Annotated in this window: 48 protein-coding genes; 18 read left to right on the plus strand and 30 right to left on the minus strand. The window is 52.5% G+C overall.

Translation table 11 applies throughout. The annotated features are described in order from the left end of the window. Window positions 1-181 precede the first annotated feature (181 nt). From BLP78_RS11475 to BLP78_RS11490, 4 genes are all read right to left on the minus strand, one after another. Entirely contained in the window at window positions 182-1,936 is a 1,755-nt protein-coding gene (locus BLP78_RS11475) for an ABC transporter ATP-binding protein (protein WP_090459359.1), read from the minus strand. 132 nt (window positions 1,937-2,068) lie between these two features. After that, the gene (locus BLP78_RS11480; protein WP_090459361.1) at window positions 2,069-2,572 is read right to left on the minus strand and encodes a DUF2165 family protein; all 504 of its coding nucleotides are present in this window, start codon (window positions 2,570-2,572) and stop codon (window positions 2,069-2,071) included. A gap of 78 nt (window positions 2,573-2,650) precedes the next feature. After that, window positions 2,651-2,893, minus strand: coding sequence for a hypothetical protein (locus BLP78_RS11485; RefSeq protein WP_231623553.1), 243 nt, complete (start codon window positions 2,891-2,893; stop codon window positions 2,651-2,653). A gap of 198 nt (window positions 2,894-3,091) precedes the next feature. Then, entirely contained in the window at window positions 3,092-3,418 is a 327-nt protein-coding gene (locus BLP78_RS11490; RefSeq protein ID WP_090459363.1) for a hypothetical protein, read from the minus strand. A gap of 27 nt (window positions 3,419-3,445) precedes the next feature. On the opposite strand from BLP78_RS11490, the gene BLP78_RS11495 reads away from it, so the two are divergent. Together BLP78_RS11495 and ligD are read left to right on the plus strand one after the other, a co-directional pair. Further along, window positions 3,446-4,357 (plus strand): non-homologous end joining protein Ku, encoded by a 912-nt coding sequence (locus BLP78_RS11495; RefSeq protein ID WP_090459364.1) that lies wholly within the window; start codon window positions 3,446-3,448, stop codon window positions 4,355-4,357. A gap of 204 nt (window positions 4,358-4,561) precedes the next feature. Continuing rightward, entirely contained in the window at window positions 4,562-7,102 is a 2,541-nt protein-coding gene (ligD, locus tag BLP78_RS11500) for a DNA ligase D (RefSeq protein WP_090459366.1), read from the plus strand. Between the two features lie 166 nt (window positions 7,103-7,268). On the opposite strand, the gene BLP78_RS11505 is transcribed toward ligD, so the two are convergent. From BLP78_RS11505 to BLP78_RS11530, 6 genes are all read right to left on the minus strand, one after another. Then, window positions 7,269-8,303, minus strand: a complete 1,035-nt coding sequence (locus BLP78_RS11505) for a methyltransferase (protein WP_090459423.1) — start codon at window positions 8,301-8,303, stop codon at window positions 7,269-7,271. A 76-nt stretch (window positions 8,304-8,379) separates the two neighbouring features. Next, on the minus strand, window positions 8,380-8,853 hold the full coding sequence (locus BLP78_RS11510; RefSeq protein WP_025039480.1) for a PAS domain-containing protein: 474 nt from the start codon (window positions 8,851-8,853) through the stop codon (window positions 8,380-8,382). Window positions 8,854-8,889: 36 nt separating this feature from the next. Next, window positions 8,890-9,372: an SRPBCC family protein gene (locus BLP78_RS11515; protein WP_025039481.1), complete on the minus strand. Its 483-nt coding sequence runs from the start codon at window positions 9,370-9,372 to the stop codon at window positions 8,890-8,892. 446 nt (window positions 9,373-9,818) lie between these two features. Next, a complete protein-coding gene (locus BLP78_RS11520) occupies window positions 9,819-10,664 on the minus strand; it encodes an SDR family oxidoreductase (RefSeq protein ID WP_090459368.1) in 846 nt (281 codons plus the stop codon). Window positions 10,665-10,770: 106 nt separating this feature from the next. Further along, the gene (locus BLP78_RS11525) at window positions 10,771-12,789 is read right to left on the minus strand and encodes an AsmA family protein (RefSeq protein ID WP_090459370.1); all 2,019 of its coding nucleotides are present in this window, start codon (window positions 12,787-12,789) and stop codon (window positions 10,771-10,773) included. A 526-nt stretch (window positions 12,790-13,315) separates the two neighbouring features. Continuing rightward, window positions 13,316-14,041: a Crp/Fnr family transcriptional regulator gene (locus BLP78_RS11530; protein ID WP_090459372.1), complete on the minus strand. Its 726-nt coding sequence runs from the start codon at window positions 14,039-14,041 to the stop codon at window positions 13,316-13,318. Between the two features lie 52 nt (window positions 14,042-14,093). Here BLP78_RS11530 and BLP78_RS11535 point away from each other — a divergent pair, with 52 nt between their 5' ends. Together BLP78_RS11535 and BLP78_RS11540 are read left to right on the plus strand one after the other, a co-directional pair. After that, window positions 14,094-14,444, plus strand: coding sequence for a hypothetical protein (locus BLP78_RS11535; RefSeq protein ID WP_090459373.1), 351 nt, complete (start codon window positions 14,094-14,096; stop codon window positions 14,442-14,444). Window positions 14,445-14,823: 379 nt separating this feature from the next. Then, on the plus strand, window positions 14,824-23,418 hold the full coding sequence (locus BLP78_RS11540; RefSeq protein ID WP_176752855.1) for a glycoside hydrolase family 94 protein: 8,595 nt from the start codon (window positions 14,824-14,826) through the stop codon (window positions 23,416-23,418). 236 nt (window positions 23,419-23,654) lie between these two features. Here the strand turns inward: BLP78_RS11540 and BLP78_RS11545 are convergent, their stop codons facing one another. Next, a complete protein-coding gene (locus tag BLP78_RS11545) occupies window positions 23,655-24,143 on the minus strand; it encodes a Crp/Fnr family transcriptional regulator (RefSeq protein WP_256330247.1) in 489 nt (162 codons plus the stop codon). Between the two features lie 322 nt (window positions 24,144-24,465). Between BLP78_RS11545 and BLP78_RS11550 the strand changes: the two genes are divergently transcribed. From BLP78_RS11550 to BLP78_RS11560, 3 genes are all read left to right on the plus strand, one after another. Further along, window positions 24,466-24,780, plus strand: a complete 315-nt coding sequence (locus tag BLP78_RS11550) for an ElaB/YgaM/YqjD family protein (protein WP_090459424.1) — start codon at window positions 24,466-24,468, stop codon at window positions 24,778-24,780. A gap of 161 nt (window positions 24,781-24,941) precedes the next feature. After that, on the plus strand, window positions 24,942-26,000 hold the full coding sequence (locus BLP78_RS11555; RefSeq protein ID WP_090459377.1) for an SGNH/GDSL hydrolase family protein: 1,059 nt from the start codon (window positions 24,942-24,944) through the stop codon (window positions 25,998-26,000). A 58-nt stretch (window positions 26,001-26,058) separates the two neighbouring features. Continuing rightward, a complete protein-coding gene (locus tag BLP78_RS11560) occupies window positions 26,059-26,376 on the plus strand; it encodes a DUF1840 domain-containing protein (protein ID WP_090459379.1) in 318 nt (105 codons plus the stop codon). A 187-nt stretch (window positions 26,377-26,563) separates the two neighbouring features. On the opposite strand, the gene BLP78_RS11565 is transcribed toward BLP78_RS11560, so the two are convergent. Next, entirely contained in the window at window positions 26,564-28,642 is a 2,079-nt protein-coding gene (locus tag BLP78_RS11565; RefSeq protein WP_090459381.1) for a hybrid sensor histidine kinase/response regulator, read from the minus strand. 246 nt (window positions 28,643-28,888) lie between these two features. Between BLP78_RS11565 and BLP78_RS11570 the strand changes: the two genes are divergently transcribed. The 4 genes from BLP78_RS11570 (at window position 28,889) to BLP78_RS11585 (ending at window position 31,619) form a co-directional block, all read left to right on the plus strand. After that, window positions 28,889-29,920 carry a sulfate ABC transporter substrate-binding protein gene (locus tag BLP78_RS11570; protein WP_090459383.1) on the plus strand — a complete coding sequence of 344 codons (1,032 nt, stop codon included), beginning with the start codon at window positions 28,889-28,891 and terminating at the stop codon, window positions 29,918-29,920. Window positions 29,921-30,387: 467 nt separating this feature from the next. Further along, the gene (locus tag BLP78_RS11575) at window positions 30,388-30,990 is read left to right on the plus strand and encodes a BON domain-containing protein (protein ID WP_090459385.1); all 603 of its coding nucleotides are present in this window, start codon (window positions 30,388-30,390) and stop codon (window positions 30,988-30,990) included. 52 nt (window positions 30,991-31,042) lie between these two features. Then, on the plus strand, window positions 31,043-31,255 hold the full coding sequence (locus BLP78_RS11580; protein WP_090459386.1) for a CsbD family protein: 213 nt from the start codon (window positions 31,043-31,045) through the stop codon (window positions 31,253-31,255). Between the two features lie 214 nt (window positions 31,256-31,469). Next, the gene (locus tag BLP78_RS11585) at window positions 31,470-31,619 is read left to right on the plus strand and encodes a lmo0937 family membrane protein (RefSeq protein ID WP_113071548.1); all 150 of its coding nucleotides are present in this window, start codon (window positions 31,470-31,472) and stop codon (window positions 31,617-31,619) included. Window positions 31,620-31,679: 60 nt separating this feature from the next. Here the strand turns inward: BLP78_RS11585 and BLP78_RS11590 are convergent, their stop codons facing one another. The 3 genes from BLP78_RS11590 to guaB all read right to left on the minus strand — a co-directional run bounded on the left by BLP78_RS11590 (window position 31,680) and on the right by guaB (window position 37,535). Then, window positions 31,680-33,680 (minus strand): hypothetical protein, encoded by a 2,001-nt coding sequence (locus BLP78_RS11590; RefSeq protein WP_090459391.1) that lies wholly within the window; start codon window positions 33,678-33,680, stop codon window positions 31,680-31,682. 628 nt (window positions 33,681-34,308) lie between these two features. Beyond that, window positions 34,309-35,871, minus strand: coding sequence for a glutamine-hydrolyzing GMP synthase (gene guaA / locus BLP78_RS11595; protein ID WP_090459393.1), 1,563 nt, complete (start codon window positions 35,869-35,871; stop codon window positions 34,309-34,311). 203 nt (window positions 35,872-36,074) lie between these two features. Beyond that, a complete protein-coding gene (gene guaB, locus BLP78_RS11600) occupies window positions 36,075-37,535 on the minus strand; it encodes an IMP dehydrogenase (RefSeq protein WP_090459394.1) in 1,461 nt (486 codons plus the stop codon). Window positions 37,536-38,013: 478 nt separating this feature from the next. Between guaB and BLP78_RS11610 the strand changes: the two genes are divergently transcribed. Further along, on the plus strand, window positions 38,014-38,220 hold the full coding sequence (locus tag BLP78_RS11610) for a hypervirulence associated TUDOR domain-containing protein (RefSeq protein ID WP_090459398.1): 207 nt from the start codon (window positions 38,014-38,016) through the stop codon (window positions 38,218-38,220). Between the two features lie 50 nt (window positions 38,221-38,270). Here the strand turns inward: BLP78_RS11610 and BLP78_RS11615 are convergent, their stop codons facing one another. The 4 genes from BLP78_RS11615 to BLP78_RS11630 all read right to left on the minus strand — a co-directional run bounded on the left by BLP78_RS11615 (window position 38,271) and on the right by BLP78_RS11630 (window position 41,475). Continuing rightward, window positions 38,271-39,188: a DNA-3-methyladenine glycosylase family protein gene (locus BLP78_RS11615; protein WP_176752856.1), complete on the minus strand. Its 918-nt coding sequence runs from the start codon at window positions 39,186-39,188 to the stop codon at window positions 38,271-38,273. A 207-nt stretch (window positions 39,189-39,395) separates the two neighbouring features. Further along, window positions 39,396-40,349 (minus strand): DUF6607 family protein, encoded by a 954-nt coding sequence (locus BLP78_RS11620; RefSeq protein WP_143002949.1) that lies wholly within the window; start codon window positions 40,347-40,349, stop codon window positions 39,396-39,398. A 387-nt stretch (window positions 40,350-40,736) separates the two neighbouring features. Continuing rightward, window positions 40,737-41,051, minus strand: a complete 315-nt coding sequence (locus BLP78_RS11625; protein WP_090459404.1) for an RnfH family protein — start codon at window positions 41,049-41,051, stop codon at window positions 40,737-40,739. Continuing rightward, window positions 41,038-41,475, minus strand: a complete 438-nt coding sequence (locus tag BLP78_RS11630) for a type II toxin-antitoxin system RatA family toxin (RefSeq protein WP_090459406.1) — start codon at window positions 41,473-41,475, stop codon at window positions 41,038-41,040. The genes BLP78_RS11625 and BLP78_RS11630 overlap by 14 nt, the downstream gene beginning before the upstream one ends. Window positions 41,476-41,565: 90 nt before the next feature. Between BLP78_RS11630 and smpB the strand changes: the two genes are divergently transcribed. From smpB to BLP78_RS11645, 3 genes are all read left to right on the plus strand, one after another. Beyond that, on the plus strand, window positions 41,566-42,009 hold the full coding sequence (gene smpB, locus BLP78_RS11635) for an SsrA-binding protein SmpB (protein ID WP_025039515.1): 444 nt from the start codon (window positions 41,566-41,568) through the stop codon (window positions 42,007-42,009). A gap of 89 nt (window positions 42,010-42,098) precedes the next feature. Beyond that, a complete protein-coding gene (locus BLP78_RS11640; RefSeq protein WP_090459407.1) occupies window positions 42,099-43,112 on the plus strand; it encodes a COX15/CtaA family protein in 1,014 nt (337 codons plus the stop codon). Between the two features lie 249 nt (window positions 43,113-43,361). Beyond that, entirely contained in the window at window positions 43,362-43,463 is a 102-nt protein-coding gene (locus tag BLP78_RS11645) for a flagellar basal body rod C-terminal domain-containing protein (RefSeq protein WP_256330250.1), read from the plus strand. Between the two features lie 188 nt (window positions 43,464-43,651). Here BLP78_RS11645 and ccmI read toward each other — a convergent pair whose 3' ends face one another. The 10 genes from ccmI to BLP78_RS16140 form a co-directional block, all read right to left on the minus strand. Next, the gene (ccmI, locus tag BLP78_RS11650) at window positions 43,652-44,962 is read right to left on the minus strand and encodes a c-type cytochrome biogenesis protein CcmI (RefSeq protein ID WP_090459409.1); all 1,311 of its coding nucleotides are present in this window, start codon (window positions 44,960-44,962) and stop codon (window positions 43,652-43,654) included. Next, window positions 44,959-45,444, minus strand: a complete 486-nt coding sequence (locus tag BLP78_RS11655; RefSeq protein ID WP_256330249.1) for a cytochrome c-type biogenesis protein — start codon at window positions 45,442-45,444, stop codon at window positions 44,959-44,961. The genes ccmI and BLP78_RS11655 overlap by 4 nt, the downstream gene beginning before the upstream one ends. Further along, window positions 45,441-45,965, minus strand: coding sequence for a DsbE family thiol:disulfide interchange protein (locus tag BLP78_RS11660; RefSeq protein WP_025039519.1), 525 nt, complete (start codon window positions 45,963-45,965; stop codon window positions 45,441-45,443). The genes BLP78_RS11655 and BLP78_RS11660 overlap by 4 nt, the downstream gene beginning before the upstream one ends. Next, window positions 45,962-48,007: a heme lyase CcmF/NrfE family subunit gene (locus BLP78_RS11665; RefSeq protein WP_090459410.1), complete on the minus strand. Its 2,046-nt coding sequence runs from the start codon at window positions 48,005-48,007 to the stop codon at window positions 45,962-45,964. Before BLP78_RS11665 ends, BLP78_RS11660 begins: the two co-directional genes overlap by 4 nt. Window positions 48,008-48,111: 104 nt before the next feature. After that, window positions 48,112-48,561: a cytochrome c maturation protein CcmE gene (gene ccmE / locus BLP78_RS11670; RefSeq protein ID WP_025039521.1), complete on the minus strand. Its 450-nt coding sequence runs from the start codon at window positions 48,559-48,561 to the stop codon at window positions 48,112-48,114. Continuing rightward, window positions 48,545-48,709: a heme exporter protein CcmD gene (gene ccmD, locus BLP78_RS11675; protein ID WP_256330251.1), complete on the minus strand. Its 165-nt coding sequence runs from the start codon at window positions 48,707-48,709 to the stop codon at window positions 48,545-48,547. The genes ccmE and ccmD overlap by 17 nt, the downstream gene beginning before the upstream one ends. Window positions 48,710-48,738: 29 nt before the next feature. Beyond that, complete coding sequence (gene ccmC, locus BLP78_RS11680) at window positions 48,739-49,485, minus strand: heme ABC transporter permease CcmC (RefSeq protein WP_090459414.1); 747 nt, start codon at window positions 49,483-49,485, stop codon at window positions 48,739-48,741. 94 nt (window positions 49,486-49,579) lie between these two features. Continuing rightward, window positions 49,580-50,239 carry a heme exporter protein CcmB gene (gene ccmB, locus BLP78_RS11685; protein ID WP_025039523.1) on the minus strand — a complete coding sequence of 220 codons (660 nt, stop codon included), beginning with the start codon at window positions 50,237-50,239 and terminating at the stop codon, window positions 49,580-49,582. A 1-nt stretch (window position 50,240) separates the two neighbouring features. Then, the gene (gene ccmA, locus BLP78_RS11690) at window positions 50,241-50,861 is read right to left on the minus strand and encodes a cytochrome c biogenesis heme-transporting ATPase CcmA (RefSeq protein WP_090459416.1); all 621 of its coding nucleotides are present in this window, start codon (window positions 50,859-50,861) and stop codon (window positions 50,241-50,243) included. A gap of 594 nt (window positions 50,862-51,455) precedes the next feature. After that, window positions 51,456-51,578 carry a recombinase family protein gene (locus tag BLP78_RS16140; RefSeq protein ID WP_305367058.1) on the minus strand — a complete coding sequence of 41 codons (123 nt, stop codon included), beginning with the start codon at window positions 51,576-51,578 and terminating at the stop codon, window positions 51,456-51,458. On the opposite strand from BLP78_RS16140, the gene BLP78_RS16145 reads away from it, so the two are divergent. The 3 genes from BLP78_RS16145 (at window position 51,520) to BLP78_RS11710 (ending at window position 53,957) form a co-directional block, all read left to right on the plus strand. Beyond that, a complete protein-coding gene (locus BLP78_RS16145) occupies window positions 51,520-51,747 on the plus strand; it encodes a hypothetical protein (protein ID WP_305367059.1) in 228 nt (75 codons plus the stop codon). The two genes, BLP78_RS16140 and BLP78_RS16145, sit on opposite strands and share 59 nt — an antisense overlap. Before the next feature lie 188 nt (window positions 51,748-51,935). Next, a complete protein-coding gene (locus BLP78_RS11705; RefSeq protein WP_090459419.1) occupies window positions 51,936-52,415 on the plus strand; it encodes a tautomerase family protein in 480 nt (159 codons plus the stop codon). 141 nt (window positions 52,416-52,556) lie between these two features. Continuing rightward, window positions 52,557-53,957: an NAD-dependent succinate-semialdehyde dehydrogenase gene (locus BLP78_RS11710; protein ID WP_090459421.1), complete on the plus strand. Its 1,401-nt coding sequence runs from the start codon at window positions 52,557-52,559 to the stop codon at window positions 53,955-53,957. 98 nt (window positions 53,958-54,055) lie between these two features. Here the strand turns inward: BLP78_RS11710 and BLP78_RS11715 are convergent. Beyond that, a partial coding sequence (locus tag BLP78_RS11715) for a LysR substrate-binding domain-containing protein (RefSeq protein ID WP_090459427.1) occupies window positions 54,056-54,757 on the minus strand: 702 nt, incomplete at its 5' end.

Consider the following 54,757-nt stretch of genomic DNA (forward strand, 5'->3'; position numbering starts at 1 on the left):
AGGCCACAACCTGCGCAAGATCCTGCGCCGTTTGGCGCTTTTATGCGCCCGTTTTCGGATCAGCCTCAATCAATTGCTGGCAAGCAAAATACCAAGCTTACAATTGACTGGCTGAAAAACAAGTTTTTCAGGGACGACTAGGTAGCAAACTTTTTTTGGTTTGCCGTCATAATTTTTCAAATCAACGAAAAACCGAGGTTGCTCCCCTGCGCGATACGGATATGGCATCTGATTCATTCTCAACCTCGGATGGATGTTGCAGTCGCTCGGCTTTACCCTTTGAAAGGGTGAATATGTAATCCGCTGCATTTATCAGCGCAGGCTGATGAGAAACGGCAACTACGGTAAGATCCTTTGCCAGCTTTTTGAGCGTGTCGCAAACCAACCGCTCGCTTTCAGGATCGAGCGCGCTGGTCGGTTCGTCAAGCAACAGAAAAAGCGGCTGGTGAGCCAGCGCTCTGGCTATTGCGATCCGCTGACGCTGACCGCCCGACAGCAGCCCCCCGCGTTCGCCGACAATCGTCTGCAACCCTTCCGGAAGGGCGCTTACGAAATCCCAAGCTCCCGCTTGGTGCAACGCTCTTTCCGCATCGGCTTCAACCAGGTCAGGCGCGCCGACGAGTATGTTGCTGAGAATGGTATCGTGAAGCAGAACATTTTCCTGCGCGACATAGCCGATCATGCGTCGCCAGTCGCGCGGATTGATTTCACGCAGCGGCACGCCATCTATGAGCATATCCCCTGACTTTGGTTCAGCCAGTCCACACAGCAGGTCCAGCATGGTACTTTTGCCAACGCCCGATGGTCCTGCAATGGTGGTGAATGAATTGACTGGAATCTCAAGGTTGAGATCCTGGAATATCGGTTTCGTGCCGTAATCAAAATCGATGTGACGCAAGCTGATCCCCTTTTGAAGGGTAGGCTGACGCGTACCCGTCGTTCTCTCCGCTGCGGCACGCGCCTCTTCAATCGCTGTGCGCAAAGCCCAGTAAGCACTCTCCTGTGCCGCCAGATTCTGGTATTTGCGCTGCGTTTTATTGAGCAGGCTCAGAAGGCGGGTGAGCAGAAAGACCATCACCATCACAGCCGGCAACGAAAGCTCCCATATCGACAAGGCCAGATATAAGCCTGACGCTATCAGGGTGGCCAGTATGGGTTCCTGCAAGGCCATCAAAGCTTCCCGCGCCATGATTTCGCGCCGGGTGGCTTTTTCCAGTTGCTTGGTCTGGTCGCGCAGGATGGCCTCCGCCACGTTATCCCGCGCCATGGCTTTCAGTGATTTTACTGATCCGAGCACGTCGGAAAGATAAGTCAGTAAGTGACGCATCAGTTGAGTCTGCTTGCCCCCGGCCCGGCGGGTAGCCCGGATCAGTTGATTCAGCAGCCGCAGCATTACCACGCCGACAAGTAACGAAGTAAGCGTTGCCTGCCATGAAACGAACATCGCCACGGTTCCATAGACGATGACTTGTATCACCAGCGCCAGCACGGTGACGCTGTGCTCAAAACCGTTGGCCGCACGGTATGCTTCGGTGGCGACCGAATTCGCCAGGGAACCCATGGGTTGACGCAGATAATATTGCCAGCGGCTCGCGAGCAGCGCGTCGATCAATTCAAGGCGAAGCGCGGTGGCGACATGTGCGACGGTATAGCCGACTTGCCTGTTGGCCATCAGCAATATCACGCTCTTGATGATCATGCCTCCGACAATGATCAGCAGCATGACGCCAATAGTCGGTACGATGCCGATCCCTTGCAGTACGTCGACGATTCGCTTGCCGATGTCGGAATTCGCGTTATCGCCCACCGCAATCGAAAGTAACGGGAGAAGTGCGGTTAGACTAAGCCCTTCGGCGATACCTGCCGCCAACAGCGCGACCAGGACGTACGCGGTGCGCCGCGGGAAAAGCATGCAATAGGTGTATAGAGTTCGCATCGCTGGGTTTGCAGACTACCGACGGGCGGTATTCGGCCCGATCAGGAAGACAAGAAGTGAAGATAACAAAATAGGGGCTGACAATTATACGCTAGTGGTAATTGATGGCCCGATTTCGGCGAGTTAGCCGGTTCAGCCGATTTTATCACTTTGTACGGTGTAAATTAGCACCAGGACGATGCAAACCACAAATCGGAATGCAGATTCCTGGCCATTCCAGTCCGGTGATTGCCACATGCAGAACCATTCCGCACCAACGACAACAAAGCCAAAAAACCATAAGGCAAAACCGCAGGATAACCCCAGGATGGATAGAAATTTGGCATTGTCAAATGTCAGCGCATCATCACGGATATGGCGAAACAATTGCAATGCCCCCAGAAGACACAGTATGGCAATTATGAATTCAGAGAATATGATAAGTATATAGATGGCGGAATGCAGCAGCGGTTCAGTGATGGCGCGATACTTCAGAACGTTTCCCGGATATACCGTATCCATCGACATCACGTGCTGAACGAACCGGAAATTCGATTGGTAATCGAGAATATTATTAGAAGCAACCACGAGCGCCAGGCAACCAATACCGGAAATTAAAAATATTTTGCTCGCTCGTATTGCAAAAGATCTTTCCATGTTTCGAACTTCATTTTGCACAAACCATGACGAGATAGACCAAAAAAGAGAAAACAGCGATGTTATCGACTGTCGCACCTAAGTTTTTTCATCCGTTTTTTTGACGCCACGGATATTCAGCGCAGCCAAGGCTATCTGGAGGCCAATAACTGCTAAAGCCTGAGCATACCATCCCCAGGCGATCCACAAGACGTTGCTGATGAGAGAACACCAGAAGCCGGCATTGCGCCTGCGCTTGGACTGGTAAGTCAGCAACCAGACCGCGAGTATGTTGATCACCATCGCGGGCCATTGTAGCAGGGAAAAATAATCCATATTCATTTAATCCTCAGGAAGCTTCGTGGTGGCGCAGAGTTATATCGCTAATATTTTGGCTTTTACTTTTATGAGTCTTCGCTTATTAGCCTTCACGAGGCGACCTTATGGAAGTCTTTCCACTCGACCGTACCTGGGGCTGTGGTCAGCGCAATCAGGGCGGTGCGGCGGATTCACAAATAGACTTGAGTATCCTCTCATCAGTTAGCTGATCATTCCGTACGAAAGAACACACAGCGCTGTAATAAGTCGACTCTGAATAGCATCACCACCGGCATTGTCGGGCCGATAGCTCACCGCGCATTCCGCGACAACGTAAACCGATTCCCTGCGGCCCTTCACTTCGTGCGCAATCGCACATACGACAAAACGAGTGTAGAGGATGATAATTTGGGTGAGTTGGAGCATCGCCGGGGTTGGCCGTCTCTTGCGTCTCTGCTCCGGCGAAGAGATGTGCAGTCCATCCGAATAATTATGAATACAGCCTGACTTCTCTGATATCGGCTGATCTTCCAGATTGGAGAGTGTCATTTTTTGTGGATGTATAGGAAGTGAACCATGGATATTCCTAAGTCAAGCGGCCGCGCGTTATGGAAGGGCGCCATAAGCTTCGGCCTGGTGCATATACCCGTAGCCCTCCATTCCGCAACGGCGGAACAGGGACTGGATTTCGACTGGCTGGACAAGCGCAGCATGGATCCGGTTGGCTACAAGCGTATAAACAAGAAGACCGGCAAGGAGGTCGACAAGGAAAATATCGTCAAGGGCATTGAATATGAAGAGGGGCAGTATGTCGTGCTGAGTCAGGACGAAATCTCTGCTGCTTATCCGAAGGCCACTCAAACGATCGAGATTGAAATGTTTGTACCGGTCACCGATATTCCATTTGTTTATCTTGAGCGTCCTTACTATATCGTTCCGATCAATAAGGGAGCCAAGGTCTATGCGCTCTTGCGCGAAACCCTTCTCAAGACCCGGCGCATCGGTATTGCGCGGGTGGTTATTCAAACAAAGCAGCACCTGGCTGCTCTCATGCCATCAGGTCCCGCACTCGTGCTGAATCTGTTGCGATGGGGCGACGAGATACGCAGTTGGGAGAAATTGAGCTTTCCTCCCGAGGGAAAGGAGGAGGCGGGCATTACCGATAAGGAATTGAAAATGGCCGAGCAATTGGTGATGGACATGAGCGGAAAATGGCATCCTGAAGAGTTCCGTGATTCTTTCAAGGAGGAAATCATGAAACTCGTCCATGAAAAGGTCGAAACGGGCGACATACAGACCGTGGCTCAACCGGAGGAATCCGAAACGGCACCTGGTAGTGCACAGATACTTGATCTTACCGAATTGCTGCAGCGCAGCCTGAAGAAAAGTGGGGACAAGGAGAGCAGTGGCAAGGCGCGAGGCAAAAGACCGGCGGACGCAGACAATGTACCCACTTCTAGCAAAGGTACGCATAAGCGCCGCGCATAGAAAACCGCCGAATAAGTCTTTAACCCAGATAATTCATTAGGCGGCTCTGCGAGCCTACGCGAGTGCTGGCGGTCAGTTTGCGGCCATTTTTGCCGCTTGCTCGGCGTCCATAGACTAAGCTATGGACTTCTCTCAACCAGCAAAACTGTCTCGCAACCTGCCTCGCCATCATCTCGCGTCCTAATGGATCATCTGGATTGAAAAATGTCAAACTCGGATTCGCTCAAGGTCTATCGGGAAAAACGTGATTTTTCCATAACGTCCGAACCTTCCGGCATCGGTACCCGCAGTAAGGCAAGAAAGACAGCCTTATCATTTGTCGTTCAGAAGCACTGGGCAACGCGGCTCCATTACGACTTCAGGCTTGAACTTGATGGGGCGATGAAAAGTTGGGCCGTTCCCAAAGGGCCCAGCTTCGACCCGGATGACAAACGCATGGCGGTTCATGTCGAGGACCATCCCATCTCATACAACAGTTTTGAAGGCGAGATTCCGCGCGGGCAGTATGGTGCGGGTAAAGTCATCATCTGGGACAGGGGAACGTGGATTCCTCTTGAGGACCCCCACAAGGGTTATCGTGACGGCAAGCTGAAGTTTGAGCTGCGCGGGCACAAATTGAAGGGTCACTGGGCGCTGGTACGCATGAGAAGGAAGGAGGAAGAAAAACGGGAGGCATGGCTGCTCATCAAGGAAAAGGATGATTATGTTCGCTCATCCAACGAATATAGCGTGGTGGATGAAATGCCCGAGAGTGTTGCCGGGCTTGAACCGCTGGAGGTTCAAAAAGCTGCTGCACCGGTTAGCACAACGTCAACCAGGACTGGATCGAAGTCCGGAAAAAACGAACCTGCCTTGCCGGAAAACGCAGTTAAAGCGGCCCTTCCCCGCATCCTGCGCCCGCAACTCGCCACGCTGGTGGATGGGCCGCCCAACGATCCGGCTGAGTGGATTTACGAAATCAAGTTCGACGGCTATCGGATGTTGACCAGAATAGATGGCAGCGACATTAAACTCTTTACTCGAAATGGAAATGACTGGTCAGAGAGATTGCCTCATCTTATAAAAGCAATAGCGAGGATGAGGCTGAAGTCCGGATGGCTCGACGGCGAAATTGTGGTACTGAATGACAAAAACATACCTGATTTTCAGGCGTTGCAAAATGCATTTGATAGCGCCCGGACTCAAGGCATTATTTATTACCTGGTCGATATACCGTTCTACAATGGATATGATTTGAGAGAGGCTTCACTGATTGAACGAAGGGCATTACTCCGAACCCTTTTTGAGCCACCTCCGCCGGAACCGATACGCTTCAGCGATATTTTCGATGCGCCGCCGAAAGATATAATCGCCTCGGCCTGCCGCCTGGGGCTGGAAGGCTTGATCGGTAAGCGCAAAACTTCGCGTTATGCCTCGCGCCGCTCTCCCGACTGGATAAAGCTGAAGTGTACGCAACGACAGGAATTTGTAATTGGCGGTTTTACCGACCCCAAGGGTTCCCGGGCCGGTATAGGTTCGCTTCTGCTCGGCTACCATGATGAAGACAAGAAGCTTCGTTATGCCGGGAACGTAGGCACGGGATTTAGCGATAATACGCTTCATGATCTTAAAGTGAAATTGGACAAAATTGCCACTGAGCGTCCACCATTTGTCGGAGCGAGCGACATTGAAAAAAATGCGCACTGGGTTAAGCCCACGCTGGTGGCTGAAGTGTCCTTTGGAGAATGGACACGAGATGGACATATTCGCCACTCGGTTTTTCAAGGCTTGAGATCGGATAAAAAAGCAGAAGTCATTATTCGGGAGAAGCCGGTGCATACCGCCGATGCAAAACCTGCGGGCACGGTGCCAACACCATCGTTGAAGGTTTCACACCCCGAGCGTGTAATTGATCCATCCACTGGATTTACGAAAATTGAGCTCGTTCGCTACTATTTGCTGGTCGCACCTTTAATGCTGGAGCATCTCAAAGGCAGGCCGGTATCGCTCGTCCGCGCACCGGAAGGAATTGCCGGTCAGCTGTTTTTTCAGAAGCATTGGGAAAAAGAGAATATGGCGGGAGTCAATCAGCTTGACCCGTCTCTGGATCCCGGGCATGAGTCATTGATTGAAGTTGCCAGCGCCGAAGGTCTATTAGCGTCCGCTCAAATGAATGTAATCGAGTTTCATACATGGAACGCCACAAAAAATGCTATCGGCAAACCTGACAGGATGACATTCGATCTGGATCCCGGCGAAGGGGTGAAGTGGTCGTTCATCCAGGAAGCGGCACAGCTTGTTCATGTATTTCTCAGGGAACTGGGGTTGGAATCTTTCCTGAAAACGAGTGGAGGCAAGGGCTTGCACGTCATTGTGCCAATAAAGAGGCTGCATGACTGGGACACCGTAAAAAATTTCTCTCAAGCCATTGTCCAACACCTCGCCGAAACCATACCGCAGCGTTTCGTTGCCAAAAGCGGGCCGCGAAACCGCGTTGGAAAGATTTTCATAGACTATCTTCGCAACGGTTTCGGGGCAACGACCGTGTCGGCCTGGTCAGTACGCGCACGTCCGGGCCTGGGCGTGTCAGTGCCTTTGGCATGGGAAGAACTGGAGTCGCTTACGAGCGCCAGCCGCTGGTCGGCCTTGAATATCCACGAACGGTTGGATAAGGGCAACGCCCCATGGGCAGACTACGGCGCTACGAAGCAATCAGTAGTACCGGCCATGAAAACGCTGGGATTCAAGCCGACCAGCAGACGGTGACGTGAAGCCACACCTTGATTCGGTCATTATGCGGCGAGGGACGCGACTTCACGTGGGACTGGTGTGCATTATTCAGAAGATTGAAGGTAAGGGCGACCGACCGATGATCATGTTTAGATTTCCGATTTCCAGGTGAACCAGGAGCAATAGTTGCAAAAAATTATCACTATGGCTTCACGCCGGTAACCACATTGAAATAACCAAAAGCCGGATACACCTGAATATCGTGAAAACCAGCGTCCTTCAGCATCGCGGCCAATTCAGCGCCTGAATAGCATTCACCTTCCGTCCATCCCAGCATTAGCATGCTATATGCTGCAGCAGCCAGAGGTCCCGTCTTTTCGTCGTTGTAGAGGATATCGTGAATGATGAGGCGTCCGCCGCGCTCGAGGCTCCGGAAACTTTTCTCCGTAAGGAATCTGCACCTCTCCGGAGGCCAGTCGTGATAGATGTTGGAATAAAAATGTAGATCGGCTGCCGGGAATGGGTCGTTCCACATATCGGCAACATGGGTCGTTACACGATTCTGCACGCCGTACTGATTAATGAACTCTTGAGCGACCTCGCATATAGGCTCCAGATCCAGGACCAGCGCATCCAGGTTTGGCGATTTCAACGCAGCCACGATCGAATGCGCTCCCGAACCGCCGCCTATGTCGAGCATCAGTTGATGGCTGGTGAGATCCAGGACACTTGGCCAGGCGGAGGCCAACGTCATACTCATGCTGTGCATGCCACGCGTAAATCTCCGCGCCAGTTCCGCCTGCTCTTCATGGGATTTATAAATATCGCCCCCTCCATAGGCCTGGGGCGAATCGGTGAGCACTGCCCTCTCCAGGCTTGCGTAGGAAAACACTTCTGAATTGTCAATCATCATATCCCAGAAAAATCCGAAGTAGCTCGGACTCTTTTCGAGGAGATAGTCTTCCGCAAGCGGGGTAAGCGAATAACGCGTGTCCTTGAGAGAGAGAAAGCCCAACGCTGTCGCAGCCGTCAGGATAGCCTCGGCCGGCCGTGGGTTGAAGTTCAGCGCCTTGCAGATTTCAGGCAATGTACGCGCTCCTTCCCCAAGCAAGGCAAAAACCTTCAACCTATGGGCTATCAGCAACGCCGGGTATCCATAAACCGCAAAAGGTACATCCCATACGCGCCGGTCATCCGATCGAGGCTGTGGAATGTTTTCATACATTATCTGGGCCATAAAATCCTCTTCCATTATGATTGATTAGCTCGCTTCCTATATCGCAGGCACCAGGGTGCGCACCCAATTTTCAATATCAGGGTCTTGGCAATAAAGAAGCAAGTAAACGTCTGGTATCGGCTTCCTGCTGCATGCTGAACTTCGAAATCAAGTCTCGGTTGCGGTTCACATCGTACTGGATACCAAGATAATAGATGAGTTTTCCCTGCCCATCCAGAAGTGGAGTGAGCGTCAGATGGTTAAAGAAGAGCTCGCCATCCTTTCGATAATTGCGTATGGTCACTTCGATGGGCAGGTGCTTGCTGATGGCCCGGCTCATCGCAAAACGCGCTTCCTGTTCACGATCGCCCTTCTGGAGAAAACGACAGTTGCGTCCGAGGATCTCCTCCTGCGGATATCCAGTCATGACCTGGAATTGCTTATTGGCATAAACAATGGGCATGTCATCCTGATCGGGATCCACCAGTGTGATTCCGTTTATCGAGCTGTCCAGTATTTCAGACAAGATCTGCGGGATTAATCCGGGATCCTTTTCCACTACGAAAGTCATTTGTTTCTCCTGGATATTTTGCGGAATGGCAGGCCGCTAGCTGGCCGCGTATTTTTTTGCTTCAGTTAAACGCTTCAAATTTCTTACCGTTCGTTGCGCGCCTTCCTGAACTACTACCCGAATCAATTTCTCGAACGGACGCATGAACATTTGAATCTCGAGCAATTCAAAAGTAAAGATCAACTCGGACGATTTGCCACTATCGATGCATCGTATCTCATAGCTGCAGCGGAAAGGATCGGCAACTCCGGCAAAGCCCAGGCGCTTGTTTGGCTCATACACATTTATTTTGAATTGGGTTTCCGTCCTGCGGCCCTGGTCAATACGCACCTGCCTTGCGATAGTTCCTAGCCTTGGGGGGCCGCTAGTCACCGACTCAAGCTCAACGACCTCAGGAGACCATTTGGGATAATTTTCAAAGAATCCTTCTCCCAAATAGCTGAAGACGTGTTCGGGCGAACAATCGATCACAATGTTCGCTGTCGCTACAACAGGTTCTTTGGAACCTAAACTGAACATACTTCGTGCCCCTGTTTTGCAGCCTACAGGCTTGAGTTGTACTTCGACGAATAATAATAGCTGTTATCGGCTTGGGTTGGGTACGCTTTAGGCAGGAACAAAAAATCCGGGCAAGCCAAATTATTCCGTTGGAGTTATGCACACCATAGCCCGGCGCAAATTTTTTTCACCACTATAGTCGAATTTCGAACAATTTCCAGACCTTTCGTCACGCCGGCTGAGGGAACTGCCACGTACTTGATCGCGCATATGCGATGCGAGAGTGGAATTCTCCGAAGCGGCCTCGCCTCCTGCTGACGATACAAATTTGTCCAAGAGGCTGGGAAGGGATTTGTATTTTATGCTTTGCTGAAGCTCGATTCTTTGCGAGTAAATAAACCGTTATTCGAACGTCATCTGATGAACCGCTGCAAAGAGGACTTTTCGCAAAACCAAAATTGCTTCTTTTAGCCGTTTACGACAGTGCCTCCATTCGGATGCAGCACTTGCCCCGACATATATGAGCATTCCCCCGAAGCCAGAAAGACATAACAGGTTGCTACCTCATCAGGCTGTCCAGGGCGTTTCATGGGCACGTCTTTTCCAAAACTACCGACCTTTTCGGGCGGAAAAGTCGAGGGTATCAGTGGCGTCCATATAGGTCCGGGAGCGACACCGTTTACAAGAATTCCCTGTTCGATCAATTGTAGTGACAATGATCGCGTAAAAGCAACGATTGCGCCCTTCGTTGCCGAGTAGTCGAGTAAATGCGGGCTTCCTTTATAGGCTGTCACCGATGTAGTATTAATTATTCGTGCACCTTTTTTCAGATGAGGGAGCGCAGCTTTTACCATATGAAACATTGAAAAAATATTTGTGCGGAAAGTTTTTTCGAGCTGCGCATTGCCAATATCCATAATGCTATTCCGAACATGTTGCTCCGCGGCATTATTTACCAAGATGTCAATGTGTCCAAAAGCCGAGATCGCCTTTGCGACGACTTCGGCACAGAATTGTTCTTTACCCACGTCACCTGCAATTAAAAGACATTTTCTTCCACATTGCTCTATTTCTTTTTTCGTGTCGTTTGCGTCTCCATGTTCATTTAGATAGGCAATGGCGATATCGGCACCTTCCTTGGCAAAGGCAACGGCCACGGCACGCCCGATACCACTATCCCCGCCGGTAATAATCGCAACCCGGGCTTGCAGCTTGCCGCTTCCCCGGTATCCCTCAAGGGTCGAGTCGGGCTGAGGCTCCATCTCTGCTTGCAAACCGGGTTGCTTTCTTTGATGCTGCCTGGGAATTTCCATCGTGAACGCCTCCTGGAAAAGTTAGTACTATAGGGATTGCCGCGCATTGATCCGTGCGCTTACACACATATGAGCGGATCGGCCGAATAATCTATTTTCGGTGCCTTTACCGATTCTCGGCGTTTTTCTCGCGCTTCTTCGGTGGGACTTCTTTCTTTTGTGGCGAGGCCTCTTTGGCGGGATGTGACGTGGTGTCTTTGACTGAGGCAATCAGCGCCCTGCAATTGGTATCCTCGCCGGGACCCGTCTCTATCAGCGGAATCAGTGCAGCGGCCGGTGTCGCGAAAATGCCCAGCAGAACTGCCGAGCCGATGCGTATGGCCAGAATTTTGTCCGGATACACGGTCGGGTCCTTGAAAGTGCCACCGATATGCACGGGCGTACGCAAGCTCAAAACACTGATGTGCTTGGGTTGCGGGGAAATCTTCAGATCGATGGCTTCATCGACGAGGCTTATCCACCCTTCGCCGATAATGTTTGTTTCTGTTGTGTCAATGACAAAAGCCTCGCTGGTCATGATTCCTTTCCTGATATCGAAATCGCTGACAGCGCAGCGGATATTGGCATTTTTATCCCCCGCGATCAGAAGTTTGAGAATCCGCGCTCCATCGAGCCCTATAATATCCAGCATCAGTTTGCTGATCTGGCCGCCAGACATGATCAACCCGAAGTTGCCATCGGCAGATGCGAGAAGCGCGCCCACCGACTTGCCGTGCCCCGTTACCGTTGTTGTGCCGCCTATCACGCCCATGCTGTCCTTGGTTAGCTCGATCTTGGGAAAGAGCTTCGGTAACTGCAGCCTTTTAAAGTCAATCCTGGCCTCTGCGGCGGGTATGTCCTTCCGTGCATTTATCGCGACCCTGGAAATAATACTCCCGCCTGCGACCGAGAAATTGGCGGGGTCCATGGTCAGCAGCCCATCATCGACCTTGAGATGCGTTACCAGATGCTCGACCGGCAATTCCTTGTTGCGAATCGATTCTCCGGTGAACTTGACGTCCGCGTCCATTGCCCGCAATCGGTCCACCTTGAATTCCTGGTCCGGCAGCACGCGGTCCCGCTGGGCCTCTATCGATGCTTTTTTCTCCTGTTTTTCGGCAGGACTATCTTGTGGTTGCGGTGCGCGCCGGGCGCCGACAAAACCTTTCAAATCGTTCAGGTCGAGGACTTTTGATACAACATCCGCGCGCAGCATGGGGCGCTTGCCGCCGGTATCAAAAAATATATCGCCGCCGAGATCGCTTTTGCCTACCTCTCCTGAAAATTGCTTCATCGACCACTCGGTTTTCTGGTGCGTAAGCCTTCCTGATATCCGGTATGGTGGTGAGGGAAAAAATACGATTCCCACCATCGGATAAAGTGCGGATAGATCCTCCCCACGTATTTCCAGCTTCAGATCCATTGCAGACAGCTCGGCAAGCCCGGTAATGATGCCGTCAACCGCGGCGTGAGTCGTTCCGATTTGAGCGCTCGCTTTGATGGGATAGGGGAGCGTTTTATCCGCAAGTGACATCACCTTGCCACCCTTGGCTTGCGCCGTGAATTTCAGGCCGATGAATGTCCCTTCAGCCGCCACGTCGAGCGGCATTTCCCGCGCGTCCGCTGCCGGATCGGTGTGTATGCTTATCGTTACGTCGGTTTTTGTCTTGGGATCGCGGAAAATGACCTTGCCCTGGTCCAGGACGAGCCTACCAATTTCCGGCAATTCCACTTTCTCTTTTTCGTCCTTTTTAAGATCCCAATTGCGCTTTCCATCCTCACTCTTTTCAAGGATGATTTTCGGCCTGGATATGGATACTTCGGGCAGTACGACATGGCCGAGGAACAGATTCCATAGACTGACGCGGAAAACGGCCTTATCGACATCGAGCATCGGCTGCTGCGTGCCCCAATCGGCATTGGCAAGTGAAAGTCCTCCCATACTGATCAGCGGGTTGAGCGATAGCCTGACATCGAGATCGCCCTGGATCGTGAAATCGCGACCGGTCTTTTCGGTTACCTGGTGCTCGACATATGGCTTCAACATGTTCCAGTCAAACCAGATGGCAAATAGTGTGACAAGCACAAGTAATGTGCCGAAGATCAAAAATATAGTCTTTTTTACGGTCCTGGGACGGATCGACATGGACGGGCTTGCAACCGAGGGCAGAACAAAGAACAGGAGCAGTTCCTATAGTTTGGAATGATACTTCTGTTGGTAGCACCGTTCAGTACGTCACCGCACATTCAAGCTTTGGTAGAAGCCCGGCATGGGTCGGCTTGTGGCTGGTAAAGTGAGGGCAATCTTGATCTTGACCGCAAAGCCTGCGGCATGGCTTTGCGGTCAAGATCAAGATTGCGGAGGGGTTGCGAAGTCGTCGGTTGGTTTTTCCGAATACCAGTTATCTCATGATTCTTTTGCTGGTTATGCTGATCCGATCTATTTTATTCCAGCTGAGATCCGGAATCGGTAGGGTTGCGCATCGTCTCGCCCGCGTGCGCTTGTTCTGGCAGCCTGTCGGACTTAAAGGCAATCGGCTGTAAGCGCGTCTGGTCGGTTCATATTTCGCCGCTTTTTCGGCCAATAGAACAACTATTGGCCTTCAAAATCCGCAAAATCTGCGCTCTCACTTGATCACTTTTCGCTGCAATTCTTCAAGCCCGACAGGCTGCTAGTACTTTCGCACATCACGAAACAGACGATCGAATTCTTTCTTGACCACATCGTAGCACTCGCAAACGTGTGTTTCGAGTCCGGCTCTGTCAAGCACGGTAATGTGGCCGCGCCGATAGCGGATAATCTCGGCCTGTTGCAGTTTTCCAGCAGCCTCCGTAATGCCTTCGCGGCGCACGCCAAGCATGCTGGCGATCAATTCCTGAGTCATGACCAATTCCTGGGAATTCAATCGGTCCAGCGTCAACAATAACCACCTGCACAACTGTTGTTCGATGGTATGGTGCCGATTGCATACGGCGGTCTGTGAGATCTGCGTAATAAGCGCCTGAGTGTAGCGCAACAACAATCGTTGTATCGGGCCTCCTCGATTAAACTCTTGCAACAGAAGCGAGGCTTTCAGCCGGTAGCCATAGCCGGCAGTTTGCACAGTGGCCCAGCTCGGCGTACTTTCACCGCCCATGATCAGCGAAATACCGAGCAAGCCCTCATTACCCACGCCTGCAATCTCCGATGACGCGCCATTTTCCAGGATATAGTGCAGGGAAATGATGGTGGAAGTTGGAAAGTAGACGTATGGAAGGCGCCCTCCGGATTCGCAAAGAACGTCCCCAAGCGGCATATGAACCAATTCCAGGTGCGATTTTATGCGTTCAAGTTCAATCGCCGGCAAAGCGGCAAGGAGACGATTCTGGTCGGGCTGATGTGGAGGAGAGCTTGGCATCCGCTACAGAAATTTTTTATAAAAAAAGTAAGCGCAGCGTGGGCATGGTGGAATGAAATCAAAAAAATCAAAAGATGGCAAATGCTCGAAGGCCCTTCTCCTTCCACCAGCCGGTTTCCATCCAACTTATGATAGCATTTATCTTAGAACGCAAATTCTGTCAAGCACGGCCTTTTTACGGAGTATTCCATTTTATCGGGTGGTATTTTGTGCGCTAGCGTACATACTATGGATGAGCCAAATTTTTATCATTGCTCTTTACCTGAATAACAGCAGCATTGGGGTATTTACGCAATCGGAGGCTTCACATCGAGAGTTGCAGCGATTCCACGGCATAGGCTGGAACGACAAAGGTTGGCGCGAAGCCAGCAGGAAAGATTCTGCGCTCATCGGTGGGATGTAAGGGAGATTACTACACGATAAGGCTTATTTCCCCAAACTGCTGCCTGCAAGCAGGAGTTGACGAATATCGTAGTGTTACTCTTCCTGCTTATACTATTCGCTCTACCGCTACGGAGCTACGCAATCGGAGAGGTTTACATCGTGAGTATGTTGGCTCAAGATGAGACCACGACTCAAAGAAGCCCAAACCCGTCAAGCCACGTATTTTTGATCGCGTTTAAGCGATCTCAGCCCGGAGAATAATCAAATTGAAAGCTAGAGACCTCACTGTTTCTGAGCTTTTACTTCCTATTACAGATCGGCTTAGGAAAATCGGAAGACCACGCGTCCCTATTAGCGAAGAACTGCCGTTGCGATCTGAACTGTTCAGTGCAGATCAAATGGAGTTGTATGGCGGCATCCTTGCAGCATCTCACGAGCTATCAACGAGTGGGGGCACGGATCAGCTCCTGGCGCGGCTGGATGAGAACGAAAATACGCTCTTCAACATCTGCACCGTACTGACGGAAGCGGTAACAGCGGATCAGCTGCTTACGCCGGCGGGCGAGTGGATATACGACAACTTCTATTTGATAGAAGAGCAGATCCGTATGGCCAGGCGTCATCTTCCCAAAAACTATAGTCGCGAATTACCCCTTCTTGCGCGCGGCGGCAGTGCAAATCTTCCGCGAGTATATGACATCGCTTTGCAGGCGATCTCGCATGGCGATGGCAGGGTTGATACAGAGAGCCTCAGGCGTTTCGTCGCAGCCTATCAGGCTGTCGTGAATTTGCAGCTGGGAGAGTTATGGGCGATTCCGATCATGCTGCGGCTCGCACTGATCGAGAACCTGCGCCGGGTCGGGGTTCACGTCGCTGCCGGTGGCATAGATCGCAAGCTTGCTGCCACCTGGGCTGGGGAAATCACGAGTATTGCCGAGAGAGATCCCAAGAGTCTGGTTCTTGTCATTGCCGATATGGCGCGGTCCGATCCGCCGATGACGACACCTTTCATCTCCGAACTGGCACGGCGACTACAGGGGCAGGGGCCCGCGCTGGCGCTTCCGTTGACCTGGATCGAGCAGAGGCTTGCTGAGTCGAATCAGACAATCGACCAGATGGTGCAGTTGGGAAATCAGCAACAGGCGGCTGACCAGGTCTCGATCTCCAACAGCATAAATACGCTGCGTACGTTGGGCGCGATCGACTGGCGTGAATTCGTTGAAACCACCAGCATCGTTGAGCAGACCTTGCGAGAGGATCCGGACGGGGTCTACAGCCGCATGGATTTTGCCAGCCGGGATCAGTATCGGCATGTGGTGGAGCGTGTAGCGAAGGCAAGTCCGGTATCGGAAGTGGAAGTGGCACGGCGAGCGCTCCGGTTGGCACGCGAGGCAGCGGCGACGGCGGACGATAATGCCAGGGCACATGTCGGTTTTTATCTCGTTGACGACGGCTTGCCCGACCTTGAAGAGGCAGTACGAGTACGCTTTTCATTCCTGGAGAAACTTTGGCGAATCGGCCGCCGCTATCCGCTTTTCCATTATCTTGGTGCGATCGTATTGATTACGGCAAGCCTGGTCGGCATGCTACTGGCTGAAGCCCATGCCGACGGTGCGAACGGATGGCTGCTGGGAATGGTTGGCATGCTGTCGCTTTTCACGGTGAGTCAACTGGCGGTAGCGCTGGTCAACTGGGCGAGTCCTCTACTGGTGCGACCCCATTCGATGCCCCGCATGGATTTCTCCAAAGGCATCCCTGCGGCGTTTCAAACATTGGTTGTGGTTCCCACCATGCTGACAAGCGAGTCAGATGCGCGGCGTCTTGTTGAGGCGCTTGAAGTCCGATTTTTAGCCAATCGCGACGGTAATCTCGACTTCGCGTTATTGACCGATTTCAAGGATGCGGATCAGGAAACGCTTCCCGAAGACCAAATATTGTTGGATGCCGCACGAACAGGTATCGAGGAGCTGAATAAAAAATATGCCACTGGCGCTGCGGATAACACGATTGAGGCGGACGGCTCCGGCGGCTCAGCGGTAAAAGGTAAGGACAGCCTTTTTTTTCTATTTCACCGCCCACGCCGATGGAATCCTCAGGAACGGCTCTGGATGGGTCAAGAGCGCAAACGGGGGAAACTTGCCGATTTAAATGCGCTTTTAAGCGGGGCCGGAAGCGACGCGTTTTCCCTCGTCGTCGGTAATATGGCGGTGCTGTCGAATGTAAAATACGTCATCACACTCGACACCGATACCCAGTTACCGCGGGAAACCGCCCATCAATTCGTGGGTGCGATGGCACACCCGTTGAATCGCCCGAGGCTCGAAGAAAACTCTGCAGAGGGAAGGGCGGGTCTGGTAACCGAGGGTTATGGAATTTTGCAACCGAGGGTTGCGGTAAGTCTGTCGAGTACCAACCAATCGCGATACGCATGGCTTTTCGGCGGCGAGGCCGGCATCGATCCATACACACGTATCGTCTCTGACGTTTATCAGGATCTGTTTTATGAAGGCTCGTTCGTGGGTAAGGGAATTTACGACGTCGATGCATTCGAGCAGACGGTTTGCCGCCGTTTTCCCAATAATCGAATTCTGAGCCATGACCTTCTGGAAGGATGCTATGCACGGGCAGGTTTACTAAGTGACGTTGAGTTATATGAAGAATTTCCCTCACACTACAGTGCGGATGTAAGCCGCCGCCACCGGTGGATTCGAGGAGACTGGCAGCTCGCCAGCTGGTTGTTGTGGCGTGTACCGGGGCCGCAGGGAAGTTATCAGCCAAATCCGCTATCGGCATTGTCGAGGTGGAAGCTGATGGACAATCTTCGGCGCAGCCTGGTCCCGGCAGCCATGACGCTACTTTTGTTGTTGGGTTGGATGGTACTCACCCATGCATGGTTCTGGACGCTGGTCGTTATCGGTACGCTTTTTATTCCAGCTGCGATAACCGTCATAATAGACTTGCTGAACAAGCCGAAAGAAGTCGCGCTGCGTTCTCACATTATCACCTCCATGCGCACGGCTGGCCGGCAATTCGGGCAGGTGGCATTCACACTGGCATGCCTTCCATACGAGGCTTATTTCAGCCTCGACGCGATTCTCCGTACCCATGTGCGGCTATTTATCACTCACCGCGGTCTTCTTGAATGGAATCCTTCCCATTATGCGGAAAGTGAGACTGATCCGGCTGACGTGAAGGATGGGCGTGCCGGTCTCGGCGCTTCCTTTCAATCGATGTGGATAGCACCTGTAACGGCAATAGCCGCGGTAGCAGGAATGGTGGTTACAGAGCCATTGGCATTGATAGGGACATTGCCTGTATTGTTGTTATGGGCTGGGTCTCCCGCTATTGCCTGGTGGATAAGCCGGCCGCTTCCTCCCCGCAGCACAGAGTTAACCATTGGCCAGATACATTTCTTGCGCCAGATTGCGCGTCGGACATGGCTTTTCTTCGAGACTTTCGTCGGCCCAGAGGATAACTGGCTACCCCCTGACAATTTTCAGGAGTATCCGGTCGCGGCTATCGCGCACCGGACATCGCCGACCAACATGGGTCTGGCGCTATTGGCCAATATTACCGCCTACGACTTCGGCTACATTGGCACTGGACAGCTCATTGAACGCACCATGAATACGTTGCAGTCGATGGAAACGCTTGAACGGCATGCCGGTCATTTCTACAATTGGTACGATACAAAAACAAAGACGCCATTGACGCGCTATGTCTCCACAGTGGATAGCGGCAATCTGGCGGGTCACCTGCTGACATTGCGCACTGGTCTATTGGAAATATCCGATGAGCCGATTATTCGCGAGCATTTATTTCTGGCACTGGCCGACACGCTGCGGGTGCTTGAAAAAACCGCCGGTTCCGTTCCTGCAAATTCTTCCTTGGCACAATTCGAAAAAGCGCTCGCGATCGCAGCAGAGGTGCGCCCGATCACAATCGCGAGCGTGCGGGTTGATCTCGATCGGTTAGCTACCTGCTCCAGGGCGATTATTCGCGAGATTAACGAAGAGCCAAAAACGTTGGCCTCCAGCGAAGCTCATGAGTGGGCAGCTGCGTTGAATAAGCAGTGTGAAAGCGCACTGGCGGAATTGATCAGCCTCGTGCCCCAATCCCTGCCGGCTGCTGCCATGGATGATGCGGATGTAGCACACTCGACGGAAAACCCTTCCTTGCGACAACTCGCGAGCGAAGGTAGCGCGGTTGCGCTTGAGCAGTTGGCCAACCTTGAACGCCTGGCACGTCAGGTAGCCGACATGGCGCAGATGGACTATAGCTTCCTGTTCAACCATGCACAGCGGCAACTCGCAATAGGATATAACGTCGGTGAGCATCGACTGGATGCCAGCTACTATGATCTGCTCGCATCGGAGGCAAGACTCTGCAACTTTGTCGCAATTGCCCAGGGAGCGTTGCCGCAGGAAAGCTGGTTTGCCCTGGGGCGCATGCTGACCAGTTACGGCGGTGAAGCGACTTTACTGTCCTGGAGCGGCTCGATGTTCGAGTACCTCATGCCGCTGCTGGTAATGCCCACGTTCGATAACACACTTCTGGACCAGACCTGCAAAGGGGCAGTCAATCGCCAAATAGCGTATGGTGAGGAACGCGGCATCCCCTGGGGTATCTCCGAATCCGGCTATAACGCCGTCGACGTCCAATTCAACTACCAGTATCGCGCGTTTGGGGTTCCAGGGCTGGGGCTCAAGCGAGGCCTCGGCGAAGACCTGGTCATTGCACCCTATGCCTCCGTACTGGCGCTGATGATCGCTCCGGAAGCCGCCTGCCGTAACCTTCAGCACCTTGCTGCCCAGGATATGGTCGGTAAATTCGGCTTTTACGAGGCCGTCGACTATACGCCATCACGGCTGCGCCGCGGTGAAACACGCGCCCTGGTGCGCTCGTTCATGGCGCATCACCAGGGTATGAGCTTACTTTCGCTGGCATATTTACTGCTGGATCGCCCGATGCAACGGCGGTTCGCGTCCGAGCCCATATTTCAGGCAACAATCCTGTTGCTTCAGGAGCGTATCCCCAAGGCCACCGTCTTCAGCCCACAAGCGCCCGAGCTCCCCGACGTGCGCATCATCAAGGAACTCCCGGAGATGCCGGTGCGGCTTCTATCGAGCGCAAACACCCCTATTCCGGAAATACAGCTTCTGTCAAACGGCCGCTATCACGTCATGGTAACCAATAGCGGCGCAGGAAGCAGCCGCTGGAAGGATCTCGCCGTTACGCGCTGGCGGGAAGACAGCACTTGCGATTACTGGGGCAGCTTCTGCTATCTGCGCGATGTGGAGAGTGAAGAGTTCTGGTCGAATACGTACCAGCCTACCTTGAAAGAACCCAAGCGTTATGGGGTCGTCTTTTCGGAAGGACGGGTCGAGTTCCGGCGACGCGACCTTGATTTCGATACGCATACTGAAATTACAGTCTCGCCCGAAGATGACATCGAGCTACGCCGGGTCCGCATCACTAATCGTGCCTGGACACGCCGGACGATCGAAGTCACTTCATATGCTGAGGTAGTGCTCGCGGCGCAGGCGGGTGACGCGCAAGCACCGGCTTTCGGGAATCTCTTTGTGCAGACGGAAATATTGGCAGACCGGCATGCGATTCTATGCAGCAGGCGGCCGCGCTCCCAGAGCGACCCGGTGCCCTGGATGTTTCATCTGATGGCGGTACATGGTGTCGCTACGGAGGAAATCTCATACGAGACGGATCGCATGGTTTTCATCGGACGAGGAAACGACGTGTCGGCGCCGCAGGCGATGACAACTTCCGGACGGCTTTCCAATAGCTCGGGCTCGGTTCTCGACCCGATTGTCGCTATTCGCAAGTCCGTTACCATCGAACCGGGAGAATCCGCGACGATAGATATCGTTACCGGCGCCGGGGATTCCCGTCATGCTGCCATGCATCTGGTCGAAAAATATCAGGATCAGCACATGACGAACCGCGTCTTCGATCTTGCGTGGACTCACAGCCTGGTCGTGCTGCACCAGCTTAATGCGACTGAGTCCGACGCGCAATTATTCGGCCGGCTGGCTGGTTCGGTGCTGTATGCGAATGCTTATTTACGCGCTGATCCCACCGTGCTGAGCAAAAACCAGCGCAGCCAGTCGGGACTGTGGGGATACGCAATTTCCGGCGATCTGCCCATTGTGCTGCTGCAGATCAGCGATGGCGCCAACATCAATCTGGTGCGCCAACTGGTACAGGCGCATGCTTACTGGCGCGTGAAGGGAATTGCCGTCGATCTGGTGATCTGGAATGAGGACCATTCGAGCTATCGTCAACTGCTGCACGATCATATCATGGGCCTGGTGGCTGGAAGTTCCGAAGCGCACGTGCTCGATCGTCCAGGTGGCATTTTCATCCGCCGCGCGGAACAGATTGCCTCCGAGGATCGGATCCTGATGCAAACCGTAGCGCGGGTGATTATTATCGACAGCAATGGAAGTTTGATGGAACAGTTGGCTCGCCGACTACCTGCGGATTTACCGGTTCCTGCGGCTGGACTGGAGCGGGTACGCCGGCCTGATTCCGGACAGAGTGTCAAGCTGCCGGACCGGGAACTGCTCTTTGCCAATGGGCTGGGGGGATTTACCGCCGATGCGCGCGAATATGTCATCACAATCGGAGGGGGGCAGACGACACCCGTGCCCTGGTCAAATATCCTGGCGAATCCGCAATTCGGCACCGTTATCTCGGAGAGTGGTCAAGCGTATACCTGGCGCGAAAATGCGCACGAATACCGCTTGACTCCATGGCACAACGACCCTGTTTGCGATGCCGGTGGAGAGACATATTACCTGCGAGATGAAGAAACCGGCCATTTCTGGTCGCCGACAGCGTTGCCGAGCCCGGGGGCAGCGCCATATGTTACCCGGCATGGATTTGGATACAGTGTCTTTGAACACATCGAGGATGGCATTCATTCTGAACTCTGGGTCTATGTCGCCCTTGATGCTTCCATCAAATTCACAGCACTGAAAGTACGCAATGAATCCGGGCGACCGCGCCAGCTTTCGGTAACGGGCTGTGTAGAATGGGTATTGGGGGATTTGCCCGAGAAGAGCAGAATGCACGTCGTTACCGAGATAGATCCCGCCAGCGGAGCGTTGCTTGCACGCAATCCTTACAGCAATGAATTTTCGGGTCAGGTTGCTTTTTTTGATGTGGACGATAAAGGGCGCAGTGTAACCGGCGACCGAACCGAGTTTATAGGCCGCAACGGTAGATTGAGTAACCCAGCTGCAATGAGGGCCAAAGAACTTTCTGGACGGGTTGGGCCAGGGCTTGATCCCTGCGGCGCTATCAGGGTTCCACTTGAATTATTCGACGGCCAGACGCAAGAAATTGTGTTTCGTCTGGGCGCCGGGCTTCATACTGATGATGCCCTCAAGATCGTGCGGCGCTTCCGCGGGATTACGGCTGCGCATGAGGTCCTTGAAAACGTACACCGTTATTGGGTGCGCACACTCGGCACTGTACAAGTGGAGACGCCCGACCCGTCGGTAAACGTGATGGTAAACGGCTGGCTGTTGTATCAGGTTATCGCCTGCCGGTTGTGGGGACGCAGCGGCTATTACCAATCGGGCGGGGCTTTCGGTTTTCGTGATCAATTGCAGGATGTGATGGCGCTTGTTCACGTTGAGCCCGCTCTCGTGCGCGAGCATCTGCTACTGTCGGCTTCGCGGCAATTTATAGAAGGAGATGTTCAGCATTGGTGGCACCCGCCAGCGGGCCGCGGCATCCGGACGCGCTGTTCGGATGATTATCTATGGTTACCCCTGGTGGCGTGTCGTTATATTGGAACCACCGGCGATATCGGTGTACTGGATGAGCCTGCCGGTTTCCTGGAAGGTCGGCAGGTCGGCGCTGATGAAGAATCTTACTACGATCTTCCGATTCATTCTGTAGAGGTTGGGACGCTGTACCAGCATTGCGTGCGGGCCATCGTGCATGGTTTGCGATTCGGCGAGCACGGTCTTCCGCTGATGGGCAGCGGCGACTGGAACGACGGCATGAATCTCGTTGGTTTCCACGGGCGAGGGGAGAGCGTCTGGCTGGCCTTCTTCCTGTACGACATACTCATCCGGTTTTCGGAAATTGCAGAGCGGTACGGAGATACGGCATTCGCAGGACGATGCCGCGCCGAAGCTGATCTGTTACGCAAAAATATCGAACTACATGGTTGGGATGGCAAATGGTATCTTCGCGCCTTCTTCGACGACGGCTCTCCCCTTGGCTCTACCAGCAATCCCGAATGCCGCATCGATTCGATTGCGCAGAGCTGGTCGGTTTTGTCCGGCGCGGGTTCCGCCGAGCGCCAACAGCAGGGAATGGAAGCGGTGGATCAGTACCTCGTTCGACGTGACGCCCACCTGATCCAGCTTCTTGATCCACCCTTCGATAAATCGCCCTTGAATCCCGGGTATATAAAGGGTTATGTGCCCGGCGTGCGCGAGAACGGAGGCCAGTATACGCATGCCGCTATCTGGGCGACGATGGCTTTTGCGGGCCTGGGAGACCATAAACGCGCATGGGAATTGCTGGAGATGATCAATCCGGTAAACCACGCACAGACCCCCGAGGCGGTTACGGTCTACAAGACGGAGCCATACGTTGTCTCAGCCGATGTTTATGCGGTTCCGCCCCACACGGGTCGCGGTGGATGGTCGTGGTACACCGGTTCTGCCGGCTGGCTGTATCGCCTGATGCTGGAAACATTGCTTGGCCTCACGCTGGCGGAAGACAAGCTGTACTTCAAACCTTGCCTCCCGGCCGAATGGAGCACGTTCACCGTCAAGTACCGCCATGGAGAAACGATCTATGACATTACTGTCGTCCAGGCAGTCGCCGGTGAGGACAACGAGAGTGTCACTATTGATGGCGTTGGCCAACAGGATTTGGTGATTGCACTTGTTGATGATGGAGCGCCGCACACTGTCGAAGTCAGGCTGGGTAACGCTCGAACTTGGCGGTAACTTCAGCAGATTTAGCAGAAATGATGGGTTGTTATATTTGAAATTACCTGCTGGCATATTGATTGCAGGTAATCATTCCAGATCGGAATCGGTATCTGTCAGGCGCGGTTTATGGGCGTTCTAACGAACTGGGTGAAGGAGGCGACCATCGCAGAGCATGAATGGAGGAATCTCGGCGTTATTCAATGCAACCATTGTTCTCCTGTAAACTCCATGAAAGCCCAGGAGTTCATGCTCTAGGCCAGAGGAGCAGGTGAGCCGGCGAACGGTATGCCGGATCTCAGAGCAGGGCGTAGGGCAGGTATCGTGGCTTTGGCAATCCCGACCATGAGGCTCTGCGTATACTGCTGAAGTAGATAACGTAGCGGACTGCCCAGCTCGAATTCTCTTCGGAGATTAGTTGCTTTAAGCCGATAGCCAAAACCGGCGCGCTGCACCACTGCCCGTGTTGGGGCGATTTTTCGGCCCATAAGCATGGAAATGCCGAATACACCTTCGTTGCCGATAACGGCAATTTTCACGGGCTCTTCATTATCGATGATTTTGAGAAGAGAAATAATACCGGTGGTGGGAAAATACACAAGGTCCAATTCGCCGCCATTTTCATAGACCGCCCATCCTTGAGGCAGGGATACAAGCTCAAGGCAGGCTTGCAGCCGCTCGTAATCCTTCTCGGGGAGAGCGGCCAAAAAAAGATTTTGCTTAGGTGTGTGTAGATATGACATTACGTTCCTCTCTATTCGCCTGTCTCGACGAAAACAATATATGGCCGGCTGATAAGTGCATCAGCGCGCGGGGTCTTGCGCACAATTGAAGGATACATACAAACTCAAGGATCGTATGTGCGGTGGCCGACAGACGAGTATTACGAAAAGGAATAAAAAGGTCCAGCGAAGTCAATGTGCGAGTAGCAATTGAGTGGGAATGTTGCACCGGCAAGTTTTTTTGCCAATGTTCTCGAAAGAAACAGATGAAAGGAAAGGAAAGGAAAGCAGCGATCTGTCGAATACAAATAGTATACCCCTATCAACTTGCCTGGAGGATGTGATGACCAAGACCGCCAAGGAAACAAAAGAAAAACTCATTAAAGACTTTCGGTCCGTTATTGCCGATACTGAGGAATTGATGAAATTCGTGAGCAACGAAGGTGGCGGAAAAGCGCAGGCGTTGCGCGACAAAATCGACGACAATCTGAAGGGTGCCAAGGAATATCTACAAAATATTGAAGGCGCTGTCGTCGACAAGTCCAGGGTTGCGGCACGGGTGACCGATGACTATGTACATGAAAACGCGTGGCGGACTATCGGACTGGCGGTTGGAGTTGGTATTCTCGTCGGACTCTTGATGAGGAACCGGGAATAATCGTTTTCGTGAACCTGAATGCCCATCAGGAAGAGCGGATAGCAAGCCGTCAGCGCAAAGAGAGTTCCGATTTATGCCGAGGCAGTGCGCTGGACTGTCCGGCTATTCGCCACTAATTGGGCGGGGGAACTGATGATGAAAATAGAACGGGGGAACCGATAATGAAAATACGTGTAGTGCTTGCCACATTTTCAGTCTTGCTTTTTACGGGGGGTAGCGCTTCTGCAGCCACCTTCAGCAGCTTATACACCTTTGGAGACAGTCTTTCAGATATTGGAAGCAGCCCATCTGCTGTCACGAGCATTTACAAACTCCTCGGTGACAATTGCGACCCTTCTCATCCCTGCGGCCCTTATTTTCATGGCCGCTTCTCGAATGGACCCGTCGCTACGGAGAAACTGGCAGATTCCCTTTTCCCCGGCGGAGGGAACAGTACCAATTTCCGCAGCTACTCGGTGGGCGGCGCCACATCGGGTGTGGGCAACGGCGGTGATGGAGGCAGTGCAACCGAGCCAGGAGGCTTTGACATACCAGGTATAGAGTTAAAGTCGCTGCCGGGCATGCAGCAGGAGGTGGAACGTTACATGAGAGATTCGGGGGGCGTAGCCGATCCCAACGCTTTATATGTCGTATGGGGCGGCGGCGGTGACTATCTGACACACAATTCTCCCGTTGGCGCCGCGCAAAATATCGGTTCATACGTGAGCACGCTGGCGGCAGCAGGGGCAAGGAATTTTCTTGTCCCGAATAGCGGGGATCTGGGACACACCCCTGAAGCCAGAATCAATAACGATGTAGCGCAGGCTCAAGCCTACTCGATTGTTTTCAATAATGAGCTGGCAACTCAACTGGGAGGTGTGCATTCAAATTTTCCTGCAGCGGATATCCGTCAATTCGATACTTATTCTTTTCTGAATAATATTATTCAGGATCCAGCAGCCTTTGGATTTACCGATGTAACGAACGCCTGCGTCTCCCTGCTTGTTTTTTCTTGTGATAACTCTGATACGCATCTTTATTGGGATAGCGTTCATCCTACAACCCTGGCTCATTCCCTTCTGGGGGCGGCGTTCGCTACCGCGGTAACCAGCGCGGTGCCGGAGCCCCAAGTTTTCTCGATGTTGGTTGCGGGACTGTTCTTGCTGGGTATTGGCGCGTATAGGCGGTCGGGCCAAGCTGGCCCTGCCAACGAGGCGTTTCACCGGGAATCCGCCGCCTGAACAGCGAAACTAGACCAAGCCATTCGAAACGGCTGCAACGAGGTGAGGGTGGTCTCATATGCTGGTAACATTCAAGAGCGATGCGTATGCAGATATAATGATGTTTGGAGATGCAGCGCATCGTCTATTGAAAATGATGGGGCATAGCGGAACTGTGCCCAGCGCAATATTGGCTGATGACGTTCCGGCCGCGCTTGAACGCTTGAAGCGTGCCATTGAAGATGGAAAATCGGGATCGCAGGAACCCGGCGCGGACCCGGGAGGCGCGGACCCGGACGACCAAACTATAAGCCTGAATTATCGGGCGATACCTCTGATCGAATTGCTTACCGCGGCCGCAAAAAAGCACTGTGATGTAATGTGGGATAAAGTTTAAGTTTGGTTTATCAAGTCCTCTTACGAACAAGCAACGGATGAGCTGGTTTCTCAAGAGACGAGTAATCGCCGATATTCATGCTTTTCGTCCCTTGAATAGGCATTCCAACCCCGTAACCCCCGCTACTGCGGTTTTCGATATTGAAGCAGATACGGCGCTCATCAATATCTTCCGGCTATGATGATTTTTACTCGTCAATCGGTATTCTTCTGACTAGATTGTTAATGGCCGTAATCAATTCAACCGGGTCGACGGGTTTGGAAAGATGATTGTCATAGCCCGCGCTCATCGCCCTTGCTCTATCATCCGTCCGAGCGAATGCTGTAAGCGCAATTGCGGGAGTCTTGCCTCCCTCTTTTTCAGGAAGATCTCTTACCTCGGCAATAAATTGATACCCGTTCTTGCCTGGCATGCTGATGTCACTGATAATTACATCCGGTCTGTCGATCTTTAGAAGCTCCAGGCCTTCAGTAGCACTTGCGGCAGTGATTGCGTCGGCTTTGCATTGAGTCAACATTCGCTTGATGAGTTCGCACGCATCGAATTCGTCATCGATCACCAGCACTTTCAGCCCTGCTAGGGGTGGATTTTTTTCATCGAAATACTCTCGTAGCGTGGGCGCCGGTTCGTTTTTTACATTGTCAGCAGCAGAGAGCGGCAAATGCACGACAAACGACGACCCTTGCGCAGCGCCTGCGCTTTCTGCACGGACTGCACCGCCGTGAAGTTCCACTAATTGTTTGACAATGGCCAAGCCCAAGCCAAGGCCGCCATATTGTCGAGTAAGCGAAGCGTCACCCTGCCTGAAGCGGTCGAAAACATAAGGCATGAACTCCGGGGCGATGCCTAGACCCGAGTCGTTGATCCTGATCTCAAGAAAGGAACTTGACTGCTCAACGACAACCTCTATCTTTCCTCCTTTTGGCGTGAATTTCAGTGAGTTGGAGAGCAAGTTCCAAAAGATCTGCTGCAGACGGTTGGGATCCCCTATGATCGGGCTGATGCGCGGCGCGATTTTTTTTTGCAAAGCCACGCCTTTCGCTTGCGCTGTTGGCTTGACCGACTCAACCGCTGCCTCAATCAAGCTGACAACATCCAGTTGCTGCATATCCAGCCTTACTTTTCCCGAAATTATGCTGCTCATTTCGAGAAGGTCTTCTATAAGTTTATTCTGGGCGCGAGCATTTCGTTCGATGGTTTCAAGGCCTCGATGGATATCATCGTTCTTCATATTCCCGCTCAGGATAAGTTGCGACCAGCCCAGAATCGCGTTGAGCGGAGTTCGCAATTCATGGGAAAGGGTTGCCAGAAACTCGTCCTTGAGCTGGCTCGCCCGCTCGGCTTCACTTCTGGCAACGCGTTCATTCTCAAGAAGCCGTTGTTTTTCTGCATCAGCCAAGGCTAATGCTTCGGCGAGTTTTGCAACTTCATTACTTGTCGCTTTTCCGTAACGGCTGGGGCGAATACCGCGGGTGACACCGGCTACCTGGCGGCCGAGTTCCGCCAGAGGCTGCAATATGCCGAGCCGGGTGTAAAAAACGATTCCCGTCGTGGCAAGCAGAGCGATGAAGATCAGCGTCATTTCAAACATGATCTGGCGCTCGAGCCTGGCAAATCCGAGGTTCGTTTGGGTTTGCATGCGTCCGCTGAATAAATCTATGAACTGCTGAATCGGCTGCGCAACCGCTGCTTTCCCAGCAATAAAACGTTCGCTGTACAGCAACCGAATGGCAAACTCCCGATCCGGCTTACGGCGTTTCGTGAAATTACCCTTGCCGTCATCATATAAGCCCTCAAGGGCAGCGAATGCCTGCTTTTCCAGAATGACCAGCTTTTCGGAATGCTCCAGCGCTTCCTCCAGCAAGGCATATTCCTCATTATTGAAGCCTACCCTGCGAAACATTTCCAGCAAGGGAACGGCCTCGCCTTGTTCGACTGCGGGAGCCCGATGCGCCGCTACAAGATGCCAATAGGTGCTTGAATAACTAAGCGGGCGCGGGCGTATTCCATTGCGGATATCCCATATCTCCATGAAGTAGCGCTTGAAAGCCGGGTCCCCGGTAATCACGTAAGTACGCGCCATGGTGGTAAGGTCGTCAGAACTCTGAAGAAGCTCATGGGCCAGCAGAAGCGCCTGAAACTGGTGACGCTCGCTCTTGTTGAGTTCTTCGCGGATGCTCAGCGAATGGAATACGAGCGCGCCAATACCCGTCAGCAGCAGCACAAGGGCAATGTTGGAAAAACTGGTAAAGTTTCGGATATTCACGGGGAGTCTTCTGTCGTTCTCATCAAGATCTACGGTTAAATTTTATACGTCGCGATCCCCAACCTGCCATTTGTTTAAAAGGTATACGGAAATAAGAGTTTATCGTTTCCTGGCTTGTATCCGCCACTATTTCATTCCCCGATCAAAATCTTCAAGCTACTCAATTTCTTCATTTTTATGCAACGCGACTGAAATAAACGAATGTTAAATTCTCTCCTGTGTTTACTACCATGGAGGGAATAAAAGATGTATTCATATCGCTCTCGTTTTATTTTTGCCATTTTCGCAATCCTGCTCAGCTTGGGCGTGGCAATCGCTGCGCTGCACGATTTCTCAGGGATCAGCTCTGCTGACCCTACACAAAAAATGTACGAGGATTTCAACAAGGCTTTCCTCAACCACTGGAAAACACGAACGGGTGTCGAGGTTACGGTTAAACAAGCCCGGAGCAAATCGGGAGTACCTATACGCGCTGTCGTGGACGGACTTGATGTTGTATCACTTGCATTGTCCTATGACCCGGTGGCGCTGCAAAAAAGCAGCAAATTCATGTTGCCTCATTGGGTGAAACCCTTACCGCAAAATACACCCTTTACTTCGACTATCGTATTCATTGTACGCAAGGGTAATCCGAAGGGATTGAGAGATTGGGACGATCTCACGCGATCTGAGGTCGAGGTAGTAACATCCGATCCAAAAAATTCCAGCAGCGCGCGCTGGAATTATCTGGCGGCGTGGGGCTACGCGTTCAGGCAGTCAGGCGGAAGCAATACAGCAGCGCTCGAGTTTGTCAAGAAGTTGTTTGCTAACGTCAAGGTGATGGATTCGGGAACGCGAGGTTCAGTCAATACTTTCGTCGAGCGCGGCGTTGGTGATGTGCTGCTGGCCTGGGAGAACGAAGCTCATCTGCTTGCCAAAGAAGGAAATGGAGATAAATTCGAGGTCGTTACGCCATCCCTCTCCATCCTGGCCGAACCTACGGTCAGCGTGATCAGTGATGTGGTCGATCAGGCCGGGGCGCACGAGATAGCCAAGGCTTACATCGATTACCTCTATTCAACGAAAGCTCAAGATATCGCAGGAAAACACTACTATCGTCCACGTGATGAGAAGGTGATTGCCAAGTATGCAATGCAATTCCCGCAGATAGAACTTTTCACTATCGACGAAGTCTTTGGCGGCTGGAAGGAAGCCCAGAATGTCCATTTCTCCAATGGCGGAGTATTCGATCAGATGCAAGGATCCAGGATTGATCCCGCCACCGGTGAGGCTGGATAACGGAAAGCTGGTGAATACAACCACAAACACAACCGCGTGAGCTTATCAGGGCCGATTAGCTCGGTCGTTAAATTTTTCCCATGACACCGACCTAGCTATAACGCGCGTTGTTGGTGGATATCCTCAAGTCCTGCCAGAGTTCCTCCAAGTCTTATTCAATCTCTTCCAAGTTCCGGTACGCATTCAGGCGAAAACCTGTTTGTGCGCGGGGCGCTTCGTCGCTTCATCCATCGTTTCATATGTCATTTCAATTTTCAGGCCGGGCAAGTCGTGATTGCTCAACTTCAGCGGGACGGGAATTTTCAAATTTATGTGCGGCAGCGCACTGAGCTATTCCCCGTGAAGCATGATGATAGCAACCGAAGACAGCCGATGTGAAGTGAAGTATGGCGAGCAATGTATGCATCACTTTCAACTGCCCGCCATAGGCAATCTTTTCATTGAAACCTACTCTGGAGAAAAATAGCATGAATATTCAAAATAAATTAGTAGTCATGACGATAACGCTCATCAGCGCGTTATCCATTGTTGGTTGCGGCAAAACCGAGGATAAAGGACCCAAACCGGCGACAGCACCCGAGTCGGCGGCGGCACCTGAGGCTAAAACCACGGTGGGAACAGATATTGACGACACTACCATAACGACAAAAGTGAAATCCGCACTCCTCGCCGATGCGGATGTCAAGAGTTTCGATATCAAGGTTGAGACACGCAAGGGTGAGGTTCTGCTTAGCGGCTTTGTAGACAACCAGAGTCAGATCGACCGCGCAATAACCATTACCCGGGGGGTCGAGGGTGTCAAGAATGTAGACAATAAGATGAATCTGAAGACGACCGACACAACCGTAGGCGAAAAAATAGATGATGGAATCATCACTACCAAGGTCAAAGCCGAATTGATTGCTGAGCCCGGGCTTAACAGCACGGATATTTCTACGGTGACACGCGACGGCGTGGTTCAGCTTAGCGGTTTTGCAGACAATCAGGCTCAAATTGATCGGGCTGCCGAGATTGCGCGGGGAGTCGAGGGAGTGAAGAGCGTCGTCAATGAGCTGAGCATCAAGAAATAAAGCAAGTACCTGTATTCTTTTTTATCAACGGTGGCACATAAGGAGCATGAATATGAACTGGGACCAGGTTGAGGGAAATTGGAAGCAATTCAAGGGTAAGGTCAAGGAGCAATGGGGCAAGCTTACCGATGACCATCTGGACAGAATTGCAGGACGGCGGGATCAGCTTGCCGGCAGGATCCAGGAATCCTATGGGATCAGCAAGGAAGAAGCGGAGAAGCAAATCTCCGAATGGGAAAAAAATCAGAAGGATAGTACCTACTAAAGTAGGGCGGGGTGTCACGTCACGAATAGGCATCCCGCATCGTTGTCAGCACTGAGCGGTTGACGAATCAAGGAAAGCAAAAGCCGCGCTCAAGCCACTGCAAAAGCTGATGCCAAGAAGGGGAATAAGCGTCACCCGGTCCGTGTGTCTAACCAGGGAAATAACGGTGCATAACCGGGCCGTTGATAAATTCGTTAAAAAGGAAGAAATCATCATGCTCTATACAATCGCAGTTGTTCTGATTATCTTGTGGCTGCTGGGATTGGTTAGCTCGTATACGATGGGCGGATTCATCCATATTCTCTTGGTGATCGCAATCGTAGTTATCCTCCTTAGGATTATTAGCGGGCGCAAGCCGCTTTGATTACGGCGCACCTCACCTTATTTAATGGCGGAGATCCGGCAGGCAATGTGTGCTTGACTTTCAGTACTTGTGCAGGCCGAGTTTATCGAACAGAATGCGATTTCTGCGTTCGGCGTCCTTGACCAACTTGTCGTAGGATATAATTTCGATACAACCATTACCTGCGGCCAAGTTAAAAAAGTAGCCTTCACTATCCGCAGTCTTATGATAACGCCCGTAGACCTGTTTATGCAGAGAGGGTTTCAGATCGGCTATCAGGTATCCAGTAAATCGAAGATTCGTTGGGTTTATCTGACGCCCATCAATGTCATCCACATTGCCATTACTAATTTCCCGAAAACGTTGAATGATTTGATCCGCTGGGTCTTTATCGTAGTCGTCTCGTCCGGGTCTTTTGAACTCGATGATAATAATGCCCCCACTTGGCAAATTATCCGATTCCGCTACGCCAATCGGCGTGTCGTAGAAGAAAGCAAAGATGTCCGGCTCTTTGCCTGATGTTCTTTTCAATCCAGGCACACCATTTAGCTTCTTGTCGGACGTAAGAAGAGTGTGGTAGCACAGCCGTTCGTCAATGACCCACAGATTTTGTTGCTCGAAGAATATATCTTTCGACGTGACGCCCATCGGGAAGATCATCTTGTGAAGGATTTTTTCAAATGGGTATTTGTTGTCGATGCGCACCTTTTTAAGGCTCTGGCTGACAAGGTCAAGAATGGTGCGGCGGTGTGCAACGTAGGCTGCGAGCTGGGCTTTCCCAAGCTCATTAGCCTGTTCCGCTACAACCTGAAATCGCTCTTGATACTGCTCAAATGTCTCGGTTTCAAACAGCGCGGCTACGTGGCGTACTTCCTTGCGCACAGAGTCTTCAACATCCCGCTTCACATGAAGCAGCGCCTCGTCGAGTTTCTCAGTTGGCAGTCCAGGCTGAATGCGTTGTTCGATCAGTTCTTTGTAGCGCGGATGGGTTAATGCTCGGTACTCAGGGGCTTGCTCGACGAACTTTTCGATTTGAAGGCGCTTGTCTTCGTTCGTCGATTTCAAGTCATCCGAGAGCAACGGGCGGAGCGTTTCTACAATACCGCGATTGAGCTCCTGGCGTGACACAAGCGTTTCGTCCAAATCGGGTTCATCGTCGGACTGAAAGAAAATTCTCGTTCGCTCTTGGTTGGCGTGATCGTCGAGATATTCCCCTGTAACGAGAATGATCAGTGTATAGGGCTCCTGATCGCCATCCAGCAGGCGTTCAGGCAGCTCGGGCAGAAGATCACGCAGCTTGTTTATTGTGACTTCTCGCCCGTTCGCGCATAAGTACAGGTCGTGCCGAGAGCGACCATCACGGTGTCGATACGCTTGTAAAGCGAAGGTATGACCGAGTACATCAAAGAACCTTTCTTCAATGTGCGATAGCACAGTCGATTGAAAGAGAGCATGAAGGTCAATGGATGCATGCATAGGTGATTCCAACACCATAGGGGGGCAGGAACGCGCTGCGAACCGGATAAGAAAATGCGCGAGGATTCGCTCGGCAATAATGGCTGGATCATGAGGCCAGCCGCCCTTATATTTGGAAGCCATGCTACGCATTGAAAGCGTGGTTCCCAGTGATTCGGTGACAGACTTAACGTCATCCGCCCCTTTCAACTCGTTTGCAATTGAGAACTCAAATTCACGCAAAAAAGTTTTGCCTAAACGCTGAAAGACGCTTCGAATTTGGACACTTGAAAATACCTTCAGAAAGGTAAAGCGACCGACTCCTTTACCGCCAACCTTAACCTTTGAAAGCGTGTGTGCCTCCTGAAATGAAGCCAAATTGGCATCATCAAAGCCAACCCCATCATCCGTGATATCAAAGCCATCAAACACTAATACATCATCACCTCCTTGATGAGCCAGATCCTGTGTCGCTACTAGCCGTATGCGAACCAAGTGGTTTGAGAAACCGTTTTGGTGTTCTTCAATGGCATCAATCGCATTCGATATGGCCTCAAAAAGCGGCATCATCGCTTTGGCCTGAGATAGTTCCAGTCGATCGACCAATCCCTTTATGTTTGCGAGCATTTTTTTATCCTTGAGTTATTTGTATTTGTCTACTCGCAACACAACATCATCGCAGCAACATCATCGCAGCTAATATTAAAAGACCGCGTAGCAAGTGCCTAGGTAAGTTATATGCCATCTACAAAGAGGTTTCGCTGCTCGGCCCTTTCATATAGGCATCGAAGGAAGCTAATTCTCCTTGGATAAAGCAGCTCCGCATGTAGTGTTCCTTACGTCTCGGTCCCCGGTAAATTCGCCGATGGTTCCAGCCATTAATCCCGTGATGTGCATACCGTCATGGTCGGCGATCTTGTATGAGAGCTCGCTGTGGGCTTGAGTTTGCTAAGGCGGTCGGTAAGCATCTTGTTTTTCTCCTGTTCGAGATGGTTTTACCGTCAAAGGCCAGAAAACCTGAAGATGCCCGAAAACCTGCATGAATCCTAGGCTTTCAAGACGATTTTTATCGTGAAGACCAAAATAGAATGAGCGGTAAAAATCTCGGTCTGAATCTGAGGTTCCCGATTTACCGTCGGCTTTATCGATGTTTCGTTTTGCTTGGGGCCATAACCAATAGATGTTGTAGGGAATTAATTAATCAATGACGTACACTATTTTCAATAGCTCTTGATAATTTGCAAACAACCTCACATCATTCCCATTCAATCGTTGCGGGTGGCTTGCCCGAAATGTCATAGACCACGCGGTTGATCCCGCGTACTTCGTTGACGATACGATTGGATATCCTGGCTAGCAGGGGGTATGGAAGTTCCGCCCAGTGTGCGGTCATAAAGTCTTCGGTTTGAACTGCTCTCAGGGCCACTACGTATTCATAAGTGCGCCCGTCGCCCATCACCCCTACGGATTTTACCGGCAGAAACACGGTAAACGCCTGAGAGGTTTTCTCGTACCAACCCGAGATACGTAGTTCTTCAATAAAAATCGCATCGGCGCGACGCAATAATTCAGCGTATTCACGCTTTACCTCGCCGAGTATGCGAACGCCCAGTCCAGGCCCGGGAAAGGGGTGGCGGAAGACCATGTCGTGCGGAAGACCCAGCGCCACCCCAAGTTCGCGCACTTCGTCCTTGAATAATTCGCGCAACGGTTCCAGAAGTTTCAAATGCAGCGTATCGGGCAGGCCGCCTACATTGTGATGCGATTTGATGGTCTGCGCTTTTTTCGTTTTTCCGCCTGCGGATTCGATCACGTCCGGGTAGATCGTACCTTGGGCAAGCCAATGCGCACTGGGAATTTTCGCAGCTTCGCGCTGAAACACTTCGACGAATTCCCGACCGATGATGCGGCGTTTCATTTCAGGATCGCTGACGCCTTGCAAGTGCTTGAGAAACTCTCCGCTGGCGTCTATGTGGATGACTTTTACGCCCAGATTTCTGCTGAAGGTATCCATTACCTGTTCGGCTTCGTTCATCCGCAGCAGGCCGTTATCCACAAATACACAGGTAAGTTGTTTGCCAATGGCGCGATGGATGAGTGCTGCGGCTACCGATGAATCGACGCCACCGGACAGGCCCAGAATAACCTCATCCGCTCCTACCTTGGAACGGATTCTGCCGATCGCTTCTTCCATGTAGTCCGGCATGTTCCAGTCATACCCGGTCCCGCAAATTTCGTGCACGAACCGCGCGATAATAGCTTTGCCCTGCGGGGTGTGGGTAACTTCCGGATGGAATTGTATGCCATAGAATTTTCGCGCCTCGTCCGCTATGGCAGCCAGGGGCGTGGAGGCATTGCTGGCCATGGCTTCAAAGCCGGGAGGAAGCGCGGTGACAGCATCACCATGGCTCATCCACACGTCGAGAGTCTGTTTGCCTGCAGTGTCGGCACGGTCGTATATGTCTCGCAGCAGAGCAATTCCGTTTTTTGCCTGCACTTCAGCGTAACCGAATTCGCGCACCTTGGAATTTTCAACCGCGCCGCCTAATTGGGCAGCCATGGTCTGCATACCATAGCAAATACCCAGCACCGGGACGTCCAGCTCAAAAACGATCTGCGGTGCCCGTGGCGTTTCAAACTCCGCTACAGAGGCCGGACCGCCCGAAAGAATAATACCTTTCGGCGCAAAATCCCTGACAAATTGCGAACTCACGTCGTATGCGTGGATTTCGCAGTAGACGTTGCTTTCCCGGACTCGGCGGGCAATCAGTTGCGTATATTGGGAACCGAAATCGAGAATGAGTATTTTTTGATGCATAGCTTGATAGAGTGTGCCGGGATATCCGGCAGTTTCAAGTAAAACTTGAATGGAAAGTAAAAAATGGCGTGATCGGAGTCATGCAGGCGCGAGAAAAGGCTGCATAGTTATCCCACTTGTAAGGATGGGCGGCCCAGCATGGGGGCAACTTGATCATTCAGGCAGCGATATTCTCATGTACTAAACTGCGCTACATCAGCAGCTTATTCCACACGATAATTCGGTGCTTCTTTCGTGATCTGCACGTTATGGACGTGAGATTCACGAATACCGGCAGAGGTAATCTCGATAAACTCGGCTTTGGCGTGCATGTCGTCAATTGTTTCACAACCGAGATAACCCATGCCGGAGCGTAGCCCACCGATAAGCTGATGAATTACGGCAATGACACTGCCTTTGAAGGGAACACGGCCTTCTACGCCTTCCGGTACCAGTTTTTCGGCATTCTGCTCGGCTTGCTGGAAATAGCGGTCGCTCGAACCTTGCTGCATTGCAGACAGTGACCCCATGCCGCGGTAGGTTTTATAGGACCGTCCCTGGAATAGCTCGATTTCGCCCGGCGCTTCGCTGGTGCCCGCGAACAACCCGCCCAACATCACGGAGTTGGCTCCTGCGGCAATTGCCTTGGCGATATCGCCGGAATAGCGGATGCCGCCGTCGGCGATGAGCGGTACGCCGGTGTTTGCCAACGCTTCGGATACGTTCTTGATTGCGGTGATTTGCGGCACACCGACGCCTGCAACAATGCGGGTCGTGCAGATTGAGCCAGGGCCTATTCCGACTTTTACCGCATCAGCTCCATGGTCAACTAGGGCTTTGGCGGCAGCAGCAGTAGCGATATTCCCGCCGATAACCTGGATTTGCGGAAACCTTTTCTTTACCCACTGTACCCTGTCAAGCACGCTCTGTGAATGTCCATGCGCAGTATCCACCACGATCACGTCCACGCCCGCTTCGGCGAGTGCCTCCGCGCGTTCTTCGCTGCCGTCGCCGACGCCAATGGCCGCGCCTACGCGAAGACGCCCCAGGTCGTCCTTGCATGCATTGGGGTGCTCGGATGTCTTGATTATGTCCTTTACAGTAATCAGTCCACGCAATTCGAAGTTACTGTTTACTACCAGGACTCGTTCCAGGCGATGTTTGTGTAGCAACGTCATCGCCTCCTCGCGGCCGGTACCTTCGTTTACCGTCACCAGCCGCTCTTTCAGCGTCATGATGTTCTTGATGGGCTGATCCAGATTGGTTTCGAAACGAAGGTCCCGGTTGGTGACGATGCCGACGACTTTCGATCCTTCCACTACGGGTAAGCCGGATATTTTGTATTTTCGGATGAGGTTGAGTACGTCACGGACTGTCATGTCCGGCGGGATGGTGATGGGATCTTTCACTATCCCACTTTCGAAGCGCTTGACGTTGGCTACGTGGGCTGCCTGGGATTCCGCCGACATATTCTTGTGGATAATGCCGATGCCGCCCTCCTGCGCAAGCGCGATAGCAAGCGGCGCCTCGGTCACCGTATCCATCGCGGCCGAAACCAGCGGTATATTAAGAGAGATTTCGCGGCTAAGGCGCGTTGTCAAGGCAACGTTGCGTGGTAAAACCACCGAGTGGGCGGGAAGCAGCAGAACATCGTCGAAGGTTAGAGCTTTCTCAACCAGTCTCATGGCATTGATCCTTCACAAAGCGGCATTATAACGAACCTCATGGATTGTGGCGAATGAACTATATCAAGATGGACGAGCCAGCATATCCGAAGCGGTATTCCAGACATGCCGAATGGGTACGCAGCCAAACCTTCAATTCCGAAAGTTTTGGCGGACGCGTGCAAGAGCCAGTCCTTGACGATGTGCGTCGATCGATCTATAAAATAACTCTATCCTGGCGTTATGAAGGGTGATGTTGGCAACAGTGTCGATTCCGGAAGTCCTGGTCGGTTTCAAGCGGTTCTTGATTCTTTAAATCCGATAGGCTGCTAGCGATTTTTTGCCCGGTCCGCCCGCACAAGTAGTGCTATAACAAGTCGCGAGGCCACTTATATAACCTGTGATATACCTCGACAGACAATTCTTACGGAGGGGGAAAAATTCGAATCAGCCGCCGTCCGTTTTAATCGTAAGCATTAGCCGTAAGGAGCCAAACATCGTGATAAGCAAATTCAAAGTCGACGATCATGTCACCTGGAACTCGGAAGCCGGACACGTCAGCGGAAAGATTATCAAAGTGCATACAAAAGACGTCGCCTACAAGGGCTATACGCATCATGCGAGCGAGGATGAGCCGCAATATGAGATCAAGAGCGACAAGACCGACCACATCGCGATGCATAAAGGGTCGGCGTTAAAAAAATAAATGCCTGAGACACTACTGGTAGTTTCACCGCAAGCACGCTGAGCGGTCGGTTACGTTCTCTCGAACGACGGACGGCCGATCTCACTGCGGGATTCCAGGCGGGCGAGCAGCAGATAAAAGTACAGCATCCCCCGCTGCGGACCGAGCGTATCCAGGACGCTCTCTGCATCGTACGGCGCAGTGCCCGAGACGAGCGCAATATTACTCGCCACGCTGGTGTCATTGGCGGGGAACACATCCAGCCGCCCCAAGCCGCGCAGCAAAATGACGGCCGCCGTCCATGGACCGATTCCCTTTATCTGCCGAAGGATGGCTGCCGCATCCTCGCTCTTGCATTGCTCCAGTTTAGCCGTATCAATCCTGCCGGATGCGAGCGCTTCGGCTACGCGCCGTAATGTCGCGATTTTGCTGGCGCTGAGCCCGGTTTTGCGCAGAAGATCGTCGGCTGCACGCGAAAAGCTTTCCGCAGTCGGAAATACATACAATGGCACAGGTATGTCCTTGGCTCTCACCGATTGTCCCAGGACGACAATCAAGCGACGCATGATTGCAGTGGCGGATGCCAGGCTCAATTGCTGAAACACAATCGCGTTAACGCAGGCTTCCCAGAGAGTAGGATAGCGGGGCGGTTTTACACCGTGCATGCGCTGGACCAGCGGTGCCAGCCATGGGATGGCCGTAGCCGAATGCTCGAAGTCCATCGGATCATGATTGCAGCCGAGTGTCTTGCGCACGAGCCCGAACACATCCGGCTCGTTATTCGTATCGCCCTCGATGGTGGCGGACAATGAGTTCTGCTGGTTCTGTATGACCCGGACGACCACAGGCTCTGGCGAACCGACGAGCGCGCGTACGTATTGTCCTTCCGGCGTGAGTAGATCAACGATATTTGTCGAGAGCCGCCGAAGCACGCTTACGGTAAGATCAAGCCGGTAGGGCGTTACGACGGGAATCTCGTACATTTTCATCGGTATCCCGCCCGGAAGAAAAAAAGAAAGGAAGCCTATCCGCTGACTTGGCCGCGCTTCAGGTACCATCATCCTCAATGGAAGCGCATCCAATCATCTGCCTCACCAAGCTTCTTTGGCTTCCTTGCTCCGATCTGCGTTTACTTATCCGACAGTATACGACGACGACTTGGCAGTGTGCGGCTTCACAGCCGGCGAAGCGTACGCTCAGCGCTTGACGATTGGCGCAGGGGTACTCACATGGACGAATTTGCTGAAGGCATCGTCAAGCTGCTTCTGGTATAAATTAAACTGGGGGTTTTTCATGTATGCGTCCCCAAGGTCGAGCAGTGTCTGGTTAAAGTTCTCGTCGCCCGTTTGAAGAGACAGCGTTATCGATCCGTTCGTGGCGAACCGGTTAGCCCAACGTGCGCGTACCTCCGACCAGAAATCGGACGTTCCCTTCCAATAGGCCAATGCGGGCCCGAAGTCGTAGCCTTCAATGCGCCGATAGTCATTGAAGCCGAACTCACGGACCAGTGGTATATCCTTGCCATCTTGCATGCGTATGACTTTGGTATTGTCCTGCTCGTGCGCCCAGCCTTGTGGGGTAATCGTTTGACGATTCTCGGCATTGATCAGCTGATAATCGCTGCGCTTGGTGTATTCGCGCCGGGGTAGCGGCCGCCAGGTCCGCCCGGAGGTCCAGGTCGATATCCCGTATTTGTGATTCCATTTTCCGTTACCGGCGTACCGCGGGCCATCATTGACTTCGTAAACCAGTTGCGTCCAGGTGCCGGGTATCTCGGCCGCATTGCGCTCTTGCTCCTCAAAGCGTTGGTCGCCCACAAATACCCAGTGCTTTGGCGATTCATATATCCAGTCCTGACGCCAGTGCTTAGTAAGGGCGCCGCCACCCATTACAAGAATGTGTTGCAGCGAGATCCGTCTGCCGGCATCTTCGACCAGCACCACGGACTCAAAACCCATGCTGCGCTTGGGTTCTTTACGCTCATAACCTGGTTTCAACACCACCGTCTCCTCAAACCTGAACTGGACTTCGTATCCACCCAGCATTGCAAGAATGGCACGGCGATCGCAGTTGAAAGGGTCTTCACCAGCAGCACAACCGGCAACCGGACGTTCTACTGTCTGATACCGGGATGAGTCAGATTTTGCCAAACGGGGTTGACCTGCGCATGCAGTGAGGAGCGAAAGCGTGAGTAAGCATATTGCAAATGAAAACGAGCGTGTCATGAGTTCTCCATACTGAGCCTTGTTTGTCCCATTCTCGATTTGATATCCTTTTTTTCCGCCGTGGTATCTTTCTACAACATTTGACGTCGGATACCCGGCCTGAGCAGGCCGGTCGGGGACGAAAATCAGGATTGTTACGGCAACAACGTGGTGCCGGTGATGATAATGATAATAATAATCACCGTCAATAAGAGGGGAAAGTGCTTCGATGGAGCGGACCCCCGACAGCAGGGGGCCGCTTATATTCTCAAGACGTGGAAAGACGAGGCGGGAGTTATTTTTTTGTGATAATGCGGTGAAGAACTTTCCCGCTTATGCTTTCGTCTTGCGGATTGATTTGAATTCTTTCGCCCGTCTCCTACGACTCTCTTTCGGATCCACCATCAAGGGCCGGTAGATCTCTACACGGTCGCCCTCACGCAGGACCGCTCCATGTTTGACCAGCCTGCCAAATATGCCCAGTTTGTTGTGGGCAAGGTCTATTCCAGGGAAAAGATCGATGATTGCGGAAAGCTCCACAGCCTGCCTCGCTGTTGTACCGGATGGCACGGTTATTTGCCGCATAATCTGGTTCTCCGGCAGAGCGTAGACCACTTCGATCTCAATCTTGCGCTCATGAACTCCCATAAACCTCTTCCGCACGCTCGATGAATGCGTCCACAAGATTATTGGCGATTATGAAAAATACCGGACCCACCAGCTTTTCGAGAATCATGTGCGCGAACGTATAATGCAAACGGAATTCTATCTTGCAGGCGTTTTCCGCCAAGGGGGTAAAACGCCAGTGACCATCCAGGTTTTGGAATGGGCCGTTCAGCAGCGTCATGGTGATCAGTTCCGGCGGATGCTTGATATTCTTGGTAGTGAAGCTATGCTTGATGTGGTGATAATCGATCTGGATCGTTGCATGCGTAGTCGAATCATTTTGCGGAGTGACGGATGAACCGCCACACCACGGCAAAAACTTGGGGTAGTCTTCCACTGCATCCACCAATGCGAACATCTGGCTCGCAGAGTGCCCTATCAGTACTGACTTTTCGATTTCAGCCATAAGATAAACTGCCCGGATCGAACGAGACAGTATTGAAAGCTGCTAAAATACACGAAACCCGCATGGAACTCACCCTTTTTCTTCCAATACATGAGCATTGTTCAGAATAAAAAAGCCTTTCACGATTATTTTATCGAAGAGAAGCATGAAACAGGCGTAGTTTTCGAAGGTTGGGAGGTCAAAGCGATCCGCGCGGGGCGGGTTCAGTTAAAAGAAGCTTACGTTGTCATCCGTAATAGTGAACTGTTTCTGATCGGTTGTCATATCAGCCCTTTGTTGGCAGCTTCCACCCATATCCAGCCGGATCCGGTTCGTACCCGCAAGCTGTTGTTGCATGCCGAGGAAATTAAACGGCTTATCGGCAAGGTGGAGCGTGCGGGGTACACGCTGGTGCCGCTGGATATGCACTATAAGGCGGGTAAAATCAAGCTTGAAATCGGCTTGGCCAAAGGCAAGAAGCAGCATGACAAACGTGAGTCCGAGAAACAGAAAGAGTGGGTGCGCGACAAACAACGTCTAATGCGCGCGAAATAAATCCTCGAATCCCCTGGTTTGAAAAATCTTTAGACGGCGATTCATTCGTCATCGTTAATTTCCGCATACAGTTAACTTCCAATTTTATCATGCACAAACCCATTGCTATCTGGTTGCTTGTTTGCTGCGCTCTGGTATTTGCCATGGTGGTCGTCGGCGGCGTTACCCGGCTCACCCATTCCGGACTGTCCATTGTCGAATGGCAACCCATCGTCGGCACCATGCCCCCGCTCGGCCAGAGCGATTGGGACGAGCTTTTCGAAAAATACCATCAGACGCCTCAGTATAAAAAGATCAATGTCGGCATGAGCCTGGAGGAATTCAAAGGCATTTTCTGGTGGGAATATTTTCACCGCCTGTTGGGGCGAGTCATCGGATTGGCTTTTTTCGTGCCCTTCGTATATTTTCTTGCGAAAAAAGCGATCGACCGGCCATTGGGCCTGAAGTTGGTCGGCATTTTTTTTCTTGGAGGCCTGCAGGGCGCAATGGGCTGGTATATGGTAAAGAGCGGACTGGTGGATAACCCCCATGTCAGTCAATATCGGCTGACAGCTCATTTGGGGCTTGCTTTCGCCATTTATGCGGCCATGTTTTGGGTGGCATTAGAGCTGCTTTATCCCGTTGGCACATCATTATCCAGCAGTGGATTAGGCAGTTTACGCCGTTTCTCGACTGCGCTGACCACCCTGATATTCATAATGATTTTGTCGGGAGGTTTTGTGGCGGGTATCCAGGCGGGTTTTGCCTACAATACTTTTCCCTTGATGAATGGCCATATCATTCCGCCCGAAATATTCATGCTGGAACCGTGGTACCGAAATTTCTTCGACAACATGGCAACGGTTCAATTCGATCATCGCCTGATAGCCTGGATGCTCGCGATCCTTATTCCAGTTTTCTGGCTTAAATCCAGGAAATTGCCACTTTCAGGTTCGGCTCGCCTCGCATGCACGTTGCTATTGGTTATGCTTAGCATACAGATAAGCCTGGGAATTTCCACATTATTGCTTGTCGTCCCTCTAGCGTTGGCCGCAGCTCATCAAGCGGGAGCGGTGCTGTTGTTAACCGCAGCGCTCTGGGTAAATTACCAGTTACGCCGCTAACCGATAGATGTTGCAAGCCTGCTTGCGGCTGCCTTTGGGTTGCCGCAGGCAATAGAGAATCGCTGACGAACATCAGGGAAGTGATGGTGCTTTACGGCTGGGGAGCTTTACCAACGAATGGGTGGGGTTGGGGATAAACGGCCAATTTTCGTGGAGAAAGCCGGATAAAACCAGAGGGTAGGGCGGCAGTAAGCGAATTGCTTCGCTACTGCCGCCCTACAACACTTTGTGCATCCTTAGTTGGTCGATATGATCTCGCTTTCCCGTCAGTTTGAAATGCACATGAAAATGCTCAAGAACACGGAAGGTAACGCCCAACGCGCCAGCGTCCTCCTGTCGGTAAACGGCTGATATCCGAACGCCAGACTCCGCTGTAATCCTGCGTCATTCCACGTAGGTCGGGCTCTGCCCGACGATCAAGAAACGATGTCGGGCAGAGCCCGACCTACTTTCGTGCATAACTGGCGCTTCGTATCGCTTGGACGTTCTGCGTCCAGCACGTAGGCCGGGGGGGGACCTATACCTTGGTTGAACAGTTGCTAGGGTAGCTGCTGATCAATTACAACATTGATACCCTTGTCGCCTATCCTGACGGGCTGGCTGAAACCTTGCAAATCGCCACTTTGTGGCATAGGTGAGCCGGATTTCGAGATTCTGGCGCCTACCACCATTTCATCCGCAAAACTGGAGAGCTGCACGCCGGATCTGGCCATCGCATCGCTCAGCGAAAAAGTCGCCGGTAAATCCTTGACCTCCAGGCGCAGGGTCGCCAATGGCGCTTTTGGCCCCACCTTGGCGCGGGCGAAGATATACAGGCTATCGTTGGGCGAACCCTTGCCAGCGAGCGCGGGGCTCAACGTCACCTTACCGGAAAGCGTACCTGACGAAGTCGAGGCTGCTGTGCCCGCAACCGGTTCCGGCTTACTGGCGGCAGGGGGAGGAGTCCGGTTGCTGGATGGCTGATCCTGCGCGCTTGCCATTAAACTGCCTTTTCCTGAAGCCAAGGATTTCGCTTCTGCAATACTGTTTTTAACCGACTCCGTCAACTCCGACTCGGAGGGTGGAATAAGCGCCAGTAGTTTTTCCCAATAGGCGGCGGCGTCCTTGAATCTTCTTCTCTCAAACTCAGCCGTACCGGCCAGCGCCAACGCCTTGGGATTGCCGGGATCCAGGCGCAGTGCTTTATTGATCAGTTCGAGAGGTTCCCCCAACAGGCTGCCATTATTTGTCATTGCCAAGATGTCAGCATAATCTGTAATGACCTGGGAGTTGTCCGGGCTCAGGGCAAGCGTCTTCTCATAAGCATCCTTTGCTTCGTCGAAGCGCTGCATCATTGCATAGGTTCGTCCCAGCATGAGCCAGCCTTCCGCGTCATCAGGCTGGTTTTTGAGCCGCTCTATGAGGTTTTCCAGTACTGCTGAAAAATTTGGATGGCCTTCCTCCGCGGACATGGCGGCCTGCTCGATCGGCGGCTGTGGTAATAAAGCCTTTGTATTGCCCAACCAGAGATAAAGCGAAACCGCCAGCAGCGGCACGGCGAGTGTTGTTAATGTGATGGTGGCAACATTGCGATTCCCACCTGTTGCCGCTGCCTCCATAACCTCGCCGTCGGGAATATCCTGCAGCATCCGCTGCTGTAATTCGCGTTTGCTTTGTTCGTATTGCTCATGAGTCAGAATATCATTGCGCAAGTCGCTATCGAGTTCGGCCAGTTGATCGCGGTAAATGCTGACATTGGTCGCATCACGCGCCACGCCAGTCTGGCGATCTCTTTTACTCCACAGCGTAGGAAGAACGAACAGCAAGGCACCGACAATAAATATGCCGGCGACAACCCAAAATGACGTCATGCGTTATTACCCTTGCTTTCCTTTAGCAGGGACTCAGCCTGCTGGCGTTGTTGTTCGGATAGCATTGGTTCTTCAATCTGATTGCGGCGGCGCTTGAGATAAACGACCAGTAGCACCGCCCCAATCAGAAGAAAGATAAACGGACCGAACCATAAGAACATGGTTGAAGGTTTGACCGGAGGGCGATAGAGTACAAAATCGCCATAACGTGCTACGAGAAAGTCGACAATCTCCTTGTCGCTTTTGTTTGCATGCATCTGTTCGCGAATTTCGCGCCGCAGGTCATTTGCAAAATCAGCCCGTGAACCCGCCAGGGATTCGTTTTGGCATACGAGGCAGCGTAGATCTTCGGACAACGCGATCATGCGCCGCTCGATCTCGGGATCTTCAGCCACCGGCGCTGCTTCCTTGGCCCAGCCATAAGGTACCAGCAGCATCAGGGCGAGCAACAAGGCGAGCTTTTTCATACTGACAAAACTCATCCCTGCAACTCCTTCACCAGCGGCAGAATTTTCGTTTCAAGTGCTTCCACCGTTACCGGACCAATCTGTTTGTAACGGATGACTCCGTTTTTATCGATGACATAAGTTTCCGGAACGCCATATACACCATAATCTATGCCTGTTCTCCCTTCCGGATCTCTGGCACTTGCGGTGTAGGGGTCGCCGAATTGCCTGAGCCACTGCAAGGCGAGGTCGCGCTCGTCCTTGTAGTTGAGGCCGTAAACCGGGACTATTCCCGACTTGGCCAGCTCAACCAATACCGGATGCTCCTCGCGGCATGAGACACACCACGAAGCCCATACGTTCAGCAGCCATACCTTGCCAAGATTGTCTTTGGACGTCAGCATCTTTTCCGATTCGTGCAATTGCTCCAGGCGGAATTCAGGGGCCGGTTTTCCGATTAATGGCGAAGGAACCTGCCGGGGATTGAGATTCAGGCCAATAAGCAGAAACGCGACAAGGACAATGAATGCCGCCAGCGGCAGCAGGAAACGCGTCATGCCTTTCCGCTCCTGGTAATCAAAGGCGCAGGGGTGGCTGTTCCGGGCTTGCCACGCTTGCCGGCTTTGCCCACTGCTTTTTTGTCGTCAACAGGCTCGCGCTGTTTGCGTGGCGAAAGACGATAACGCCGATCGGTCACAGCCAGGGCGCCGCCAAATGCCATCAACAGACATCCGAACCAGATCCAGTCGACAAACGGTTTATGGTAAACACGCACCACCCATGCTCCGTTTTCCAGTGGTTCGCCCAGGGCAACATAGAGATCACGCAGAATACCGGTATCTATCGCTGCTTCGGTCATAGCCATTCCCGATGCGTTGTAGACGCGTTTTTCCGGTTCCATGACGGTCACTTTTTTACCGTCACGCAGCACATCCATATTGCCGATATCCGCTACGTAATTCGGCCCAGTTCCCTTCTTTGCACCGTTGAAATGGAATGTATAACCTCCTACTTCGACGGTATCGCCGACTTCCATGCGTACGTCTTTCTCGGTTTCATAACCGCCAACCAGCGTTACCCCGATAACGAACACCGCTATGCCCAGATGTGCGGCATGCATGCCGTAATAACTGCGTGACTGCGCGGCAAGTTTCGCGAACAAACCCTTCCTGCTACTGCTTTGCAGGCGGTGTACCAGGCTGACAATGATGCTGGCAATGACCCAGAAAGCCAGCAGCAGACCGAAACTTACGAAAGGTTTCCATTCGCCCATGACGAACGGCATCAATAGGGCGGTCACCACACTGATAACGAAGGCCCAGCGCAGACGTATCGCAAGTTCAGGCAGGTTTGCCTGCTTCCAGCGGGCGAGGGGCCCCACGCCTATCAGAAAAATCGCTGGTGTCATCAGCGGGACAAATACTGTTTCGAAGTAGGGGGGGCCAACCGATAATTTGCCGAGCTCAAGCGCATCCATGATCAGCGGATAAAGCGTGCCCAGCAGGATGCTGCCTGCCGCTACCATGAGCAATAGATTGTTGGCGAGCAGCATCGATTCTCTCGATACCAGTTCAAACTTGCCGCCCAATCCGATCTTTGGCGCACGCCAGGCAAAAAGCAGCAGTGAGCTTCCGATGACGATAACCAGAAAAGCCAGAATGAAAATACCGCGTTTGGGATCGGTTGCGAATGCGTGAACGGAGGTCAGCACACCCGAGCGGACCAGGAATGTACCGAGCAGGCTCAAGGAAAACGCGCATATGGCCAGCAGTACGGTCCAGCTTTTGAAGCTGCCGCGTTTTTCTGTTACCGCCAGGGAATGAACCAGTGCCGTGCCAACCAGCCATGGCATGAAAGAAGCGTTCTCCACCGGGTCCCAGAACCACCAGCCGCCCCATCCAAGCTCATAATAGGCCCACCAGCTTCCCAGCATGATGCCGATAGTGAGAAACAGCCAGGCGACTGTAGTCCACGGGCGCGACCAACGTGCCCAGGTTGCATCCATTTGCCCGCTGAGCAGCGCGGAAATGGCGAAAGCAAATGCGACGGAGAAGCCTACATAACCCATATAGAGCATGGGTGGATGAACGACCATGCCCGGGTCTTGCAGCAGAGGATTGAGATCGCTTCCCTCCATGGCGCCCGGCAGCATCCGGTCGAAGGGGTTCGAGGTGAAAAGCATGAATAACAGGAAACCTACGCTCACCAGGCCCATGACGCCCAGTACCCGCGCTACCATCTCATTCGGCAGGTGACGGCTGAACACGCTGACCGCGACCGACCAGGTCGCCAGCATTAATGTCCACAATAACAGAGACCCTTCATGCGAACCCCATGTTGCGGCAAACCGATATTCCACCGGGAGTTTCGAATTCGAATTCTGAGCGACGTTTATAACCGTGAAGTCGCTATTGACGAATGAATAGGCAAGGCAGAAAAATGCGATGACTACAAACACAAACTGTCCCTGAACCACTGGACGGGCCAGTGCAATCCATGAGGGAATAGCGCGGGCTGCGCCGATAATGGGCAGGGTACCTTGTATAAGTGCCAGCAGCAGGGCGAGAATCAGAGCGAAGTTACCAAGTTCTGGAATCATGGCTGAGGGTATCGGTTATGGTTTATGGATTTGGAATCGGAACTGAGGTCAGGTTTGAAGTTCAGGAAAGTTTTCCCGGCCTGCCCGGCCTTGCACTATCCGTGCTATTGCATCAGCACGGTTTTACGTGCCTTGTCCGCCTGATCGAGAGCGCTGGCGGCTTCCGGCGGCATGTAATTTTCATCGTGTTTCGCAAGCACCTCATCTGCGCGAAAAACGCCATTCTGCGCGAGCTTTCCCTGGGCTACCACGCCCTTGCCTTCCTTGAACAGATCGGGAAGAATGCCCGTGTATACGACCGGGATAACCTTTGCGGTATCCGTTACCACGAAGTTCACTGTCACGCCATCATGCTGCCGCTTGACGCTTCCTTCCTCCACGAGCCCGCCGATGCGAAAGCTCTTGCCCACAGGCGCTTCGTTGTTTGCTACCTGGGTGGGACTGAAGAAGAAGACCAGGTTGCTCTGGAATGCATTCAAAACCAGTATCGAAGCAACGCCTAATGCAGTCACGCTTGAAGCGATAATTGCCAGTTTTTTATGACGTGGTTTCATTTCCCTTCTCTTGTTTAGTTGACTGATGAATCAGACTGAGATGTCTGAGCAAAGTTCGCTTGCGGTTAAAAACCAGAACAATTTCTCCGGCAATGCAGAGAAGCGACACCAGATAGGATCCCCATACGTAGAATCCATATCCACCCATATCGAGAAAATCGGCCACGCTCGTCCAGTTCACGAAGCCACCCCTGCCCCTTGTAACTCGCCTACCCACGCCGTGTGGCGCTCGCGTTCCAGAATAATTATCCGCGTGCGGATCAGTACCACCGCGATCGCATACATCCAGCACGCGATCGACATGATGAGCATGCCGGTCAGCATGGTGGTAGCCATTTTCGGCGATTGCGTCACGCTGACCGAGGCACCTTGATGCAAGGTGTTCCACCATTTTACGGAGAAATAGATGATCGGTATGTTCACCACCCCTACCAACGCAATCATTGCGCCGGCTTTGTCGGCACGGCGCGGGTCATCTATTGCGGCCTGCAACGACATGAAGCCGATATAGAGAAACAGCAGGATTAATTCGGACGTAAGCCGCGCATCCCATACCCACCACGCTCCCCACATGGGCTTGCCCCACAGTGCGCCGGTCCATAAGGCAAGAAAGGTAAACATCGCTCCTGTCGGGGCAATCGCGGTGGCCACCATGGAAGACAGGCGGGTATTGAATGCCAGGCCGATACCGGACCACATCGCCATTATCACATACAGAAACATTGACATCCAGGCGGCAGGGACGTGAATGAAAATGATGCGATAAGCTTCACCCTGCTGAAAATCGGTCGGCGCAACAAAAAACCCGATATAAAGCCCCACCGCGAACAATATAATCGCGGCAACGGAAAAAATCGGGATCATTTTACCGGCAAGAAAATAGAAACTCGCCGGAGAGGAATATTTGAACCAGTTAATCGCCATGTCAAAAAATACTGAACTCCATATTCGAGGTTTTGCGCCTCAAGTGCTTAGCTTTAAATTTTAACCTAAAAACCTTGAATTCAGAATTGGTTTTTTATTCCATCGAAATTCGCAATGACACAGCTGCCGTCCAGGGCGCCAGGGCCAGAGATGCCAGCAGAAAAGCGCCCAGCAGCGACATATGCGCCGCAGCTCCCAAACCCGCCACGCTCGATTCCACTGCGCCGGCGCCAAATATCAATACCGGAATATATAGCGGTAGCACCAGCAGCGACACCAATACGCCGCCCCCTCTCAATCCCAAAGTCAGCGCCGCACCAATGGCGCCTATCAGACTTAAAACCGGGGTTCCCAGTAATAATGAAGCCGTCAGCACCTGCAACGCGTCCGCCGACAAATCATATTGGATGCCCAGCACCGGAGCCATCAGCACAAGCGGCACACCCGTCACCAGCCAGTGAGACAGCGCCTTGCCCAGCACCAGCAGAGACAGTGACTGGGGCGACAGCAGCATTTGTTCCAATGTGCCGTCCAGGTAATCACTGGAGAACATCCGCCCCAATGACAACATCGAAGCCAGAAGTGCGGCAACCCAGACGACGCCCGGTGCCATGGTTCGGAGCATGCTCATCTCCGGACCCACGCCGAGGGGAAAAAGGCTTACCACGATGATGAAAAAAAACAGTGTGGTCAACACATCTGCCCGCCGTCTCATCGCGAGCAGAAGGTCGCGCTGGATTATCCAGAAAAACATGTCAGGCGAGTTGCAACCGCTGGGTTGCAGAGGCAGTTATGTCGATCTCCTGATGCGTCGTCATCACTATCATACCGCCGTGTTCCAGGTGTCGCTCCATTAAACCCTGCATCAGCTTCACTGCGGCAGTATCAAGCGCCGTCAAAGGCTCGTCCAGTATCCATAACACGGTATTGCATACCATCAGGCGCGCCAGCGTTACCCTGCGTCGCTGGCCTTGCGACAATACCTTGGCCGGCAATAGTTCGCGTCCGCCCAACCCCATGTGTTGCAGCGCTTCATGGGCTTTATGTTCATCGATTTCCGCACCTGCCAGTGCGCTGGAAATACGCAGGTTCTCGATGGCGGTCAAGTCGTCCTTTACGCCGCTTAAATGGCCGAGATAAGTCATCGCGCCATAATAGTCTCCGCCTAGCGAACGAATTTCAGCGCCATTCCAGTGAATCTCCCCCTGGGCAGGTAGCGCCAGACCGCACAGCATGCGTAGAAGGCTGGTTTTTCCGCTCCCGTTGGGGCCTTGAACCTGCATCAATCCGCCTGATTCGAGGGAGAAACTGATATCCCTGAATAATCTGCGGTCACCGCGCACGCATGTCAGGTTGTGTCCTTGCAGCGTTGGCATTGTCGAAGCAAAAGACCGGCATTATAGCGTATCGACGCGAACTTACGCGATTACGAGCGCAATGAAGAGATGCGAATGCCGCTTTGCTTCGGAATAAAGGCTCAGAGCAATGAAAGTTGCTCTCGCAAAACCACCCGAGCTGTGGATAACGAAGGGATGAGCGCGTATTGGACCGTGGAGGATGAGTTGGTGTCAGGAGGTCCAGGCGGCGCAGTCGGACTTAAAGAATCGCAGCGAAAAAGAGACTGGTTGAGGGCAGATTTTGCGGATTTTGAAGGCCAATAGTTATTATCCTATTGGTCGAAAAAGTGGCGAAATATGAACCAGCCAGACGCTTTTGCAGCCGACTTCCTTTAAGTCCGACAGGCTGCTAGGTATAGTGACCTGCAATCAAAAACGGCCCGACCTGCATTCAACGGCTTTTAGGGGAGGTTTGACAAAAGGGAAATTAATGTACGTTAGCTGCATCGCATGACAATAAATCAAGGATTTATCTGACTTCCTCGGCCATGATTTCAATTAGCAATTATGAATTATAAACAGACGGGTAATCAGAAACTTATAAAGCATTGACGTACTTTAATTTCTCTTTTGTCAAACCTCCCCTAGTAGCCCGCTTGGCTGAGCGGTTGTGTCAGTCCGTAATTGGATCAGGTTCTTGAGCGAGCGGCCCAACCGGTCCAGCCGCCATATGACGACAGTATCGCCAGCACGCAACACGTTCAAGAGTGCGGCCAGACCGATACGATCCGCCTTGGCGCCGGCTCACCGTGTCCTCAAAAATGCGTTCGCATCCGGCCCCCTTCAGGGCGTCCCGCTGCAAGTCGAGGTTGTGGTCGAGTGCAACAAACGTCCGTTTGTTGCACCGATCTGCCTCTCGTTTTGATTTGCAGTTATTCCTGGCTCGAAATCGCGTTGAATGCCGGTCGTTAGCTACCCATCGTTTCAAAAGTAGAACTCTGATAACCAACTAGCAGACTACACGCCTATCCATTTCCAGGTCTATACTCTAACCACTTGCTAACTGCAAGTAGTTCCCATCTCAAATCAAGGATCAATTTTAGGAGAAAAATCATGCCATTATGGAAAGTTTATCATCCCGCTGGAGCATACACCGCTCAAGACAAAAAGGATCTATCCGAAAGGATTACCGGTATGTATGCACGCGTTCCTATCCCGAAGTTCTATGTAGTTTTCATTTTTGAGGAAATAGCCAAGGACTCCTGCTTTGTAGGTGGTGAGCCGAATAACAAATTTGTCCGGTTCAGGGTCGATCACATTGCGCGGACACTACCCGGCCCAGTCATGCGGGAATGGTGGGTGAGAACGCTCGATGAGCTTATTGCTCCCTTTGTAAAGGACAGAGGCTACGATTGGGAGATTTCCATTGACGAGACACCTTTCGATCTTTGGTCTCTCCAGGGAGAGATTCCGCCTCCTTTTGAATCTGCAGCTGAGAAGAGATGGGTAAAGGAAAACAAGGCGAGTCCTTACACTGTGGTGGAAAAGCTTCCTGTTAACCTGGCGTTTACTCCAGGAATAGCAGATCGCTAGGATCTGGGTGGCCGTCCCCGCTTGGGCGGCCAGTTTCCCTGAGTTCGGCACCGCACATGCCGCAAAAGAACACGAGCTCATCATTCTGATCTTTCCGGGCGGATGGGCGCACTTACTGATAGTTAGGCACATGGAGGCAACATGGCTTATCAAACGATCAACCCTGCAACAGGCAAGCTGATCAAGACCTATGCAAACATATCCGACCCGGACCTGGAGACCGCAGTGGCAAGCGCGCATAAGGCTTTCCATAGCGATTGGCGGCATCGCCCCGTAACCGAGCGTGGCAAGATTATGTCCACTGCAGCCACCATCTTGCGCAAGAAAAGTGACCAGTACAGCCACTACCTGACGTTGGAGGTGGGCAAGCTTATTGTAGAGGCGCGCGCAGAGGTCGCCCTTTCTGCCGATATCCTGGACTACTACGCGCAGAAAGCTGAGAATTACCTGGAGCCGCGCGTGCTTTCCGAATCTCCGGGCGCTGAACTGCATATCGAGCCGATCGGGGTTCTGCTAGGCATCGAGCCTTGGAACTTCCCCTACTACCAGATTGCGAGGGTAGCAGGCCCGCAGTTGATGGTAGGCAACGTGCTGCTTCTCAAGCATGCGGAAAACGTTCCCCAGTCAGCATTGGCTTTTGCTAGCCTTTTCGAGGAAGCTGGCGCACCGCCCGGTGTATACACGAACATCTTTGCCAGCATTGAACAGAGCGAAAGATTAATCGAGGACCCACGTATCCGTGGTGTTACCGTGACTGGCAGTGAACGCGCAGGCGCGGCGGTGGCCGGACGCGCTGGCCGCAACCTCAAGAAGTCCGTAATGGAGCTGGGGGGAAGTGACCCGCTGATTGTGCTTGAAGACGCACCAATGGAATCCACGCTTGATAATGCCTTGTTCGGCCGGATGTTTAACGCGGGGCAGTGCTGTGTTGGTTCAAAACGTATTATCGTCGTTGGCGCGGAGCGGGGAGAGGCTTTCCTGGATGGCTTCGTTCAGCGCATGGCTTCATTGAAAGCAGGAGACCCCAATGATCCTGCTACAACCCTGGGGCCTCTTGCTTCAGAGAGGGCATTGCATCTTCTTCTGGATCAAATCAAGCTGGCTCGGAAGGAAGGGGGAAAGGTTTTGTTTGGTGGCAGAAGGATTGACCGCTCTGGCTTCTATTTGGAACCGACGGTACTGGCCGGCATCAGCGAGGAAAACCCAATCCATTCCCAAGAGTTATTTGGTCCGGTTGCCTCTTTCCGCGTCGTCGAGAATGAAAATGAAGCCATCCGCCTGGCAAACTCGACCCCATTCGGTCTTGGCGCCTCGGTTTTTACGGCTGACATCGAGCGTGGCCGCAAGGTTGCAGCAAAGATCGAAAGCGGTATGGTTTTTATCAACCAGCCAGTATGGACGGCGGCTCAACTTCCATTCGGCGGTATCAAGAATTCAGGCTTCGGCCGTGAGCTGTCGGAGCTGGGCTTTGGTGAATTCGTTAATGAGAAGCTGATTAATGTTGCACCCTCAGGTTCACCGCCATGGGGGCCTATCAAATAAGGGTTAACAAATGGTTGCACGTGTATGCTGGGAAACGGCGCAGCATTGGTATGAGGTTGCGGCTAGGTTGGCTCATCTGGTAGCCCTCTTAAGTCAGCTTAGTCCTCATGCAGCATCTCGAAACGCTGCGCGAGAAAATCAACTAACGCCCGCACAGATGGCAGAAGACCGCGCCGGGATGGAAACACCGCATGAATGATTTCCCGACAGGGCGCCCAGTCTGGCACCAGCCTAACCAATGAACCAGCCGCCAGTTGGTCTCGTGCCATGACCGCCGGCAGTTGCACTACACCGACACCGGCCACAGCGGCATCTCTTAGCGCGATCATGTCCGTCGTCGCGAAGCGTGGCGCGTGATGAAGTGTTGCGTGTACGTCACCTGGCCCATGCAGCGCCCAGGTGTGGATTTGTTGCAGGACCCCCAGGCCTAGGCTGGGCCAATTGCTTAAAGCAGTTGGTGCAGCAGGAAAGCCGAACCGCTGGACAAGGGCGGGGCTGGCTACCAAACATTGGCCTCGATCAGCCAAAACACGCATGACCAGGTTACTGTCCTGCAGGGGCGGTGGTCGCACACGAAGAGCGACGTCGACCGACTCACTGACCAGATCGACACGCCGGTTGGTCGCCTCCATCTGCACCGTGACGTGCGGATAGCGCACCATGAAATCAGCCAGCATCACTCCCACATAAGCATTCACCAGCGGGATGGGGCATGTCATCCGGATTACACCCCGAGGTTCGGCTTTTAAGGTGTCTATGGCTTCCTGGGCCCCCTCAGCTTCTACCAACATCGCCTTGCA

Source organism: Nitrosospira sp. Nsp1 (assembly GCF_900100985.1).
Taxonomy (GTDB): Bacteria; Pseudomonadota; Gammaproteobacteria; order Burkholderiales; family Nitrosomonadaceae; genus Nitrosospira.

Coding starts and splice junctions, on each gene's coding strand:
- BLP78_RS11475 (WP_090459359.1), bottom strand. CDS start 1,936: ATGCGAACTCTATACACCTATTGCATGCTTTTCCCGCGGCGCACCGCG.
- BLP78_RS11480 (WP_090459361.1), bottom strand. CDS start 2,572: ATGGAAAGATCTTTTGCAATACGAGCGAGCAAAATATTTTTAATTTCC.
- BLP78_RS11485 (WP_231623553.1), bottom strand. CDS start 2,893: ATGAATATGGATTATTTTTCCCTGCTACAATGGCCCGCGATGGTGATC.
- BLP78_RS11490 (WP_090459363.1), bottom strand. CDS start 3,418: ATGACACTCTCCAATCTGGAAGATCAGCCGATATCAGAGAAGTCAGGC.
- BLP78_RS11495 (WP_090459364.1), top strand. CDS start 3,446: ATGGATATTCCTAAGTCAAGCGGCCGCGCGTTATGGAAGGGCGCCATA.
- ligD (WP_090459366.1), top strand. CDS start 4,562: ATGTCAAACTCGGATTCGCTCAAGGTCTATCGGGAAAAACGTGATTTT.
- BLP78_RS11505 (WP_090459423.1), bottom strand. CDS start 8,303: ATGGCCCAGATAATGTATGAAAACATTCCACAGCCTCGATCGGATGAC.
- BLP78_RS11510 (WP_025039480.1), bottom strand. CDS start 8,853: ATGACTTTCGTAGTGGAAAAGGATCCCGGATTAATCCCGCAGATCTTG.
- BLP78_RS11515 (WP_025039481.1), bottom strand. CDS start 9,372: ATGTTCAGTTTAGGTTCCAAAGAACCTGTTGTAGCGACAGCGAACATT.
- BLP78_RS11520 (WP_090459368.1), bottom strand. CDS start 10,664: ATGGAAATTCCCAGGCAGCATCAAAGAAAGCAACCCGGTTTGCAAGCA.
- BLP78_RS11525 (WP_090459370.1), bottom strand. CDS start 12,789: ATGTCGATCCGTCCCAGGACCGTAAAAAAGACTATATTTTTGATCTTC.
- BLP78_RS11530 (WP_090459372.1), bottom strand. CDS start 14,041: ATGCCAAGCTCTCCTCCACATCAGCCCGACCAGAATCGTCTCCTTGCC.
- BLP78_RS11535 (WP_090459373.1), top strand. CDS start 14,094: ATGAAATCAAAAAAATCAAAAGATGGCAAATGCTCGAAGGCCCTTCTC.
- BLP78_RS11540 (WP_176752855.1), top strand. CDS start 14,824: ATGGAGTTGTATGGCGGCATCCTTGCAGCATCTCACGAGCTATCAACG.
- BLP78_RS11545 (WP_256330247.1), bottom strand. CDS start 24,143: ATGTCATATCTACACACACCTAAGCAAAATCTTTTTTTGGCCGCTCTC.
- BLP78_RS11550 (WP_090459424.1), top strand. CDS start 24,466: ATGACCAAGACCGCCAAGGAAACAAAAGAAAAACTCATTAAAGACTTT.
- BLP78_RS11555 (WP_090459377.1), top strand. CDS start 24,942: ATGAAAATACGTGTAGTGCTTGCCACATTTTCAGTCTTGCTTTTTACG.
- BLP78_RS11560 (WP_090459379.1), top strand. CDS start 26,059: ATGCTGGTAACATTCAAGAGCGATGCGTATGCAGATATAATGATGTTT.
- BLP78_RS11570 (WP_090459383.1), top strand. CDS start 28,889: ATGTATTCATATCGCTCTCGTTTTATTTTTGCCATTTTCGCAATCCTG.
- BLP78_RS11575 (WP_090459385.1), top strand. CDS start 30,388: ATGAATATTCAAAATAAATTAGTAGTCATGACGATAACGCTCATCAGC.
- BLP78_RS11580 (WP_090459386.1), top strand. CDS start 31,043: ATGAACTGGGACCAGGTTGAGGGAAATTGGAAGCAATTCAAGGGTAAG.
- BLP78_RS11585 (WP_113071548.1), top strand. CDS start 31,470: ATGCTCTATACAATCGCAGTTGTTCTGATTATCTTGTGGCTGCTGGGA.
- BLP78_RS11590 (WP_090459391.1), bottom strand. CDS start 33,680: ATGCTCGCAAACATAAAGGGATTGGTCGATCGACTGGAACTATCTCAG.
- guaA (WP_090459393.1), bottom strand. CDS start 35,871: ATGCATCAAAAAATACTCATTCTCGATTTCGGTTCCCAATATACGCAA.
- guaB (WP_090459394.1), bottom strand. CDS start 37,535: ATGAGACTGGTTGAGAAAGCTCTAACCTTCGACGATGTTCTGCTGCTT.
- BLP78_RS11615 (WP_176752856.1), bottom strand. CDS start 39,188: ATGAAAATGTACGAGATTCCCGTCGTAACGCCCTACCGGCTTGATCTT.
- BLP78_RS11625 (WP_090459404.1), bottom strand. CDS start 41,051: ATGGGAGTTCATGAGCGCAAGATTGAGATCGAAGTGGTCTACGCTCTG.
- BLP78_RS11630 (WP_090459406.1), bottom strand. CDS start 41,475: ATGGCTGAAATCGAAAAGTCAGTACTGATAGGGCACTCTGCGAGCCAG.
- smpB (WP_025039515.1), top strand. CDS start 41,566: ATGAGCATTGTTCAGAATAAAAAAGCCTTTCACGATTATTTTATCGAA.
- BLP78_RS11640 (WP_090459407.1), top strand. CDS start 42,099: ATGCACAAACCCATTGCTATCTGGTTGCTTGTTTGCTGCGCTCTGGTA.
- BLP78_RS11645 (WP_256330250.1), top strand. CDS start 43,362: ATGATCTCGCTTTCCCGTCAGTTTGAAATGCACATGAAAATGCTCAAG.
- ccmI (WP_090459409.1), bottom strand. CDS start 44,962: ATGACGTCATTTTGGGTTGTCGCCGGCATATTTATTGTCGGTGCCTTG.
- BLP78_RS11655 (WP_256330249.1), bottom strand. CDS start 45,444: ATGAGTTTTGTCAGTATGAAAAAGCTCGCCTTGTTGCTCGCCCTGATG.
- BLP78_RS11660 (WP_025039519.1), bottom strand. CDS start 45,965: ATGACGCGTTTCCTGCTGCCGCTGGCGGCATTCATTGTCCTTGTCGCG.
- BLP78_RS11665 (WP_090459410.1), bottom strand. CDS start 48,007: ATGATTCCAGAACTTGGTAACTTCGCTCTGATTCTCGCCCTGCTGCTG.
- ccmE (WP_025039521.1), bottom strand. CDS start 48,561: ATGAAACCACGTCATAAAAAACTGGCAATTATCGCTTCAAGCGTGACT.
- ccmD (WP_256330251.1), bottom strand. CDS start 48,709: ATGGGTGGATATGGATTCTACGTATGGGGATCCTATCTGGTGTCGCTT.
- ccmC (WP_090459414.1), bottom strand. CDS start 49,485: ATGGCGATTAACTGGTTCAAATATTCCTCTCCGGCGAGTTTCTATTTT.
- ccmB (WP_025039523.1), bottom strand. CDS start 50,239: ATGTTTTTCTGGATAATCCAGCGCGACCTTCTGCTCGCGATGAGACGG.
- ccmA (WP_090459416.1), bottom strand. CDS start 50,861: ATGCCAACGCTGCAAGGACACAACCTGACATGCGTGCGCGGTGACCGC.
- BLP78_RS11705 (WP_090459419.1), top strand. CDS start 51,936: ATGCCATTATGGAAAGTTTATCATCCCGCTGGAGCATACACCGCTCAA.
- BLP78_RS11710 (WP_090459421.1), top strand. CDS start 52,557: ATGGCTTATCAAACGATCAACCCTGCAACAGGCAAGCTGATCAAGACC.